Here is a 54,517-nt window from a genome sequence, read left to right as displayed (position 1 = left end):
GCACCGAGCCGGCGGGCGGGGGCTCGGGGAAGACGTCGCGGTAGGTCGGCCCATGCTCGGCCCAGAACACGCTCACCTGTCCGTCGAAGCGGAAGATCGAGCCCCAGACATAGGGCTTGCCGAGGATCGCGGCGGCGTCGTTCACGAGGTAGCGCGTCGCGAAGTTGTCGGTGCCGTCGAGGATGAGGTCGTAGTCGGCGAAGACCTCGAGGGCGTTCGAGGAGTCGAGGTGGACCTCGTGGAGGCGCACGTCCACGTGGGGGTTGAGCTCGAGGATGGCGTCCCGCGCCGATTCGGCCTTGGGGCGGCCCACCCCGGAGACGCCGTGGATGACCTGGCGCTGCAGGTTGGACAGCTCGACGGTGTCGTCGTCGACGATCCCGAGGGTCCCCACACCGGCGGCGGCGAGGTAGAGCAACGCGGGCGAGCCCAGCCCCCCGGCCCCCATCACGAGGACCCTGGCGTTCTTGAGGCGCCGCTGCCCGATCTCGCCGATCTCCGGGATGATCACGTGGCGCGAGTAGCGCTGCACTTCCTCGGGGGTGAGCTCCGCGGCCGGCTCGACGAGCGGTGGAAGGATCGGTGACTGCGAGGTGGCCATGGCTCCAATCTAGGCCCGATCCCGGGTGCGCACCCAGCCACGCCCGAGCGGTGGAACGGTCACGGATTCGGCGCTGGGTGATGACCGCCGGGTAGAGTGGGACTACCGTTTGGGCCACGCTCCACAGGCCCGAGCCCCCGGAAAGGCGTCTGAAGTGAGTACCGAACCGCGAGCCACGACCCCGCGCTCGCCCCGAATGCCACGCGACGAGCGGCGTGCCCAGCTCCTGTCAGCCGCCCTCGAGGTCTTCGCGGCCAACGGCTACCACGGAGCCGCCATGGACGAGATCGCCGAGACCGCCCAGGTCAGCAAGCCCGTCCTGTACCAGCATTTCCCGTCGAAGCGGGACCTGTACATCGCCCTGCTGGACAGCCATCTGGGCACGCTCACCGAGCTCATGCGGGCCGCGCTGGATTCCACCACTGACAACCGCGAACGCGTCAACGCGGTGATCCGCGCCTACTTCGACTTCATCGCCGCCGACGACCAGGCCCACCGCCTCGTCTTCCAGTCGGACCTCGTCAACGACCCGGACGTGGCCTCGCGCCTCGAGACGTTCAACCGGGGATTCTCGGAGGCCATCGCCGAGGTCATCGCCTCGGACACCAAGCTCCCGCTGCTCGAGGCCCAGCTCCTCGGCCGCGGCCTCGCGGGGCTGGCCCAGGTGAGCGCGAGGTACTGGCTCGAGAAGTCGTCCTCCCTCGACATCGACGTGGCGGCCGACCTCGTGTCGCGGCTCGTGTGGAAGGGGATCTCGCGCTTCCCCAAAGAGGCCTAAGGTACTCATAGGGAACCGTCGCCCGGCCGGTGTGCCGGTCCGGTTCCGTTTCAGCCTTCACCGACACAAGGAGTCACGTGGAAATCAAGATCGGCATCCAGAACATCGGCCGCGAGATCGTCCTCGAGTCGACCAAGGACGCGGACGAGGTCGCAAAGCTCGTCGCCGAGGCCCTGGCTGACGGCAAGCAGCTGCGGCTCGAAGACGAGAAGGGCCGACAGGTGATCGTGCCGTCCGGCGTCATCGGCTACGTGGAGCTCGGCGCGCAGGAGCCGCGCCGCGTGGGCTTCGGCGCCCTCTGATCCTGTGGAGACGGTCTGGTCGCTCGTCATCGTGATCCTCGTGGTGGCTGCCGCGGGCTTCATCGCCTGGGCCGTCGACCGCCACCACGAGGCCTACGGGATCATGCTCCCGGTCGGCGCTGCTGTTGCCGCTGCCTGCCTGGTGTGGATCATCCTCATCCTCGCGGGCACAGGCTACATCGCGGGCCTGACGTGGATGCCGTGGGTGCTTCCCATGGCGGTCGGGATCGCCGCGGCGGTCTGCGTGCCGCTGATCCTGGGCCGCCGCCGCACGGGGCGCGACGTCATGACCCTCACGGAGATCCTCCGGCGGGGCTGAACCGGCTCCGCGAAGGCGCGGACGACGGCGGGTGGTCACCACCCGCCGTCGTCCGCGCCTTCTCTCTGCCCCGGGGCCAGCCGATGCTGGGTCCGGGCCATGATGGAGGAATGCGCATCCGTCCGGTCCGTGGCGACGACCTGCAGGCCCTCCAGGACATCGAGGGGGCGGCCGGCGAGGCCTTCCGGGGCCTCGGCATGGCCGAGATCGCCGACGACCACCCGCCCTCGCTCGACGCGCTCCGCCGGTTCCAGCGCGAGGGGCTGGCATGGGTCGCGGTCGAGGATCGGAACGCTCCCGTGGCATACCTCCTTGCGCGGCTCGTCGACGGCTGCCTGCACATCGAGCAGGTGTCGGTGCACCCGGGGCACTCACGCCGGGGCGTGGGCCGGGCGCTGCTGGACCACGCTTCTCGGTGGGCGGAGGGCCATGGCGTCCCGGCCCTGACGCTCTCGACGTTCGCCTCAGTGCCCTGGAACGCGCCGTACTACCGGCGCCTCGGCTTCCGCGCGATCCACGCCCCGGCCTTGGGCCCGGGACTCGTGCGGATCCGCGCCGAGGAAGAATCGCTCGGGCTGACCCGCTGGCCGCGCCTCTTCATGCGGCGCGGCGTGGGCCCTCCGGACTAGCCGAACCGGGCCTGCACCACGTGGCATTGCCCCCCGACCATGGACGTGCATCCCTCGAGACGATAGAATTAGAACATATCTTCGAATGAAGGTGGTCGGCCGAACGGGCGGTGGGGGGTGGCGCGGTGGGTGCGGTCGAGGAGTTGTCTTTCGCGTCGCGTTTCCCCGATGTCTTGGCCGGCGGCCTGGAACTGGCCGCCGAGGCCCTAGCCGGCCCAGGAGGGACTGCGCGGGCGCTGCAGGCCCTGGCCGACTTCGACGCCTACAGCGCTGCCCTCCGCGCGGTGCTGGTCGACCGGCTCGCCGCAGAGATCGCCGAGGAGCCCTTGGAAGGCCGCCACGGCCAGCCCACGCGCCTCGGCGGGAACATCGCGCACGCCGTCGCAGTCTCCGAGCTCGCGGCCCTGCAGGGCACGTCCGAGCACGCCGCCGCCCGCGCCCTGAGCTTCTCCACCGCCCTGGTCAACGCCCACCCGGCCGTGCACGAGGCCCTCGCCTCCGGGGACATCACCGAGGCCCATGCCCGCGCGCTCATTGACCAGGCCGCCACTCTCCCCGAGCGGGCGGCCGAGCCCTTCGCCCTCGAGGCCCTCTCCCGCGTCCGCACCCGCAAGGGCCGCCTGCGCACCCCCGGGGAGTTCCGCACCCTCGCCCGCGAGCTGCGCGAGCGCCTCCACCCTGACTCCATCGCCCACCGCCGCACCGGGGCGCGCGAGGACCGCCGCGTGTGGCTCCAGCCCGAAGACGACGGCCTGTGCACTCTGTCCGCGCTCCTCCCCGCCGAGACCGCCGCCGGGATGTACGGGCGCCTCGACGCCCTCGCCCGCACCACTCGGGCCCGCGCCGGTGACCACCGCGACCGCCAGGACGGGCGGACCCTCGCCCAGCTCCGCGCGGACGCCTTGGCCCACCTCGTGCTCATGGACAGCGTCAGTACCGATCGGCAGGGGCCGGCCGCGGAGTCGCCGGCCACAGTGCCGTTCCCGGAGGAGCTGCTCGCCGGGGTCAAGGCTGAGATCGTCGTCCACATCCCGGCCGCGGTCGCCCTCGGCGCCTCGGACGCCCCCGCGCTCCTGGACGGCCAGGGGCCGATCGACCCGGCCACCGCCCGTGCCCTCGCCGCCGCCGCACCCACCTGGCAGCGGCTCTTCACCGATGCCGACGGCACGCCCCTGGCCCTCGGCCGCACCGCCTACCGGCCTCCGGCAGGGCTGCGGCGCTTCCTCGAATACCGCGACGGCGGCTGCCGCGTCCCCGGCTGCACCCGCCCCGCGCGCACCGCCGAGGCCGACCACACGACGGAGTGGCAGGACGGGGGCACGACCGACGCGGCCAACCTCGCACGCCGTAAAGCCGTCCTCATTCCTCTGCAGACGCCACGCTTGGGGGGCGAGCCGTGCTCGCAGTGATGACCGGCCTGGAGAAGGTAAAGTGCCCATGTGTCGTATCCGTATGAAGACCTCGACGACAGCCAATTTGAGCGTCTAGTGGTGCAGTGTTCACGCAAGCTGTTTGGACGGGGTGTCCAGTCCTTTGCTGCGGGACCGGATGGCGGCCGCGATGCGCGGTTCGAGGGAACAGCGGAACAATTTCCGAGTACCCGTGAGCCTTGGACAGGCGTAACAGTCTTCCAAGCCAAGCATACAAATGCAGTGAACGCTCACTACAGCGATGCGGACTTCAACGGCAACTCCGAAACCGCCGTTCTGAGTAAGGAAATACCGCGCATAAAGAGCCTGGTCGATCAAGGCGAGCTAGATAACTATGTACTCTTCAGCAACAGACGCCTCGGAGGGGTGGTTGCCCCGCGAATAATGGACAAGATTGCGGAGGGTTCCGGAATGGACCGCAACCGAATCTTTCTTGCAGGCGTAGAATACCTCGACGAACTCCTACGCGAGTTTCCTGACCTTCCATCGTTGGCGCGGATTGATCCGTTAGACGGCCCATTGCTGGTGAACAGCTTTGATTTGGCGGAAATCATCCTCGCAATAGCCGAAGAACTCAGTGCTCCCTTGCCCCCACTTGACGCCTCCATCGTAGATCGAATCTCCTACCGTCAGAAAAATACGGTCAACAACATGTCCGAGACGTTCGCTCGGACGCTCGCAGACCGGTACTTGGTATACACACCCGAGATAGAGAGATTTCTTGCAAGCCCCGCCAACACCACGAGCTTGCGCTACTACGAAGCTGCCGTCGAGGAATTCCAGCTCAAGATCGTCGCGAAGCGTAGTGACTTTCAGACTTTCGACAGCCTCTTCAACTACCTCGTCGACATATTGGTAAGGCGTGACAGCGTCCTTGCCCGCAACCGAAGGCTGCTAAGAGCGATGCTATTCTACATGTACTGGCATTGCGACATCGGCGAGACTGCAGATGCTGACGCCTAACAAACATTCGCACCCGGATGAGACAGTGGTCGCCGCGGCGACCGATCTTCTTGGGGCGCTAATACAGGAACGGCTACTTTCATATGATGAACTGAGAGCGCGCCTCAGGGAACGCCTGCGAGATGCCGACTTCTTGTTCACTCCGGCGCTAGACTTCTTGTACATCCTCGGCGTTGTCGAATACCGGCCGACCATCGACTCGTTCGAATACGTGGGGCGTGATGAAACTCTCTAAGCTGTACTCCAATAGGCCAGAGTTCGAGCCAATCGCGTTCCGTGAAGGACTTTCGGTCGTCTACGCAGAAATTCGAGTTCCCGCCAATCGAGAACTTGACACTCACAATCTCGGAAAAACCACTGTCGGTACTCTGATCGATTTTTGTCTCTTGAAGGGCAAGTCGCCGAGCCTCTTTCTCTACCGACATGAGACTCGATTTGCTGACTTCACCTTCTACCTCGAGCTCCAGCTTGACGATGGCACATTCTTGACCATCGCTCGTCCTGTGAACCCGGGGTCAAAAATTGACTTCCTGCGGACACCAGAATCAATTGAGCGCAAAAATCTCCCGGAGGCAGCCTCCTGGGACCATGTGGCAGTGGCGTTTGACCGCGCCAAGAAAATATTGGACGGTATCCTCGGCTTCCGCGTTCTACAACCGTGGGGCTTTCGGATGCTGGCGGGATACCTGATCCGTTCTCAGGCCGACTACCAGGACGTGTTCCAGCTACGCAAGTTTTCGGGAAAGCACAGGGACTGGAAACCCTTCGTGGCCCACCTGCTCGGCTTGGAGGCAGAACCGGTCATAGACCTTTACGGAAAGCGCGATGACCTGGCAAGCATCACGAACCGTCTACAGACCCTCACCGACGAGTGGGGCGGCAATGAAGCTGATCCTTCGGTGCTCGATGGTCTAATTTCTGTGAAGAGGCGGGATGTGGAGTCGCTTGCCGCCACGCTGGACTCATTTAATTTTGAGGAGGAGGACCGGCGGGTTACCACTGAAATTGTCGAGGACGTCGAGCTTTCTATAAAGCGACTCAATGAGGAAAAATATCAGCTTACCCAGCTTGTTCAACGCCTCACCGAGTCACTTCATGAAGACCAGATCATATTTCGGCCTGATGAAGCGGCGGATTTATTTCGCCAAGCAGGCGTTCTGTTCAGTGATCAATTAAAGAAGAGTTTTGAGCAGCTGATTGAGTTCAACAAGGCGATCACCCAAGAAAGACGCGCTGCCTTGGAGGAACAGGCTGTAAATACGCGCGCGCGTCTCGCGGCTATTGACCCGGAACTTCATGAGCAAAATTCGATACGAGCAAGGTCGCTCGAATTCCTTCGCGAGTCTGAGTCTCTGGCGAAATATAAGGATCTCGGGCGGGACCTTGCGCAGGTTCAAGCAGAGTTGAATGTGCTGGAGACGAGGAGGGATGCCGCCACCCGCTTGGCGGAGTTGCGTCGAGAGCAGCGCTCAGCGGCAGAGGCATACGGTCACCTGCAGAGCTCTGTTGAAGAGCAAATTGAGCAGATGAGCCGCGATGAAACCACGCGATTCGGTAAGCTTCGACAGTATTTCAGTGAGATCATTCACGATGTGCTTGGACACCACGCCATCATCGCTATCAAGATGAACAGCCAAGGCGGCCTGGACTTTGTGGCCGAGTTCGTCGGCAGTTCGGGTGCTGCCACGAGCGAAGATCGCGGCACGTCATATAAGAAGCTGATGTGCATTGCTTTCGATCTCGCTATGCTACGTGCTTACACCGATGTCCCCTTCGCAAGATTTGTTTATCATGACGGAGCATTGGAACAGCTTGAACCGCGGAAGAGGCGAAATCTCATTGGGGTGTTTCGCCAGTATGCCGCATTCGGCATCCAGCCGATCATCTCGGCCCTGAATAGTGATCTGCCAGATACCCTGGACTCGTCGGACTCAGCCCTGCGGCGCACCGAAGTGGTATTGACTTTGCACGACGAGGGTGAAGAGGGTCGACTGTTCAAGATGCCGCCCTGGTGATCCTTCCTCGGAGGATGCCGTGGCGGGCGCGGCGAAGCCGCGCTCTTCACTTGAAGTAGCAACATAACTCGGGGACTCATCCGGTGACCTTCAGACGGTAGACGCGAGCGCGAGGGACACCCTTCCCGGACTGCGCCCGCCCCGTTTTGAGGCGGCTTGCCGCCGGTCGCAGCCAGAGCAGGAACGTGACGGCATCCGCGAACGTTCGCCGCACCGCTCTCCGTCGTCCAAAGCTCTCGTGGCGACCACGACGGATGGGGCCCTGAACAAGGGGTAATGACACTGCTGTAGTTCGTGTGCCATGATGAGCGCACGCCCTGCGGGGCGTTGGGGCTGAACCCGCCCAGGGCCCCATGACTTGGTAATTTGGTGGCTTCCTGGGAGCCGAGCAGCGTGGCAGGCCCGCGTCCAGAGAATCGCTCAGGGTGACGAGATGTGGGCCCGTCCGGAGCGAGACCGGATGCTTAGGCCACGTATTCCCAGATTGTCGTCCTTCGGATGAATCCGCGGCCTAGGCGATTCCATGCCGAGTCGTCTCCCCGAGGTTCTCCGATGCCTTCCGCTCCCCTATCGCCGTCCCTATCCGCCCTCGCCCGCCCGGACGCAGGCTGGTCGTTCGTCCTCTACCCCGAAGCCGCCGAAGGTGGCGGGTGCTTCCGCTCCTCAGATCGGCCCGACCGTGTCCCGGTCCCAAAGGGCTCCGGTGCCGACCCAACCCGTGCCGCAGAAGAGGCTGGCCGCCGTGCGCGTCGCAGGCTCCGCCGCTACTGCGCCGCGAACCGGCTCAACCGTCTGGGCACCCTCACCTACGCCGGGGGCGGGTGCCACGACCCCAAAGCCCTGCGAGCTCACCTGGGCGAGTTCTTCCGGACCCTCAGAGGCCATCTGGGCGGGGAGGCCTTCCCCTACGCCTGGGTTCCGGAGTGGCACAAGACCGGGCATGGGCTGCACGCGCACTTCGCCGTCGGCCGGTACGTGAATCGCTCAGTCATCGAGAAGTCTTGGGGGCGGGGCTTCGTGCACATCAAGCTCCTCGGTGACCTGCCGGTCGGCTCGGGAAAGCTTTCGGAGGCGCGGCGGGCGGCCGGCTACCTGTCCAAGTACGTCGTCAAGACCTTCACAGACCCCCAGTCCCGAGACCTCGGGCGGCACCGCTATGACGTCGCCCAAGGCTTCCAGCCCGCCTCCCTGCATCTGAGCGGAACCTCGGCTGTGGATGTCCTGGGGCAGGCCTCCGAGTTCTTGGGCTCCCTCCCCGAGAGGCGCTGGTCCTCGAACGATATGCAGGAGTGGGCCGGGGTTCCTGCGATCTGGGCTCAGTGGGGCTTGTGATGGTCGATCCAGAAGCACTCGCAGCGTGGGTCGCTCAGTCCTGCCATGCTCAGGGGGTTCCTGAGCGGGTAACCGATCCCGGGGTCCTTGGCCGCGTCGGTGTCCTGTTGGGCGCGGTCCCGGAGCGGACGGACGCGGCAGCGGCCGGAGCACCGCGCCGCGCTCACAGCCGCCACACGGGCACGAGCCGGGCCGGATCCAGCGCCCTCGCCCCCGGCGTCCCCGGCCGTACGGTCGCGTAGTCCAGGACGGCTTTCACGATCGCTGCCTGCCGTTCGAGGTTCAGCCCTCCCCACCTCTCGCGCAGCTGCTGCCCAGCGCCGACGAGGCCGTCGAGCTGGCTCGTCCCGGTCAGGCGCCCAAGGTTCTGCTCGGCCCGTCGGATACGGGCCTCGATCGGCTCGCGGGCCGCCTTCCACTCGTCCATTCGCAGCTCCCGGGAACCAAACATGCGCGCCAGCTCGGCCAGCTGGTCCCTGTCTGCTTCCAGCTCGGCCAGAATCGTTGCCTGCCTCTCGTCCGCGGCCCGGCGTCCGGCCAGGGCGTCGGCGAGCTCGGGGGTGTCGAGGCGATGCAGCACAGCGGCGCTGATCCACTCCTCAACGGGGGCTGCGACCACCGTGAGTCGTCCGCAGCCGCCGTGGTCGGGGCCGGATTGGCACACGTAACGACGAGTCTCCGCACGCCGCGAGGAATACAGCTTGTTCCCGCACTTGCCACAGCGCAGCAGCCCCGAGAGCAAGTAGCTACGCAGAGCGCGGGTGCCCGAAACCCGTTTGGCCTCCATCCGGTTCAGCACCTGCTGGCGCTGTTCCGGCGTGATGATCGCCGCCCATACCGCTGGGGCTGAAACCTGCCCCTTGTGCTCCCGCAGGCCAGCGATCCGCGCAGAACGCAGCACCTGCCTCATGGTGGTGGTCTGCCACGGCCCACCCGCGACCGTAGTGACGCCTTCTTCGTTCAGCCACATACATAGAGACCGCACCGACTCCCCGGCCAAGAACCGAGCCACGAGCGCCTTGATAACCGCTGCCTCTTCCGCCCGCACCGTCACTTTGTCTTCCTCGAAACCGAACGGACGCAGCGGGCCGCCATGCGGCATTCCCTGCTCCGCCAGTTGAAGCGCCTTACGCCGGACGCGCGCGGATTTCCGGGCCGACTCCTTCGCGGCGAACGCGGCGAAGATACGGGCCACGAACAGCCCGTCATCGCTGCCCATGTCGATATCCGCCGTCACGGTCGCCAGCTGTGAGACCCCCACCTGTTCACACAGCTGGGCGAACTGCTCGAGCTCAATCGGCTGCCGGGTGAGCCTGTCCAGGTTGTAGGTCACCACACCGTCGCGCATACCCGAGGCGAGATCGTCCAGCATGCGCTTGTACTCCGGCCGGACCTTGCCCTTGAAGGCGCTGATGTCGTTGTCCACGTACTCCTCGCCCACGACCCAGCCGCGCTCGGCTGCAAGTTTGCGGCAGTCCTCAAGCTGCCGCTGAACCCCGAGACCCTCACCGGTCTGATCGGAGGAGATGCGGGCATAGATCGCGGCGGAACGCGGCGGCGGTGTCATGGGGTCATATTAACGACGTGCGGCCAACCTCGCCCTCCTGTGTCCGCGACACCACGCCCTCAAATCCCTCGCCCTCCACCGCCTCGTCCGCGAGCGGACCACCGAGGACGCCGATGGCGCAGAAGGCACAGGCACGCCCGCGCCCCCACTGATCTGGACCACGTTCCTCGGCCGGGCACTCCCGGCCGAACCCCTCGAACGCGACCACGTCCTCGCCCCCAGAACCACCGACCGACCACCCCCGGCGCCTCCGCCGGGGTCAGGGGTGCCAGAGTCAGGGGCGCCAGAGTCCAGGGCGCCAGAGCAGTCGCCGCCGTTCTGAGCGCGGGGCACGCGCGCCTACGCGGCGCCCGGGCCGTGCGGGAGCCGTTCGGGTTGGGCGACGGCGTCGAGCGCCGCCGCGCGGAGCGTGCACCGGTGCGCAGCCTCAACGTCGCGCGCAGTGACCACCGAGCCGGCGTCGTGACTGCTGAAGCGCAGGATGACGCGGTTGTAGCGCCAGTCCAAGTCCGGGTGGTGGTTGAGTTCCTCGGCGACCTCACCGACCGCGGCGATGAGCGCGAGCGCCTCCGCGGAGCTGGGCAGCCTGTACACGGTGGCCAGAGCACCGTTTACATGGCACCAGTCAGTGAGGCGTCCCAGCTCGTCCCGGATCTGTTCCTCGGTCAACGGCTCGCGTGCCATGGAAGTCAGGGTAGGCCCGGCAGCCGTCCGGCGGAACTGCTCAGAGGAACTGCGCGCGCCCCTCCATCGGGCTCGAGGCCAGGGCGTGCTCGCGCCTGGGGATGCGGCCGGCCTTCGAGGCAAGCCGCCCGGCCGCGACCGCGTGGCGGAAGGCCATGGCCATGCGGACGGGGTCCTGCGCCCGGGTCACCGCGGTGGCCAGGAGCACGGCGTCGCACCCGAGTTCCATGGCGAGCGCGGCGTCGGAGGCGGTCCCGATGCCCGCATCGAGGACCACCGGGACGCCGGCACGGGCCACGATGAGCTCGATGTTGTGGGGGTTGAGGATGCCCAGGCCGGTCCCGATCGGAGCCCCGAGGGGCATCACGGCCACCGCACCCAGCTGCTCGAGCCGTCGTGCGAGCACGGGATCGTCGTTGGTGTACGCGAACACCTTGAAGCCGCGGCCCACGAGCTGCTCGGTCGCATCGGCGAGCTCGATCGGATCGGGAAGCAGCGTGGTCTCGTCCGCGATGACCTCGAGCTTGACCCAGTCGGTCTCGAGCGCCTCGCGGGCCAGTTCGGCCGTGAGCACGGCGTCGCGCGCCGTGAAGCACCCGGCGGTGTTCGGCAGGACGCGGATCCCCCGCTCCACGAGCAGCTGGAAGAGGGAACCCTGCTCGGCGGGCGAGTAGCGGCGCATCGCCACGGTGGTCAGCTGGGTGCCGGACGCCTCCAGCGCCTCCCCCAGCCCGTCGAGGCTGGGCGCCCCGCCGGTGCCCATGATGAGCCGCGAGCCCAGGGGCACCCCGTCCACCACGAACGGGTCGTCGGTGAGCGCCGTGCTCCCGTGCTCGATGTGTGCCTGCGTCATCTCAGCCTCCCTGCATCGCTGTGACGAGCTCGACGGCGTCGCCCGCCGCGAGCGCGGTGGTCGCCCAGCTTCCGCGGGGCACCACCTCGGAATTGAGGGCGACGGCGACGCCGAGGCGGCCGCCGTCGGCCGGCCTGCCGTTGTCCCCCAGGGCCCGGCCCGTCGTGGCGGACACGAGGGCCAGCACGGTGGAGGGCTGCGGGAGCTCCCGCGGTTCGCCGTTGACGGTGATGCGGTCTGTCGCCTGCATCAGCTGCCTCCTCTCTCTGCCGCCGAGGCGGCCGGGATCCTCGCGGGCTGCGAGGCGAATCTGTCGGGCCGGAACGCATCCCAGCGGGGGTCGGCGCGCCCCTCGAGGAGCGCGCGGCACACCTCGGCCGCGGCGGGCGTGAGGAGCACGCCGTGGCGGAAGAACCCGGTGGCCACAATGAGTCCGGGCACGTCTCCGACCCGCCCGAGCAGGGGCGCATTGTCCGGGGTGCCGGGGCGTGCGCGGGCGGTGATCTCGGTCAGCTCCAGCTCGGCGACGGCCGGCACGAGGGCCTGGGCGTCGCGCAACAGCTCGTAGACCCCGCCGGCGGAGACGGCATCGGAGCCGTCCTCGCGCTGGGTCGCGCCGATCACCACGGTCCCGTCCTCGCGCGGGACCAGGTACACGGGGCGCCCCCGCACGAGCCCGCGGACGGTCGCCGTGACGAGCGGGCGGAGGGCCTCGGGCACCCGCAGACGCAGGATGTCCCCGTAGACGGGCCGCAGCGGGAGGGCCACCGGGAGGCCGCCGAGGTCGCGTGCGCCCAGCCCGTTGGCCACGATCGTCTCGGCGGCGCGCAGCTCGCGGCCGTCCTCGAGCACCACGCCAGCCACCCGCCCGGCGTCCCACGCGAGCGAGGCCGCGCGGGCCGGCACGAGGGCGTCCTCGCCGAGGCGGCGGAGCAGGGCCGCGACGAGCCGCCGGGGATCGACCTGGTGGTCGGCCTCGATCGTGAAGGCTCCGGCCACGCCCGGCGCCAGCAGCGGCTCGGCCTTCCGCGCCTCACGGACGGTGAGGGCCTGGACGGCGAGGCCGTGCGCCTCCTGGGCGGCCCTGAGGTCGGCGAACGCCTGTCGGTCGGCGGCGTCGGCAGCGAGGCACAGCGTGGGGGTGGCCAGATAGCCGCAGTCGGGGCCGGCTGAGGCGGCGAACTGCGGCCACCGCTGGGCGGAGTCGAGCGTGAGGGCGAGGAGGTCCTCCTCCTGGTAGTGGTACTCGCTGACCGCGGCGAGCATGCCCGCGGCCGCGTAGCTCGCGCCGGTGCCGGGCGCGGGGTCCACGACCGTCACGCGGCGGCCTGCGCGCGCGGCCTCCCAGGCGATGCCCAGGCCGACCACCCCGGCCCCGATGACGATGACGTCGGCCACCGCGCCCTGGATGCGCACCGCCGCGGGCGCGTCCGTGCTCTCCATGGTTCCTTCCCTCCGCCGGCATGACCCGGATCAGGTGCAGCGGTCGGCTCTGGCCCTCTCAGCCCGGGCGCAGTTCACACTGGCGGGCTCCCGCAGTACTGGGCACTAGTCTAGTTCCATGCTCCTCGCCGACGCCCAGCTGTACGTGTGCACCGATGCCCGCAGGGACCGCGGCGACTTCGAGTCCTTCCTGGACGCCGCCTTCTCCGGCGGCGTGGACATCATCCAGCTGCGCGACAAGCAGATCGAGGCCGCCGAGGAGCTCGAGCACCTCGAGGTCCTGCGCGCCGTCGCCGAGCGGCACGGGAAGCTGTGGGCCGTGAACGACCGGGCGGACATCGCCCTGCTCTCCGGGGCGCCGGTGTTCCACGTCGGCCAGAAGGACCTCCCGCTCCCGGCGATCCGCCGCGTCGTGGACCCGTCCGTGCTCGTGGGCCTGTCCACCAACTCCCCCGAGCTCGTCGACGCCGCCCTCGCCCATGCGCAGAGCCCCGAAGCGTCCGCCGGGGCGCGCCTCGACTACTTCTGCACGGGCCCGCTGTGGGCCACTCCCACCAAGCCGGGCCGGGCCGCCGTCGGCCTCGGGATCGTCGAGCACGCGGCGCGCCGCACCCGCGAAGCGCTCGAGGCCGGCCGCACGGTGCTGCCGTGGTTCGCCATCGGCGGCATCGACCACCAGAACGTGGGGCAGGTCGTCGAGGCGGGCGCGAGCCGCGTCGTCGTCGTCCGCGCGATCACCGACGCCGACGACCCCGCCGACGCGGCAGCCCGCCTCCGCGCCGAACTCCCCAGCCTCGCCCCCGCCGCACCCCTCGCATGACGACGATCGCGTACCAGGGCGAGCCCGGTGCCAATTCCCACATGGCAGCCCTCGAGGCCTACCCGGACGCCGCCACCCTTGCGTGCGCGACGTTCGAGGACGCGTTCGCGGCTGTCACCGGCGGTGAGGCCGACCTCGCGATGATCCCGATCGACAACACCGTCGCCGGACGCGTCGCGGACATCCACCTGCTCCTGCCGGACACCCCCCTGCAGATCGTCGGCGAGCACTTCCTCCGCATCCGCTTCAGCCTCCTCGGCGTCCCCGGGGCGACGATCGAGGGCGCGCGGGAGGTGCACTCCCACGTGCACGCGCTCGCGCAGTGCCGCGGGTTCATCCGGGAGCACGGCCTCACCCCGGTGGTCGCGGGCGACACCGCCGGCTCCGCGCGCGAGGTCGCCGAATGGGCTGACCCGGCCAAGCTGTCCATCGCCCCGCCGCTCGCGGCCGAGCGGTACGGGCTCACCGTCCTCGCGAGCGACATCGAGGACCAGCAGCACAACACCACGCGCTTCGTGGTCCTCGCCCCGCCGCGCGACTACCCGCAGGCCGACGGCTCCCAGTACGTGACGAGCTTCGTGTTCCGGGTCCGCAACATCCCCGCAGCCCTCTACAAGGCGCTCGGCGGGTTCGCGACCAACGGGGTCAACATGACCCGGCTCGAGAGCTACATGGTCGAGGGCCGGTTCGCGGCGACCATGTTCATGGTGGACGTCGAGGGCCACCCCGACGAGCCGGCGCTCGCCCGGGCACTCGAGGAGCTCGAGTTCTTCTCGACGCAGCTGCGCATCCTGGGGGTCTTCCCCGCCCACCCGCGGCGCTTCGGGCTCCACGAGGGGTAGTCGGGACGAGGAAGGACAGTCGGGACTAGGCTGGCGGCCATGGCGCACCACCCGCTGACCCCGAAGCCGGCCGGCCCCTCGGCCTGGGAGAAGGCAGAGGCCAGCGGCACCGCGCTCGCAGCGGCGTTCGCCGCCCTGCGGGAGGAGTTCAAGCTCGCCGACGCCTATCCCGCCGAGGCGCTCGCCGACGCCGAGGCGGCCATCGCCGCCCTCACCCTGCCCGCGGAGGACGCGACCGGGATCGAGTTCGTCACGATCGATCCGCCCACGTCCACCGACCTGGACCAGGCCGTCCACATCGAGCGCGACGCCGCGGGGTACCGGGTCCGCTACGCGATCGCGGATGTCCCCGCATTCGTCCGGCCGGACGGTCCGCTCGACGCCGAGACGCGCCGCCGCGGCCAGACGATCTACGCCGCGGACGCCAAAGTGCCGCTGCATCCCCACGACATCTCGGACGACGCCGGCAGCCTCCTCGCGGACGAGGTCCGCGGCGCGTTCGTGTGGGACTTCAGCCTCGACGCGGACGGCGAGGTGGCCGGCGTCGGCCTCGCCCGTGCCACGGTGCGCAGCCGGGCGAAGCTGAACTACGCGGAGGTGCAGGAGCAGCTCGACGCCGGGACCGCCGCCGAGCCGCTCCTGCTGCTGCGCGAGGTGGGCCTGAAGCGGGTCGAGCTCGAGCGCCGCCGCGGGGGTGCGAGCCTGAACCTGCCGGAGCAGGAGATCGTCCCGGCAGAGGACGGCGGCTACCGGATCGACACGCGGGGGCCGCGGCCCGTCGAGGACTGGAACGCCCAGATCTCCCTCATGACCGGCATGGCCGCGGCGAGCCTGATGATCGAGGGCCGGATCGGGATCCTGCGCACCATGCCCGGGCCGGACGAGAAGTCGCTGCGGCACTTCCGCCGCCAGACCCAGGCGCTCGGCGCCCCCTGGGACGGCTCCGTCCCCTACGGCGAGTACCTGCGCACGCTCGACGCCGCCCAGCCCCGCCACCTCGCGATCCTGCACGCCGCGGCGGCCCTCTTCCGCGGCGCGGCCTACACACCGTTCGACGGCGACGTGCCCGCCGCGCACCCCCAGGCCGCCATTGCGGCGCCCTACACGCACACGACCGCGCCGCTGCGCAGGCTCGTGGACCGGTTCGTGCTCGTGCTCTGCGAAGCGCTCGCGAACGGGCGCGACGTGCCGGAGTGGGTGCGGGTGGCCCTCCCCCGGCTGCCTGCCCTCATGGCTGCCTCGGACCAGCTCGCGGCGCGGGTGGAGCGGGCTTCGCTCGACCTCGTCGAGGCGGCCCTGCTCGTCACTGCGGTGGGGCAGGAGTTCGACGCCGTCGTGGTCTCGGGCTCCAAGCCCGCCTCCGGGAGCCCGGCTGTGCCGCGCAACGGCCGGCCCGACCAGCCGCTCGACCGGATCGCGAGCTCCCAGAACGGGCAGGAGCCCGCCCACGCCCGGCCGTTCGGCACCGTCCAGCTCGCCGACCCGCCCGTGACGGCGCGGTGCGAGGGCGAGATGGAGTCGGGGACGACCGTGCGGGTACGGCTGGTCCTGGCCGACGTGAGAGCGCGGAAGGTGCTGTTCGAGCTGGCCTGAGCACAGGGTTTGCCCGTTTCTGGCGGCCGCTGCCCGGGCGTGTTGAGTCCCCGATTCCGCGGATCACGCGGCGGCGCGGTATCGTTGGAGAGTTATTGGATGCCCGATCGTCCTGATGCGATCCTCTTTTCACCCGCCGGCCGGTGCCGGCACCTTGATAGCCCGCGATCGGCTTCCGCTGGATGGCCGGCGCGCGCTCCTGCTCCAGATGCCCCACGCACTCATGGCTGTGGCGCTCTGTTGAGCGAGACCCGCTCGGGCCCCGATGGAGAGGGACCCCTTCCCTATGAACGAAGTCCACACGCATGAGCTCCTGACCGACGACTCGGGAACCGAGACGATCGAGACCGAGGAGACCATCACCAACGACGCCCCGGTCCGCCGGGAGAGCCAGATGACGTTCTCCGACTACGGAGTGGCCCCCGAGATCGCCCAGTCCCTCGCGGACGCGGGCATCCTGAATCCGTTCCCGATCCAGTCGATGACCCTCGGGGTTGCCCTCGCCGGCCACGACATCATCGGCCAGGCCAAGACCGGCACCGGCAAGACGCTCGGCTTCGGCATCCCCGCGCTCCAGCGCACGCTCCCGGTCGAGCACCCGGACTACGCCAAGCTCCCGGTTCCGGGCGCGCCCCAGGCCCTCGTGGTGGTCCCGACCCGCGAGCTCGCGGTCCAGGTGAGCAAGGACCTCCAGACGGCCAGCAAGCGCACCACGCTGCGCGTGGAGGTCATCTACGGCGGCCGCGCCTACGAGCCGCAGATCGAGGCCCTCCAGCGGGGCGTCGAGGTGGTGGTCGGCACCCCGGGCCGCCTCATCGACCTGCACCGCCAGCGCCACCTCAACCTCAAGAACGTCCGGATGATCGTCCTCGACGAGGCCGACGAGATGCTCGACCTCGGCTTCCTCCCGGACGTCGAGACGCTCATGGGCGCTGTCCCCGCGGTCCGCCAGACCCTCCTGTTCTCGGCCACGATGCCCGGCCCGGTCGTCGCGATGGCGCGCCGCTACATGACCCAGCCCACGCACATCCGTGCCTCGGACCCGAACGACGACTCGGTGACCAAGAAGGACATCCGCCAGGTCATCTACCGCGCGCACCAGCTGGACAAGGATGAGGTCGTGGCCCGGATCCTGCAGGCCCAGGGCCGCGGACGGACCATCATCTTCACCAAGACCAAGCGCACCGCCGCGAAGCTCTCCGAGGAGCTCATCGACCGCGGCTTTGCGGCCGCGGCAATCCACGGTGACCTCGGCCAGGGCGCCCGCGAGCAGGCCCTGCGGGCCTTCCGCCACGGCAAGGTGGACGTCCTCGTCGCCACCGACGTCGCCGCCCGCGGCATCGACGTCGAAGACGTCACGCACGTGATCAACTTCCAGTGCCCCGAAGACGAGAAGGCCTACCTCCACCGCGTGGGCCGCACCGGCCGCGCGGGCCACAAGGGCACCGCCGTCACGTTCGTCGACTGGGATGACGTCCCCCGCTGGACGCTCATCAACAAGGCGCTCGGCCTCGATGTGCCGGAGCCGGTGGAGACGTACTCGTCCTCGCCGCACCTCTACACGGACCTGGACATCCCCGCAGGGACCAAGGGCCGTCTCCCGCGCAACAAGCGCGTGCTCGAGGGCCTCGCGGCCGAGAAGCTCGAGGACCTGGGCGAGCCGGGAGGGAAGAAGCGCTCCCGCGGCGGCAAGGACAGGCACGAGGACGCCGAGGGCCGCGGCCGCCGCGGCGGCAGGGGCCACAGCGCAGAGAAGGCAGAGAAGGCCACCGAGGCCAGCAGCAACGGTGAGGCCGGAAGCGAGGGCGGCCGCCGCCGCCGTCGTCGCGGCGTGGCCGAGGGCGCGGCCGAGGCTGCCGGCGCCCAGACCACCGGTGCCCGCGCCGAAGGCCGCACGGAAGGCCGCAGCGAGGGCAGGAACGCCAAGTCTGCGGAGTCGGCGCGGCCCCGCCTCGAGTCGCCCGCCCTGGCGGTCCACCTCACGGACTCCGGCGACGGCGCTTCTGTGGACCGCGGCGTCGCGGCAGCGCGCCGCCGCCGCACGCGCCGCCGCAATGGCGAGGTGGTCGCCCGCACCGAGGCCGAGTAGGCCCCGTGGCGGCTGCCGCCCCCGCCGGGCCGTCCGGGGACCTGTGGTCCCCGGACGGCCCGGACCTCGTGGTCCACGGCGACAACGCCGCAGTGCTCCCGGGCCTGCCCGAGGGCTCCTTCACGATGGTCTACATCGACCCGCCGTTCAACACCGGCCGCCCGCAGAAGCGGCAGGAACTGAGCATGGTGCGCAGCGCGTCCGGGGACCGCATCGGGTTCTCCGGACAGCGCTACGAGACCATCAAGGGCGCGCTGCACCGCTACGACGACGCCTTCAGCGACTACTGGGCGTTCCTCGAGCCGCGACTCGTCGAGGCGTGGAGGCTGCTCGCGCCGGACGGCACACTGTACCTGCACCTCGACTACCGCGAGGCGCACTATGCCAAGGTCATGCTGGATGCGATCTTCGGCCGGGACTGCTTCCTCAACGAGATCATCTGGGCCTACGACTACGGCGCCCGGACCAAGCGCCGGTGGCCCACGAAGCACGACAACGTGCTCGTCTACGTCAAGGACCCGGCCCGATACCACTTCGACGCTGCCGAGGTGGACCGCGAGCCGTACATGGCTCCGGGCCTCGTCACGCCGGAGAAGCGCGAGCTCGGCAAGCTGCCCACCGACGTGTGGTGGCACACCATCGTCTCGCCCACCGGGAGGGAGAAGACGGGCTACCCGACGCAGAAGCCAGAGGGGCTCGTGCGGCGCATGGTGGCGGCGTCGAGCCGCCCGGGCGACTGGGTCCTCGACTTCTTCGCCGGCTCCGGCACCCTCGGTGCGGTGGCCCAGCGCCTCGGCCGCCGGTTCGTGTGCATCGATGCGAACCCGCAGGCCGTCGAGGTCATGGCGGGACGGCTCCCGTCCGCACGGGTCGTCGCGCTTCCCGAGGAGACAGTCCTTCCCGAGGGCACCGTCTAGCGCACGACGGCGGTGCCGCGCCCCTGGCGCTCGATCTCGCCGAGCGCCTCGGGCGTGGTCGTGAACTCGCCGAGCCGGTTGGGCTTGCCCGTGCCGTGGTAGTCGGACGAGCCCGTCACGAACAGGCCGTGCTCGGCCGCCAGCCCGAGCAGGAACGGGCGGCGGTCCTCCGGGTTGTCCCGGTGGTAGACCTCGAGCCCGGCCAGCCCGGCGTCGATCATGGCGCGGTAGACGGGCTCGCCGACCGTGCGTCCCCGCGCCGACGCGACCGGATGCGCGAACACCGGCACTCCCCCGGCGGCACGGATCAGGGAGACCGCCAGCGCGGGCTCGGGCGCGTAGTGCTGCACGAAGTACCGCGAGCGCGAGGAGAGGATCGTGGCGAACGCCTCGGTCCGGTCGCCAACCAGGCCCGCCGCGACCAGGGCATCGGCGATGTGCGGCCGGCCCACCGTTGCTCCCGGGGCCACGTGCCTGGTGACGTCGTCCCACGAGAGCGGGTAGTCCTCGGCCAGGAGCGAGACCATGTGCTCGGCGCGGGAGAGTCGCGCGTCCCGGGCCTTGGTGACCTCTTCGAGGAGGCCCGGGTCGGCGGGATCGTGCAGGTAGCTCAGGACGTGGACGCTGATGCCCTCGGGGGTGCGGCACGAGACCTCCATCCCCGGCACGAGGGCCACCCCGAGGCGCCGCGCCGCAGCGGCCGCCTCCTGCCAGCCCGAGGTCGAGTCGTGGTCCGTGATCGCGAGGACGTCGATGCCGGCCTCCACCGCCGCCGCCACGAGTTCCGCCGGGGCCTCCGTGCCGTCGGACACCGTCGAGTGGGCGTGCAGATCGATCCTCACGCCACCACGATAGCCCGCGGGCGGCCCTGCGGGCCTCTGGACAACGCGCACCCCAGTGGAAGAATGAAGAAGTGAATGTTTCAGATCCCGCAGTTCCAGATCCCACCGGCCAGCAGCAGGCGCAGCCGATCGACGACCGGGTGAACAACCGGTCCCAGCGGCCCACATCCGAGGCATTCAAGGCGTTCATGGCCTCCGGCTGGGCGCCGGCCGAGGGCTCCCTTCCCGGTCGGGACGCCGTCGCCGAGCACGCCGCCCTCCGCCGCCGCGCCATCTCCGACCGCTTCCCCGGCGAGCGACTGGTCATCCCTGCAGGCCCGCTGAAGGTCCGCTCGAATGACACCGACTACCGCTTCCGCCCCCACTCCGCCTTCGCGCACCTGACCGGTCTGGGCGTAGACCACGAGCCAGACGCCGTGCTCATCCTCGAACCGGTCGACGAGGGCACGGGTGACGACGGCGGCCACCACAGTGCCACCCTGTACTTCCGCCCGCTAGCGGGGCGGGACACCGAGCAGTTCTACGCCGACGCCCGGTCCGGCGAGTTCTGGATCGGGGCGCGCCCCACGCTCGCCGAGCTCGAGGCCCGCTTGGGCATCGCCACCGCGCACCTCGACGGCCTCGAGGCGGCGCTGACCAAGGGCGTGGGCGCCCCCGCGATCGGGGGCATCTCGGTGCGCCTGGTCCGCAAGGTGCACGAGGACCTCGACGCCCTCGTGGACACCGCACGCTACAACACCGCCCAGGACCCCGACTCTCTGGACCTGTCCGTGTTCGATGCCCTCGACGACCAGCTCGCCGAGGCCCTGTCCGAGCTCCGCCTGGCCAAGGACGAGTGGGAGGTCGCCCAGATGCGCGAGGCCGTCGCCGCGACGGCTGCCGGCTTCGAGGAGATCATCAGGGCCCTCCCCCGCGCCGTCGCCCACCGCCGGGGCGAGCGCGTGGTCGAGGGGGCATTCTTCGCCAGGGCGCGCGAGGAGGGCAACGACCTCGGCTACGAGACGATCGCCGCGTCGGGGAACAACGCCACGGTGCTGCACTGGATCCGCAACAACGGCCCGGTGCGCGAGGGCGAGCTGCTCCTGGTCGACGCCGGCGTCGAGGCCGAGTCGCTCTACACCGCGGACGTGACCCGTACCCTGCCGGTGAGCGGGACCTTCTCGGAGGTCCAGCGCCGCGTGTACCAGGCGGTCCTCGACGCCGCCGACGCCGCGTTCGCGGCCGCGCAGCCCGGGGTGAAGTTCCGACAGGTCCACGCCGCGGCGATGGAGGTCCTCGCGGCGCGCCTCGAGGAGTGGGGCATCCTCCCCGTCTCGGCCCAGGAGGCGCTCTCGGACGCGGGGCAGCAGCACCGCCGGTGGATGCCGCACGGGACGAGCCACCACCTCGGCCTCGACGTGCACGACTGCGCCCAGGCCCGCCGCGAGCTCTACCTCGACGGCGAGCTCGCCCCCGGCATGGTGTTCACGATCGAGCCCGGCCTCTACTTCAAGGCCGAGGACCTCGCCATCCCGGCCGAGTACCGCGGGATCGGCGTGCGCATCGAGGATGACGTCCTCATGACCGCCGACGGGCCAGTCAACCTCAGCGCGGCGCTGCCCCGCACGCCCGACGACGTCGAAGCCTGGATGGCGTCGCTGCGCTGACGTCGGTCGTCCCCCCTGCGGCAGGGGCGCCGTCCGGGTCGTGACCCGGACGGCGCCCCTGCCGTCGATGCGCGGTGTACTGCGGGAGCTACGCGCCCCGGTGGGGGTCGCCGTCGTGCCTCGGCTCCTCCTCGCCGCCGGCGGCCTCCCGCTCGCCCGCGGCCTCGTCGCCGTGGGCCTCATGCGCTCCGTGGGTCTCCTGCTCGCCGCCGCCGTGGGCGGCCGCCGTGCCCTGATGCTGCTGGGTGTGCTCGGGCTCGACGCGGATGCCGTACTGCGGCCGGCCGTCGGGCAGGTCGTGGATGCCCGGACGCGACTCGGGGGCGGGCGGGGAGGCCTGGTGCGCCCGGGGCTGGGTCTGCTGGCCGGCGGCCTGCCCGGCGTTCACCCCGTACGGGTCGGTCCAGCCGGTGGGGCGCTTCGGCTCCCCCTCCTGCGGGGGCTGCCACTGCTGGCCGTACCCCTGGTCGCCGTAGCCCTGCTGGCCGTGGCCGCCCTGGCCCCAGTCCTGGCCGGAGCCGCCGTGGCCGTAGCCCTGGTCGTAGCCGCCGCCCTGGTGGTAGCCGCCGCCCTGGTTGTACCCGCCGCCGTTGCCCCATCCGCCGTGGGCCATGCCCTGCCCCATGGGCAGCTGGGCGAGGAGGCGGCGCGCCTCATGGGCCACCTCGTGGCCCACCACCACGTCGTAGTTGCTCGCGACGACCTGGCTCGTGGACGTGAAGTCACGCTTGCCGCGCTGCATCGCGTAGGTCACGATCCCGAAGAGCATGAAGAAGGCGGCGCCCATGAGCACCGAGGTGATGATCGAGAAGTAGCTGCCGTTCGGGGTGAAGAAGGAGAGCAGCACGCCCACGAAGAGGCCGAACCACATGCCGCTGAGCGCGCCGTTGAGGGCGACCCGGGGGTAGCTCAACCGCCCCGTCACCCGCTCGACGAGCTTGAGGTCGTTGCCGACGATGGCCACCAGCTCGACGGGGAACTGCTGGTCGGCGAGGTAGTCCACCGCCTTCTGCGCATCCAGATAGGAGGTATAGGAACCGACGGTTTCGCCCTGCGGGAGCGTGCGGGCCTCGTCAGTGGGCTTGGCGGAACCGAACATGTTGGACATGTCCCTATTCTTACCCGTCTTCCTCGGCGGCGTGCCGCTTTCCGCTCAGAGTGAGCGGTGAGATTGCTCTGGAGTAGATTAGACAGGTGAGTTCGACCCCCACGCGTGTCTTCGTCGCCAGGCTGCTCGGCCTCGACGTCTTCGACCCTGCAGGTGACAGGGTCGGACGGCTGCGCGACGTCGTCGTGATCCCCCGCGGCGGGCGCCCCCCGCAGGCGGTGGGCATCGTCGTCGAGGTGCCGGGCAAGCGACGGGTGTTCGTCCCGATGACGCGGGTGACGAGCATGGACCAGTCCCAGATCATCACGACAGGCCTCATCAACCTCCGCCGGTTCGAGCAGCGCGGCGCCGAGCAGCTCGTGCTGGGCGACATGTTCGACCGGCACGTGGTCCTCGTCGAGGACGGCAGCCAGGCGGCCATCGAGGACCTCGCGATGGACCAGCAGCGCAACGGCGACTGGCTCGTGAGCAAGCTCTTCGTCCGCCGCCTCCTCTCCGGCCGCGGCCTGCGGAGCCTCCGGCGCGGTGAGACGGTCCTCGTCGACTGGGAGGACACGCGGCACGCAGCCGGGCAGGCCCGCGGCGCCACGCAGTTCCTGGCCACGCACGAGGACCTCAAGCCGGCGGACTTCGCGGACGCGATGCAGGAGATGAGCGACCAGCGCAGGTTCGAGGTCGTCTCCGAGCTCCAGGACGAGCGCCTCGCCGACGTGCTCCAGGAGCTCCCCGAGGACGACCAGGTGGAGATCCTCTCGGCCCTCGACGTCGAGCGCGCCGCCGACGTGCTCGAGGAGATGGACCCGGACGACGCCGCCGACCTCCTCGCCGACCTGCCCGCGGAGAAGGCCGAGGAGCTGCTCCAGCTCATGGAGCCCGAAGAGGCCGAGGACGTGCGCCGCCTGCTGCAGTACGACGAGGGCACCGCCGGGTCCGTCATGACGCCGGTGCCGGTGATCCTGCCTCCCGAGGCCACCGTGGCCGAGGCCCTGGCCCACGTGCGGCGCGAGGAGCTGAGCCCCGCCCTCGCCTCGGCCATCTTCATCTGCCGGCCCCCACTCGAGACGCCGACCGGCCGCTACCTCGGGACGGTCCACATCCAGCAGCTCCTGCGCAGCGCTCCGCCGGAGCAGCTCGGCTCCATCGTGGACAAGAACCTCGAGCCCATCCACGACCTCGCGTCCATCAGCGAGGTCGCGCACTCGATGGCCCAGTACAACCTCAATTCGATTGCCGTCGTCAACGAGGGCGGCCGTCTCGTGGGGGCGGTGACCGTCGATGACCTCCTCGATCACCTCCTGCCCGACGACTGGCGCGTGCACGAGGACGGCGAACCCGTGAAGAAGTACGGAGGACGCTTTGGCTGAGCCCCGCAAGCTGCCCGGTCTGGACACTCCCCTCGAGCAGCGAAGCAGGCTCTTCCCCCGCCTCAGCCCCGACCCGGACGCGTTCGGCCGGTTCGCGGAGAACTTCGCGCGGTACATGGGCACGCCGCGCTTCCTGCTCTACATGACGCTGTTCTGCGTCGTCTGGCTGGGCTGGAACACCTTCGGGCCCGAACAGTGGCAGTTCGACCCGAGGACCCTGAACTACACGCTCCTGACCCTGCTGCTCTCGCTGCAGGCCTCCTACGCAGCGCCGCTGATCCTCCTCGCCCAGAACCGGCAGGACGACCGCGACCGGGTCCAGATCGAGCAGGACCGCTCCCGCAACGAGCGCAGCCTCGCGGACACCGAGTACCTCACCCGTGAACTCGCCTCCCTCCGCCTCGCCCTGCGCGAGGTCGCGACCCGCGACTTCGTGCGCAGCGAGCTCCGGTCCCTCCTCGAGGACCTGTCCACGGAACAGGAGGACCCCGATCCGGAAGAACGGCCCGAGGCGTCCAAGCCGCGCAGGGACCGCCGCCAACGCGGCCTCCGCACCCAGCAGATCCCCCGCGTGCGCGAGAGCGGGGTCGCCGAGTGAGCGCCGTGTCCGAGGACGCCGTCCGCACAGCCCTGCACGGCGTCCTCGACCCGGAGCTGCGCCGCCCCATCGACGAGCTCGGCATGCTGCGCTCCGTGACGGTCGACGGCGGCAGGGTCACCGTGGGCGTGCTCCTCACCATCGCGGGCTGCCCGCTCCGGAGCACCATCGAGAAGGACGTGGCCGCCGCGCTCCGCACGGTTCCCGGGGTCGACGAGGCCGTGGTGGACCTCGACGTCATGACGCCCGAGCAGCGCAAGGAGCTCAAGGACCGGCTCCGCCCCGGCCGCGGCATCCCCTTCAGCCGGCCGGACTCGCTGACCAAGGTCTTCGCGGTCGCCAGCGGCAAGGGCGGCGTCGGCAAGTCCTCCGTCACCGTGAACCTCGCCTGCGAGCTGGCCGCCCGCGGACTGCGGGTCGGCATCGTGGACGCGGACGTGCACGGCTTCTCGGTGCCCGGCCTGCTGGGGGCCACTGGAACGCCGACCCAGGTGGACGACATGATCCTGCCGCCGATCGCGCACGGGGTGAAGGTCATCTCGATCGGCATGTTCGTCCAGGGCAACCAGCCCGTGGTGTGGCGCGGCCCCATGCTGCACCGGGCCCTCGAGCAGTTCCTCGGGGACGTCTACTTCGGGGACCTCGACGTCCTCTTCCTCGACCTTCCCCCGGGCACCGGGGACGTGGCCATCTCCGTGTCCCAGCTGCTGCCGAACGCCGAGCTGCTGGTCGTGACCACGCCGCAGGCCGCCGCGGCGGAGGTCGCGGAGCGGGCCGGGACGGTGTCTGCCCAGACGGCCCAGCGGGTCGCGGGCGTGATCGAGAACATGTCGGGCCTGACGCTCCCGGACGGCACGGTGATGGACCTGTTCGGCTCGGGCGGGGGCCGGCGCGTTGCCGAGCGGCTGACCGCTGCGCTCGGCACGCCGGTCGGCCTGCTGGGCCAGGTTCCCCTCGATGTGGCGCTTCGCGCGGGCGGGGATGCCGGGACCCCGATTGTGCTCAGTGACCCGGGTTCCCCGGCGGCGGTGGCCCTGCGCGCCATCGCGGACCGCCTGGCCGCCCAGCCCCGGAACCTGGCGGGGCGCCGTCTGGGCGTGACGCCGACCGCCTGAGCGCGTCGGCCTGATTGCGTCGGCCGGGCGGCTCCCGTCTGGGGGGTCCTGTCAGCGTCCCGTCAGGTGGCCTCGGAGTCGAAGGGAGCCTTCTCCCCCGCCTGGAGACGCTCGATCAGGGGTGCGGGGACGCTGGCCGCCGCGGCGGTGGCAGCCGCGGCCATGGCGGGCGCCGCCGCCGGCGGAGCGCTGGGCGCGTCGTCGTCCATGAGCGCGTCCCGGATGATCTTCCGGGGGTCGTACTGGCGGGGATCGTACTTGCGCCAGTCCACCTCGCTGAGGTCGACGCCGGTCTCCTCCTTGAGCTGCTCCTTCGCCCCTGCTGCCATGCGCCGCAGTTCCTTGACGATGTTCGCGAGCTTCTGGGTGTATTCGGGGAGCCGCTTGGGGCCGATCACGAGGACGCCGATGACCAGCAGGATGAGGAATTCCGGGCCGTTGATTCCGAACACGCGTGCAACACTACCTTCTGCCCGAGCGGGCCAGCGATTCCGACGGGGGCGCCCTGTCAGGGGCTCCCAGAGGCGCCGACGACCACCAGGAGTCCCCGCCCCAGGCGGTCGAGGGGGTCGTCCGCATGGGCCGCCGTCTGGGCCGCTGCCCCCGGTGCGGGGCGGACCGCAGGGCCTGCCCCCGGCGCTGTGCGGACGAACGTCGCGGCGCCGTTGCCGGCGGCTGCGCGGGGGCCTGGGTCTCCCGCGACGGCGTAGGCGGTCACTGCAAGCGCGGCGGCGCATGCGGCCGCGCCGGCCAGGGCCGTGAGGGCGAAGCGCGCCGCGCACCGGGTGCGGGAACGCGCAGCGCTCCTCTCCGCGAGCTCGGCCCGCGCAGCGAGGTAGCGCGTGCGCTCGAGGAGCCGTTCCTGGAGCGCCTCGCTCGCGCTCGGCACCTGCACCTCGCGCAGGGACGCCAGGTAGCGGCGCTCGGTCTCCAGGCGCCCCCGGCAGTCCGGGCAGCCGCGGACGTGGTCGCCGGAGGCGGGGTGGTGGTCATCGGGGAGCAGGCTGCTCCAGCGTGGCATGCCCATCCAGCCGCCTCAGCGCGTGCCGCGGGCCACGCGCGGGAGCGCGAGGCGCTTCTTCGCCGCTCCCCGGCGGGGGTCGCGGTGCGCCAGCTTCTCCCGCAGGAGCGTCCTGCCGCGGTGGATCCGGCTGCGGACGGTGCCGAGCTTCACGCCCAGGGCGTCCGCCACCTCGTCGTAGGAGAGGCCCTCGAGGTCGCAGAGCACCACGGCGGCGCGGAAGTCCGGTGGCAGCTCCTCGAGGGCGGCCTGGACGTCGAGGTCCAGGTTGTTCATCTCGTAGCTGCGCTCGGGGCCGGGCTCCCGTCCGGGCAGGCGCGACTCGGCGTCCTCGGCGAGGGCATCGAAGCGGATGCGGCCCTTGCGCCGGGCCTGGTCGAGGAAGAGGTTCGTGGTGATGCGGTGCAGCCAGCCGTCGAGCGTGCCGGGCTTGAAGTTCTCCAGAGACCGGAACACCCGCACGAAGACCTCCTGGGTGAGGTCCTCGGCGTCGTGCTGGTTGCCGGTGAGCCGGTAGGCGAGCCGGTACACCTTCGCGGAGTGCTGGGCGACCACCTCTTCCCACGTCGGGGGGACCCAGGGCTGGACGTCTGGGTTCTGGCCTTCGGGGGCCTGGCCTTCCGGGGGCTGGCCATCAGGCGCCTGGGGGGTCCGGGTGGCCGCAGCCGATCCAGCTGACACGTCCACACACCTGCCTTCGCTCCGTTGGTGGTCGGAAACCCCATTGTTCCAGTGCAGGCTGGGAGTTCGCTCGGGGTTCCGCCGCCAGCGTACAGGTCCCGGGGGCGATAGGCTTGACCAGCTCCCCCATCACCGCGGTATGCCGCGTGAAGCGAAACTGAGGCGAAAGCAGGCATGACCTCCGACAAGTCCACCAGCTGGTCCTACACCGAGGCGTTCGCGTCCGAGGACATCGTGATGGACCGGGCCCGGGAGCGCTCCTACGAACTGGGCGTGACGGCGGTGAGCGCCGGCGTCGGCGCGGTGCTGACGGTGCTCGCGGCGTCATCGAAGGCGCATGCGGCGGTCGAGGTCGGCTCGGGCGCCGGCGTCTCGGGACTCTGCATCCTCCGCGGCCTGGCGTCGCACGCGGTGTTCACGACGATCGACAGGGACGTGGAGCACCTGAAGGCCGCCCGGGAGGCCTTCGCGGAGGCGGGCCTGCTCACGAGCCGGGTGCGCACCATTCCGGGCCGCGCCTCCGCGGTCCTCCCCCGCCTCACCGACGGGGCCTACGACCTCGTCTTCATCGACGCCGACAAGCCCAACGCGCTCCTCTATGCAGAGCAGGGCATCCGGCTCCTGCGGCCCGGCGGGCTGCTGATCGTCAACGACGCCCTCGACCGCGACCGCGTCTCCAATCCCGCCCACCGCGAGCCCACCACGGTGCGCCTGCGCGAGCTGCACCGCGCCCTCCGCTCGGACGATCGGCTCACGGCGGCGATCCTGCCCACCGGCGACGGGCTCATCGTCGCCGCGCGCCGGACATGACAAAGGGCCGGCCCCTTGGGACCGGCCCTCGAACGCTCCTCGGCAGTGCGCCGACGCTACTGGGTGACGCCGACGAGGCACTCCCGCAGCTCAGCCGCCTCGTCGGCGTTGAGCTCGACGACCAGCCGACCGCCGCCCTCGAGGGGCACCCGCATGATCAGGCTCCGGCCCTCCTTGGTGACCTCCATCGGCCCGTCCCCGGTACGCGGTTTCATGGCTGCCATGTGCTCTTCCCCTCCAGTCGGTCATCCGCACGATGTGCTGCTGACAACATTACCAGCCAGCATGCCTCCCGCCCCGGAGCGACCGGAACGGGCGTGCCGATCGCGTGGCGCCCTACGGAGCCCAGTCACCGCCGCTCGGGAGCGGGAACCACACCCACAGCCACACCACCCAGACGATCTGCAGCAGCACGAACATCACGAGGGCGGTCCAGCGGTAGGCACGGGACCGGGAGAGCCCCGCTGCCGCCAGCGCCAGCGGCACGAGCGGCAGCATCATCCGGAACGTGCTCGTCTGGGGATAGAGGAACGCCAGCAGGTAGGCGATGTACGCGCCGCACCACAGCTGCATCTCGAGGCCGACCCGGCGCACGTGGGCGCTCGTGAGGTAGAGGGCCATCACCGCCACGAGCACGAACGGGGCGATGGGGCCCAGCACCGGCCCGAACAGGTACTGGCCCGTGCCGAACCACGGCAGGAACGGCACGAGGTCCTGGCCCCGCCAGACCGCTTCCGTGGTCGTGTACGCATCGGGCACCCCGGTCACGGCCCACGCGATCGCCGGCCACGCCGCGGCCGCAGCAGCTCCGACCACCGTGAGGGCCGCCAGCCGTGCCAGCTCGCCCGGCGTCGTCCGCTCCGCCCGGCGGCGCGCGAGACGGACCACGAAGACGCCGGCGAGCATGAGCGCGAACGGCACGCCCACCGGTCGGGTGAGCGCCATGACCGCGACGACGGGCATGGCGGCCAGGTAGCGGCGCTCGACGACCCAGAGCAGCGCCCAGGCGAGGAACAGCAGCCCGAGCGACTCGGCATACGGGATCTGCAGGATGGCCGACACCGGGAAGAACGCCACGAAGGCCACGCCCCACAGCGCAGTGTCGTGGCCGGCGCGGAGCCGGAACAGCCGGTAGAGGATCAGGGCGGCGGCGAACCCGGCGACGAGGGCGACGATCTGCGCCCAGGCCTGCCACGGCATCCCCGAGACGGCGCTGAGCGCGCGGACGACCAGGGGGTACACCGGGTAGAACGCCCAGGCGTTCTCCTTCACGGCGCCGGTGGGCGTGTGCGGGAGCGTGGACGGATAGCCGTTCTTGACGATCCGGCCGTACCACTCCGAGTCCCAGATCTGCACGAAGTGCCAGTAGTCGGGCTGCGCCGGGAACCAGGGGTTGTGGCCCTGCTGGAGCGCGGCGGCCGAGATGATGCAGAAGCTGACCACGCGGCTGACCGCGTAGACCGACACGACCTGGACCCACCACGGCAGCGCCAGGAAGCGGGCGGCGCCGGCCCGGGCGAACGCGGCCAGGGCCCGGTGCACGGTGCTCGTCCGGCCCGTGTCCCGGCTCTCCTCGACGCCAGCCACCGCGTCAGTCATCACCGCGGGACTCCTTCGCGGACTTGAGCTGCTCGCTGAGCGCGTGGATGAGCGCGGCCTGCACCCCGATGCGGTCACGCAGCCGGGCGAGCACCTCGTCGACCTGGTCCATGCGGTACCCGCGGAAGGCGAGCGCAAAGCGGACGGCGTCCACATCCTCGGGGTTGGGGTGCTCGGGCAGGTAGACCGGCGCCAGCCCGGTGGGGGGCTCCTCGAGGCCGCGGGGGGCCGGCGCCGCGGTGCCGCCGCGCCGCCCCGAGGCGGCGCGGCCGACGTCGACCGCGAACCACGCGAGGCCCCCGGCCAGGGCGATCGCGACGAAGACGAGGAAGAAGCTCACGCGCCCTCCGCTGTGCCCTCGATGTCCGGATCCTCGTCGAGGTCGGGATCTGCATTGCCGAACATGCCGCCGCGCCGCTCGACCGCGCCGAGGCCCCGGAGGACGTGGTCCACCGCGGTCTCCGGGTCGTCCACGACCGCGATGAGGTCCAGATCGGACTCGGAGATCATGCCCTCACCCACGAGGGTGGCGCGGATCCAGTCCACGAGCGGGTTCCAGAAGTCGGAGCCCACCAGGACGATCGGGAACTGCGTGACCTTGCCCGTCTGGACGAGCACCATGGCCTCGAAGAGCTCGTCGAGGGTGCCGAGGCCGCCGGGGAGGACGATGAACCCGTGGGCGTACTTGACGAACATCGTCTTGCGGGCGAAGAAGTAGCGGAAGTTGACCCCGAGGTCGACCCACGAGTTGAGCCCGGTCTCGAAGGGCAGCTCGATGCCGAGTCCCACGGACGTGCCCGAGCCCTCCACCGCCCCGCGGTTGGCGGCCTCCATCGACCCCGGGCCGCCGCCCGTGATGACGGCGACGCCCGACTCGGCGAGCAGGCGGCCGATCGCCACGCCGGTCTCGTAGTAGGCCGTGCCGGGCTTGGTCCGGGCGGAGCCGAATACGCTCACCGCGGGCCCGAGCTCCGCGAGGGCGCCGAATCCCTCCACGAACTCGCTCTGGATCCTCATGACGCGCCACGGGTCGGTGTGGACGAACCGTCCCGCCCCCTTCGTGTCGAGGAGGTGCTGGTCCGCGGTGCCCTGCTGCGTCTGGCGCCTGCGCAGCTCGATCGGGCCCTTCCGCCGCCACGGGACGTGGGCTCCGTTGCGTGCCGGGGTCTGCGGGGCGTCCGGCTCGCCGCCCGGCTGGGATTCGGTGCTCATGCACCCAAGGCTAGTCTCGCTTCAATCACGATTCAGGCATGCCCCCACGGGCCGTCGCGCCGCACCCGGCAAACTCCGCTAGATTTTCCCTATGACTACCGACACATCGGCGACCCCGCTCGTCTCTGTCAAGGGCGTGAACAAGCATTACGGCCAGCTCCATGTGCTCCAGGACATCAACCTGGACGTCAGCAAGGGCGAGGTCGTCGTGGTGATCGGCCCCTCCGGCTCGGGCAAGTCGACGCTGTGCCGGGCGATCAACCGTCTCGAGACGATCGAGGCCGGCGAGATCTCCATCGACGGCAAGAAGCTCCCCGAAGAGGGGAAGGAGCTCGCGCGGCTGCGGGCCGACGTCGGCATGGTGTTCCAGTCCTTCAACCTCTTCGCCCACAAGACGATCCTCGAGAACGTCACCCTCGGCCCGATGAAGGTCAAGGGCGTGGACAAGGCGACCGCCGAGCGGGAGGCCATGGCCCTCCTCGAGCGGGTCGGCGTGGGGCACCAGGCCCCGAAGCTGCCGGCCCAGCTCTCCGGCGGCCAGCAGCAGCGCGTGGCGATCGCGCGGGCCCTGGCGATGAAGCCCAAGGTCATGCTGTTCGACGAGCCCACCTCGGCGCTGGACCCGGAGATGATCAACGAGGTCCTCGACGTCATGGTGCAGCTCGCCAAGGAGGGCATGACCATGATCGTCGTGACCCACGAGATGGGGTTCGCGCGCAAGGCCGCGGACCGCGTCGTCTTCATGGCGGACGGCCAGATCGTCGAGCAGGCCAAGCCCGAGGAGTTCTTCACGAACCCGCAGAGCAGCCGCGCGAAGGACTTCCTCTCCAAGCTGCTCACCCACTGACCTTCCATCACCTTCCGCTTTGCACCCGGGCCAGGACGGCCCGTGAAGAAAGGAACGCCCTACCATGGCACTCTTCCGCACCAAGAAGGCCGTGCTGACCGCCGCAACGGCGGCCCTCGCACTCTCCCTGTCCGCCTGTGGCGGATCCGGTGGATCCGGCGGATCCGGCGGGGGCTCCTCCGAGTCGGCCGCCCCGTACACCGTCGCCTCGAACGTCTCCCTCACCGGCAGCCCGACGTTCGACAAGATCAAGTCGGCCGGCAAGGTGACGATCGGCGTCAAGCAGGACCAGCCCGGGCTCGGGTTCAAGGACGCGGCCACCGGCGAGTACAGCGGCTTCGACATCGAGATCGCCAAGTGGATGGCCGCCTCGCTCGGCTACGGCACCGACAAGATCGAGTTCAAGCCGATCCCGTCCGCCAACCGCGAGTCCGCCATCCAGAACGGCGACATCAACTTCTACGTCGGCACGTACTCCATCACGGACAAGCGCAAGCAGCTGGTCGACTTCGCCGGGCCGTACTTCATCACCGGCCAGGGCCTGCTCGTGAAGAAGGACAACACGACGATCAACAGCGAGAAGGACCTCGCCGGCAAGAACGTCTGCTCCGCGACCGGCTCGACGCCGATCCAGAACATCAAGGCGAACTTCCCCCAGACCAAGACCACCGAGTTCGACACGTACTCGCAGTGCGTCGAGGCCCTCAAGAACGGCCAGACGGACGCCGTCACGACCGACCAGGCCATCCTCCTCGGCTACGCCGCCCAGGAGCCGGACACCCTCAAGGTGGTCGGCCAGCCGTTCACGACCGAGAAGTACGGCATCGGCCTGCCGAAGGGTGACACCGCCCTGCGGAAGTTCTTCAACAACACGCTGACCAACGGCAAGGACACGTGGCAGAAGATCTACGACTCGACGCTCGGCAAGTCGGGCACGAAGGTCGAGCAGCCCGCCGTCGACAACTACTGACAGGCACGGTGGGCGGGGCGTTTCAACGCCCCGCCCACCGCCGTTTCGGCTAGAAAGCGAAGGCTGCCGTGAGCACCCTCCTCGACAATCTCGACCTCTTCACCACCGGGTTCAAGAACACGATCATCCTGTTCCTGGTCTCCGGCCTGTTCGCCCTGATCCTGGGGACGATCGTGGGCGCCATGCGCGTCTCCCCCGTGCCGGCCCTGCGGGCCTTCGGGACCCTCTACGTCAACGTGGTCCGCAATACGCCGCTGACCCTCGTGCTGTTCTTCTTCGCGCTCGGGTACCCGAAGCTCGGCCTCCCCGAGATCGACTTCATGACCGCCGCGACGATCGGCCTGAGCCTCTACACCGCGACCTACGTGGCCGAGGTGCTCCGCTCGGGCATCAACACCGTCCCCGTGGGTCAGGCCGAGGCCGCGCGCGCCATCGGCCTGCCGTTCACGCAGACCCTCACGCTCGTGATCCTGCCCCAGGCGTTCCGCTCGGTGCTGCCGCCGCTCTTCAGCGTGCTCATCGCGCTCCTGAAGAACACGACCGTGGCTGCCGGCTTCTCGGTCGCCGAGGCCGGCGCTATCCGCGCGAACCTCTCCGAGCGCGGGTACCCCGCCATGGAGGGCCTCCTCTGGGTCGCCCTGTTCTTCGTGATCCTCGTCCTGATCCTCGCCCAGCTCCAGCGCTACTTCGAGAAGAAGTGGAAGGTGGCCCGATGAGCTCCGTCCTCTACGACGCCCCCGGCCGCAAGGCCCGCACCCGCCACCGCGTGCTCGGGGTCGTGGGCACACTCGTGATCCTCGCGATCCTCGGCTTCATCGTGCTGCGGTTCTCGGAGACCGGCCAGTTCAGTGCGGCGAAGTGGAAGATCTTCACCTTCCCGCTCGTCCAGCAGACCCTCCTCAACGCCGTCGGCGCGACCCTTTCCGCGTTCGCGGTGGCCGCGGTGGGGAGCCTCGTGCTCGGCATGGTCCTGGCGATCGGCCGGCTCTCGGACCGTCCGTGGGTGTCCCGCCCGTTCCACTGGTTCACCGAGCTGTTCCGTGCCGTCCCCGTGCTGATCCTCATGATGATGATCTACTACGGGCTCCCGCCGCTCTTCGGCGTGAACTGGCCGCCGTTCGTGGCCGTGGTCGTAGCCCTGATCCTCTACAACGGCTCGGTCCTCGCGGAGGTGTTCCGCGCCGGGATCGAGGCCCTCCCCAAGGGCCAGCGCGAGGCCGGCTTCGCGATCGGCATGCGCAAGTCCCAGGTGATGCAGTCGATCCTGCTGCCGCAGGCCGTGCGCTCGATGCTGCCGGTGATCATCTCGCAGCTCGTCGTGACGCTGAAGGACACCGCCCTGGGCTTCATCGTCACCTACAACGAGATCCTGTTCCAGGCCAAGTACTTCGGTTCGCAGGCACAGTACGGCTCGCCGATCGTCCCCGCGGCGATCGTGGCAGGCGTGCTGTACGTGGGAATGTGCCTGATCCTCTCCGGCCTCGCGAAGCTGGCGGAGAGCCGCCTGCGGAGGAGCCCGCGCGTGTCCGGCGGCCGCAGGGGCGCCGCGATGGCCGCGGCCCAGGACGCCGCGGCCATCTGACCAGCTTCTCCCCTTCTGGGAGTCACCTCCTGGGAGTCACATCCTGCGGGCCACCCGCGGGAGGTGACTCCCAGGACGTGGCTCCCAGACGGCGTTAAGCGCGGAGCCAGGCCTCGAGCGACGCGAGGCACTCCCGGACGGCCGCCGCCTCGACCCGTTCGTCGTCCTTGTGGGCCAGGAGCGCGTCACCGGGGCCGAAGTTGACCGCCGGCACGCCCAGCTCGGAGAACCTCGCCACGTCCGTCCACCCGTACTTGGGCAGCGGGTCCCGGCCCACGACGGCGACGAACGCCGCGGCGGCGGGGTGGTTCAGGCCCGGCCTGGCACCGGGGGCACCGTCCGTGCGGACCACCTCGAAGCCCTCCAGGAGACGGCGCACCACAGCCTCCGCCTCCTCGAGCCCCTTGTCCGGCGCGAAGCGGTAGTTGATGGTGACGGTGCACCGGTCAGGGATGACGTTCCCGGCCGTCCCCCCGGAGATGCCCACCGCGTTGAGGCCCTCCCGGTAGTCGAGGCCGTCCACCGTCACGGTCTCCGGGGAGTAGCCGGCCAGGCGCGCCAGGATGGGCGCCGCGGCGTGGATGGCGTTGTGGCCCATCCAGGCCCTCGCCGAGTGGGCGGCCTCCCCGACGGTGGTCGCCTCGACCCGCAGCGTGCCGTTGCAGCCGCCCTCCACCGTCCCGTTGGTGGGCTCGAGCAGGATCGCGAAGTCGCCGGCCAGCAGGTCCGGGTGGTGGGCCGCGAGCCGTCCCAGGCCGCTCTTGGCCGCCTCGACCTCCTCGTGGTCGTAGAACACGAAGGTGACGTCCCGGGCCGGCGACGTCGCGGCGGCAGGCGAGGTGCCGGCGTCGTGCGCGCGGGCGGCGGGGAACAGGCGGGCGGCGAGGGCGAGCTGGACGGCGACACCGCCCTTCATGTCCGTCGCGCCGCGGCCCCACAGCGTCCCCTCCCCCGGCGCGCCGTCCCACGACGACGGAACAGTTCCCCGCGCGCCGTCCACGCTGGGGAGCGGGACGGTGTCGATGTGGCCGGCGAGGATGACACGCTCGGTCCGACCGAGCGCCGAACGGGCGACGATGGCATCACCGTCGCGCGTGACGGACAGCGACGTCTGCGCGCGCAGGGCACGCTCGATCGCGTCCGCGAGGGCCGTCTCCTCGCCGGAGACGCTCCTGACATCGAGGAGCGCGGCAGTGATGAGGGCGACGTCCTGCGTCAGGTCAAGGTCCGCGGGGGCTGGTGAAGTCACCCGCCCAGCATAGTTCTGGCGGCCTGCGCTGGTGCGGAGCGGCGGCGCGCCCGCCGATAGACTGGGAACCATGACTGAGACCCCTGCCGCCCCCCGCGCCGCCCACGGCTTCGGCCTCGCCACCATCCATGTGGCACCCTCTGCGACCGGAGCCGACGAGGCCACCGTGCTCGACGTGTGGTTCCCTGCCCCCGCCCTCGGCGAGGCCGCCGAGCACCTCGCGGACGACGCCGTGGTCGACTCCGCGCCGGCCGAGCTCGTGGCCGCTGCGGAGAACGGGTCCGACGCCGATCGGGGCACGCAGACCAAGGTGGTCTTCGTCCAGATCGACCTCGACCGGGCCCCGGCCGACACCGCGGACGCCTACCTCCGCCTGCACCTCCTCTCCCACCGGCTCGTGCGCCCGAACACCGTCAACCTCGACGGCCTGTTCGGCAAGCTGCCCAACGTCGTGTGGACCAACTTCGGCCCCTGCCACCCGACTGGCTTCGAGGCCACCCGCGCGCGGCTGCGGCGCCGGGGCGCGGTCACCGTCTTCGGCGTGGACAAGTTCCCGCGCATGGTCGACTACGTCGTGCCTTCCGGGGTGCGGATCGCCGACGCCGACCGCGTGCGCCTCGGCGCGCACCTCGCCGAGGGGACCACGGTCATGCACGAGGGCTTCGTCAACTTCAACGCCGGCACCCTCGGCACCTCCATGGTCGAGGGCCGCATCTCCGCCGGCGTCGTGGTGGGCGACGGCACGGACGTGGGCGGCGGCGCCTCCATCATGGGCACGCTCTCTGGCGGTGGCCGGGAGCGGATTGCGCTCGGCGAGCGGGTGCTCCTCGGCGCGAACTCGGGCGTGGGCATCTCGATCGGCGACGACTCCGTGGTCGAGGCCGGCCTCTACGTCACCGCCGGCACGCGCGTGCGCATCGGCGGGTTCAAGGACGCCTTCGGCGAGAACGCGGAGAAGGTCGTGAAGGCCGTCGAGCTCTCGGGCCAGTCGAACCTCCTGTTCCGCCGCAACTCGACGACCGGCCAGGTCGAGGCGCTCCCCCGCAACGGCCAGACGGTCGAGCTCAACGAGGCCCTGCACGCCAACTGACGCTCCCCGCGTCCCCGGGCGGCCCGCGCCTGTCGCCGGGCCGCCCTCTGCCCCCTCGCCCGAAGCAAGGAGTCCCAGGATGGCCAACGCCCGCAGAGTGCGGCGTGCTCTCACCGTCCTCGTGGCCCTCGCCCTGGCGGGCGTGGGAATCTACATCACCTCGCTCGTGCTGAACCGGAATGACAAGCCCATCGTCGAGGGCTGCACGGCGCCGCTCGGCGACGCCCAGCAGCAGCTGGCCACCGACCAGACGGCGAACGCGTCGCTCATCGCGGCGATCTCGATCCGGCGCGGCCTGCCGCCGCGGGCGGCCACGATCGCGATCGCGACGGCGCTGCAGGAGTCCAAGCTGCGCAACCTCAGCTACGGCGACAGCGCCGGCCCCGACTCCCGCGGGCTCTTCCAGCAGCGCCCCTCGCAGGGCTGGGGAACCGAGGCGCAGATCATGGACCCCGAGTACGCCACGAACGCGTTCTACGACGGGCTGGTCAAGATCAGCGGCTACCAGGACCTGTCCATCACGGAGGCCGCGCAGAAGGTGCAGCGTTCCGGCTTCCCCGAGGCCTACGCCCAGCACGAGGACACGGGCCGGGCCTTCGCCTCGGCCCTGACGGGCCAGTCGCAGGCCGCGCTGACCTGCACCCTGCGGAAGCCCGACGCCGCGGGCGACCCCTCCGCCGTCAAGTCGCAGCTCTCCCGGGCCTTCGGCGCCCTGCCCGCCACGGCCGGCGGCCGGGCCGTCACGGTGCGCGCCCAGGGCACCCAGGGCTGGGCCGTGGCCCAGTGGGCAGTCGCCAACGCCAAGCAGCTGGCGATCACCCAGGTCGACTACTCAGGACACAGCTGGATCCGCGACGGGAACAAGGGGTGGACCGACTCCGCCGCGCCCGACGGCACCGTGACCGTGACGGTCGCCGCCGCACCCTGACCGGCTCAGACGAGGATCTCGACGACGGGCGTGAGGTAGCTCCGGAACGCCTCGCGGTCTGCGAGGAGGCTCTGGCTCATGATGACCTTGTCCGCGTTGACCAGCCAGGCCCGGTCCTCGGAGAGCGGAAGCTCGATGATGGTGAGGGTGAAGTCCCTGGCCGACGGGCCGACCTCGAGCTGGCGCTCCTCGACGATCTCGCGCAGCACCGAGGTCGCATCGCTCGCCTCGCGCTCCTTCTCGAGCCGCTCGTACTCGGCCCTCCGCTCGCGCGCCCAAGTGAGCGCCGCGCCGAAGTGGGCCTGGAGGGAGCGCTGCAGGGCCGGGGCAGCACCGAAGGCGGGGAATCCGGGGGGCTCCACCGCCGGGCTCATCTCGGGGTGGTTCTCGATGAGGTGCTGCCACCAGGCCTCCCACTCACGCCGCAGGGCCGGGACGCCGCCCACGTGCTGCATGAGCTGATGGTGGTCCGCCTCGCGGACCCGGGGCTCCGCCGGGGCGACGGGAGGCATCCCGGCACCGGTGAGCCCTGCATGGTCCTTGAGGTAGAGCGCGAGGAGCATAGGGCCGGACGTGTCCATCGTGATCCGCCAGCCGGGTCCTCCGGAGTGGTGCATGGGTTATTCGCTTCCTTGCCGGTCTTCTCTCAGTGTATTCCCGCAGCGGCACCCGCGGCCCCTGCGCTGGCGAGTCCAATGCTGGCGACCTGCGCCCGGAGGACGTCCGTGCACAGGTCTGCGTCGAGCCACCTGCCGTGCAGCATCGCGTGCAGGCCGAGGCCCTCCACCGTGGCCAGGAGCCGCTCGGCCTCCCGCACGAGCTCGTCCCGGGACAGCCCGGGACGCAGGCCCACGAGGGCGCGGCCGAGCGCCGCCGCGAGGGCACGGTGACTCTGTTCCGCCGCCGCCTCCAGCTCGGGCCGCGTGCGGGCCGCGAGCTTGAACTCCGTCCACACGCACAGGTCGACGGCCCGCGCCTCATCGAGCGGGAGGAGCTGGCACAGCTGTGCCACGAGTCCCTCCGCACCCGGGATGCCCGGGTTGGCGCCGGCTGGCTCGAACCGCGAGAGCACGGCGCCGCTGACCGCCTCGAAGGCGTGGGCCGCGAGCTCCGCCGAAGAGCCGAAGTAGTGCCGCACGGAGCCCACGACAAGGCTTGCCTCGGTCGCGACCTCCCGCAGCGACACGCGCCCGAGGCCGTCGGCGACGACGATCCTCTTGACCGCCTCCACGATCTCCTGGCGGCGCAGGCCGGCATCCACGTTTCTGGGCACCCACTGTTCCTAGCACACTTGTGCCCCTGAGGCGGCAGGGCGCGGCGGCCATGGGCGCCGGGCGCCGCGGCCCGGCGACCGGGCCCGCGATCTCGATAGGATGGAGGCCATGCGCATCCTCGTCACCGGCGGCACCGGCTACATCGGCTCCCACACGGTCCTGACCCTCCTCGAGGCCGGTCACGATGTGGTGGCGGTCGACAACCTGTCCAACTCGAGCCCGGAGGCCCTCCGGCGCGTCGCGGAGCTGGCCGGCCGCGAGGCTGCGTTCGTCCAGGCGGACATCACCGACGAGGCCGCCCTCGACGCTGTCTTCGCCGAGCACGCCCCCGAGGCGGTGATCCACTTCGCGGGCCTCAAGGCCGTGGGCGAGTCGGCCCAGATCCCCCTCGAGTACTACTTCAACAACGTCGCCGGCACCATCGCGCTCCTGCGGGCCATGGAGCGCAGCGGCGTGCGCACCATCGTCTTCTCCTCCTCCGCCACGGTCTACGGCGACCGCAACCCCATCCCGTACGTGGAGTCGATGGAGATCGGCGCCATGAACCCGTACGGACGCACCAAGGAGCAGATCGAGGACATCCTCAGCGACCTCGGCGCCTCCGACCCGTCGTGGCGCATAGCACTGCTGCGCTACTTCAACCCGGTGGGGGCGCACTCCTCCGGCCGCATCGGCGAGGACCCGCAGGGCATCCCGAACAACCTGGTCCCGTTCATCGCGCAGGTCGCGGTGGGGCGGCGGGAGAAGCTCATGGTCTTCGGCGGCGACTACGACACCCCGGACGGGACGTGCCAGCGCGACTTCATCCACGTCGTCGACCTCGCCGAGGGCCATGCCGCCGCCCTGGACTACCTGGGCGACCACGACGGCGTGCACCGCTGGAACCTCGGCTCCGGCACAGGCACGAGCGTCCTCGAGATGCACCACGCCTTCGAGAAGGCAGTCGGCGAGCCCATCCCGTACGAGATCGCGCCCCGCCGCGCTGGCGACCTCCCAGCCTTCTGGGCCGATGCCTCCGCCGCCCACCGGGACCTCGGCTGGGCCACCACCCGCACCATCGAGCAGATGTGCGAGGACCACTGGCGCTGGCAGAAGAACAACCCGATGGGCTACCAGGCCCCCTGACCCGGCACCCAGCTGACCCGGCACCCAGGCGCGCTCCCCCACACCCGTTCCGGGGACGACGACGGCCGGTGCCTTCCGCGCGGAAGGCACCGGCCGTCGTCGTACCCGAAAGTCCTGAACCCCGGTCAGCGGGCGGGGTAGTCCCGCTGCGCCTCGCCCACGTAGAGCTGGCGCGGGCGCCCGATCTTGGTCTGCGGGTCCTTGATCATCTCGCGCCACTGGGCGATCCAGCCGGGCAGGCGGCCGATCGCGAAGAGCACCGTGAACATCTTCTCCGGGAAGCCCATCGCCTTGTAGATCAGACCCGTGTAGAAGTCCACGTTCGGGTAGAGCTTGCGCTGGATGAAGTAGTCGTCCGCGAGTGCCTTCTCCTCGAGCCGCATGGCGATGTCCAGGAGCTGGTCGTTCCCGCCGAGCTTGCCGAGGATCTCGTGTGCCGTGGCCTTGATGATCTTGGCGCGCGGGTCGTAGTTCTTGTAGACGCGGTGCCCGAAGCCCATGAGCCGGACGCCGTCCTCCTTGTTCTTGACCTTCTCCATGAAGTCCTCGGGCTTGATGCCGTCGGCCTGGATGCGGCGCAGCATGTTCAGCACGGCCTCGTTGGCGCCGCCGTGGAGCGGGCCGAAGAGCGCGTTGATGCCGGCCGAGACGGACGCGAACATGTTCGCGTTCGCCGAGCCGACGAGGCGCACGGTCGAGGTCGAGCAGTTCTGCTCGTGGTCCGCGTGCAGCACGAGCAGGAGGTCGAGGGCCTTGACCACGAGCGGGTCGAGCTCGTACGGCTCGGCGGGCAGCCCGAAGGAGAGGCGCAGGAAGTTCTCCACGAGGTTCATGGAGTTGTCCGGGTACAGCAGCGGCTGCCCGACGGACTTCTTGTGCGCGTAGGCCGCGATGACCGGCAGCTTCGCCATGAGGCGGATGGTGGAGAGCTCCACCTGCTCCTCGTTGAACGGGTCCAGCGAGTCCTGGTAGAACGTGGACAGCGCCGACACGGCGGAGGAGAGCACGGGCATCGGGTGCGCGTCCCGCGGGAACCCGGCGAAGAAGCTCTTGAGCTCCTCGTGCAGCAGGGTATGCCGGCGGATGCGCTGGTCGAACGCGTCGAGCTCGGTCGGGGTCGGGAGGTTCCCGTAGATGAGGAGGTAGGAGACCTCCAGGAAGCTCGAGTGCTGAGCCAGCTGCTCGATCGGGTAGCCACGGTAGCGGAGGATGCCCTCATCGCCGTCGATGAACGTGATCGCGGAAGTCGTGGCTGCGGTGTTCATGAAGCCCGGGTCGAAGGTGACGGCGCCCGTCTCCTTCAGCAGCTTCGAGACGTCATAGCCGTCATTTCCCTCGACGGCGGCGATGCGGGGAAGCGGTAGCTCTCCCCCTTCGTGGCGCAGGACAGCGCCATTCATCTCAGTCATGGTTCCCCTTCATGGGTAGCTCGCAACCCTCTAAAGCTACTCCCAGATTGTTCTCGGGACTAATTGATACCGGCGGTCCTGCGGTGCCCGGCCGGCACCGGGGACCGCGCCGCGCCGGGCGCCGCTAGCGTTCGGTGAGCCTCTCCACGGCGGCGTCGATGCGCTCGTCGCTGCCCGTGAGCGCCACCCTGACGAACCCCTGGCCGGCCTCGCCGTAGAACACCCCGGGGCCGACGACGATGCCGAGCCCCGCGAGCCGGCCCACGGTCGCCCACGTGTCCTCGCCCGCGGTGCACCACAGGTAGAGGCCCGCCTCCGAGTGCGAGAGCGCGAGGCCGAACGCCTCGAGGGCGGGCAGGAGCCGCTCGCGCCGGGACCGGTAGAGGTCCTTCTGGGCGAGGACGTGCGCCTCGTCGCCGAGGGCCACGCGCATGGCCTCCTGCACGGGGTACGGCATGATCATGCCGGCGTGCTTGCGGCTGTTGACGAGGTTGGGCATGAGCTCCGGGGCGCCGGCGACGAACGCGGCGCGGTATCCCGCGAGATTGGACTGCTTGCTCAGCGAGTACACGCTGAGGAGGCCGGTCAGGTCCCCGCCGCTCACCCGGGGGTCCAGCACGGACGGGACCGGTTCGCCGCCGCGCTGGGCGTCCCACGCGCCCCACCCGAGCTCGGCGTAGCACTCGTCCGAGGCCACCACGGCACCGAGCTCGCGCGCACCGTCGACGACGTCGCGCAGCTGGGCGGCATCGCGCACCGCGCCGGTGGGGTTGCCGGGCGAGTTGACCCAGACGAGGCGGACCCTGGCCCGCGTGGCGTCGTCGAGCTCCTCGAGGCTGTCCGCGGCAACCGCCGTCGCCCCGGCGAGGCGCGCCCCGATGTCGTAGGTCGGGTAGGCCACGGTGGGCCTGACGACGACGTCGCCCTGGCCGAGCCCCAGCAGGAACGGCAGCCAGGCGACGAGCTCCTTCGAGCCGACGGTGGGCATGACGGCCTGCTCGTCCAGCCCGGTCACGCCGCGGCGGCGGCCGAACCACTCCACGACGGCCTCGCGCAGCGCGGTAGTGCCGTGCACGGTCGGGTAGCCGGGGGCGTCGGCGGCCGCGCGGAGCGCCTCCTGGACCACGTCCGGGGTGGGATCGACCGGCGTGCCGATCGAGAGGTTGACCACGCCGCCAGGGTGCTCGGCCGCCGTGGCCCGGTAGGGCGCCATGGCCTCCCACGGGTAGTCGGGCAGGTCGAGCCCGAACCGCCGCGTGGGGCTGGGTCCGTTCCGCACGCTCAGCTGTCGGCGCTCTGCGGCGGGAGCGCCGCCACAAGGGGATGGTCCTTGTGGGTGTTGCCGAGCTTGGCGGCGCCGCCGGGCGAGCCGAGGTCGTCGAAGAACTCGACGTTGGCCTTGTAGTAGTCGCTCCACTCGTCCGGGACGTCGTCCTCGTAGTAGATGGCCTCAACGGGGCAGACCGGCTCGCACGCGCCGCAGTCGACGCACTCGTCCGGGTGGATGTACAGGGACCGCTCGCCCTCGTAGATGCAGTCGACGGGACACTCCTCGACGCAGGCCTTGTCCTTCACATCCACGCACGGCTGTGCGATCACGTATGTCACGGTGCCACCCTCTCTTCCACCACTACTACCGGGCCGATCGAGCCTATTATCTAACGCCCGGCCCCCGCCACTCCAACGTCACACGGGGCCGCCGCCACGCGCCTACGATGGAGCATGCCCTCCACCCCGGCGGACCTGCTCCGCTCCCTCCCGCTCGGCACGCGCGTGGTGGTGCGGGCGAGGGTGCCGGGAGGGTTCACCGACGCGCTCGGGGACCTGGTGGCGTGCGACGGCGAGACGGTCACCGTCCGCACGAGGCGGGGCACCGCCGTCGTGCGCCTCGGGGACGTGGCCGCGGCGAAGCCGGTGCCTCCCCCGCCGGAACGCCGCGGCCGGCGACGGCAGGAAGGCTAGGGCTGCACCATCCGCTGGTCGGTGTTCGTGTAGCTGATCGAATCCGCCGTGGCGCCGACCAGGCCCATGGTGACCCTGAGGAGGCCGGGCGCCACGTCGTCGAGCGGCGGAGGGGTGTCGGTGCCGAGGGCCAGGCTGCGCCCGTTGGAGGTGGTGCCGGTGACCGATCCCAGGTAGACGGTGACGTGCCCGCTGAGCACCATCTTGTCCGCGGACGTGACGAGGCCCGGGCCGTGGGGCTGCCGCACGGTGAGCGTGAACCCGGTGATGGTGATCGAGTCGGCGGTGATCTTCAGGGCGCGCTGGCCGCTGCCGTCGGCGGTCGGCACCGTCACGATGCTGACCGAGCTGAGGCCCGTGAAGGACAGGCTCTTGGAGCCCATCGAGGCCGGGGTCTTGGTGAAGACCGTGGTCCCGCTGTCGCGGGAGGCCGGCACGGGGGCGCTGGACGTGGGATCCGGACTCGCGGTGGGGGCCGGGCTCGCCGTCGATCCCGCGCCCGGGACCGCCGGGACGCTGGGGCCGGACCCGACGCCCGGCAGCAGGGTGCCGGGGACGCTGGGGAGCGGCCCGGGGGCGGCCGGATCCTGCGTGGGGGTGCCCGCCCCGGGCGCCGAGGGGGTCGGCGTCGGGCTGGGGCAGGCGACCAGCAGCGGCACGCACAGCGCCGTGGGGACGCTGTCGGGGGCCCGTGCGGCTCCGAGGGTGAAGGGCAGCGCGAGGACCGAGCCCGTCAGGACGGCGGCGACCGCGCGGGTGCGGCGTGCGTTCACTCCGTCCTCGTTCCCCGCGTGGCTCCTGGCGGGCCCATCCACGCGACGACCAGGACTCCGCCGGCTCCGGAGAGGAGCATGCCGATGATGAAGCCGCCCATGTTCACGCCGACGAGGGAGTAGATCGCGACCACGAGCGTGAGGATCCCGTAGAACACGTGGTGCGCCGGCATGGTGACGGACAGGACTCCCAGCAGCACGAGAGCGATCGGGATGACGGTGGCCTGGAGGCCTTCGATCCCGAGCTGGATGTGCAGGTGGCCGAGGTCGAGCTGCCCGGAGAAGAACATCTCCACCCCGCCGAGCGCGGCCAGCAGGCCGCCGACGAGCGGCCGCCCGCGGCGCCAGTCGCGGAACCCGGCCGCGCGGCCGGGCGCCGTGGCGCTCCGGGACTGCACGGGCATGCCGTCCTCAGTGGTCGTCGATGCGCGGCTCCTCAGAAGCATCCCTTGGACCCATCAGTCAGCTGCATGCTCATCCCGGTCAGGGTGAAGACCGAGGCCTGCGTGCTCCAGGCGGTCTGCTGCAGGTTCGTGATCGAGATGCTGCCGGAGTCCTGCGCGAAGTCGCCGGCCGAGCCCTTCGCGGCGGTGTTGACCGTCGAGGCGTCCACGCCGATCCGGATGTTGCCGAAGGCCGCATCGCCCTTCAGCCCCGTCATACCGATCTGGAGGTCGGAGGCCGAGGCGGGGTTGCCGCCGCCGCCGGCCTTGATGAGCACGCCCACCTTGCCCAGCGGGGTCTCCGTGACCACGGCCTGGCACAGGTCGGAGAGGGTGGCGCTCTTGATGTTGGCGATCGCGACGGGGTGCTCCTTGCCTTCGGTGTCCTTGGCGACGCCGGCGTACTGGGAGAACCCGGTCCCGCTGAGCTTGGAGGCGCCGATCTGGAACTGGCTGCCGGAGACGGCGAAGGAGACCGGGACGGCACCCTCGGCGACGCCGCCCATCAGGACTGAGGCGGCGAGGGCCGCGGGCACGGCGACGAGCATGATGCGGCCTGCGTGGGACGCGCGCATCCGGCGGACGCGCTGCGAGACGGGGAACTTCATTGATCCTCCTGGAACAGGGCCCGCCCCGAGCGGCGGGAACTCGGTCGAAGATACCGAGCCTGTTGACCGCTAGTCAATAGTGGTCCGGTGTGGCGGTCCGCCGATCAGTAGACTTTCTGCTGTGTCCGAACCGCAGCGCGCCCGCCTCAGCCCCCAGGACCGCCGGGCACAGCTCATTGCGGTCGGCGTGAACTTCCTGACCGACCACACGCTGGACGAGCTGACCATGGACGAGCTCGCCCGCCGGGCCGGCGTCTCGCGTCCGCTGGTGTTCCACTACTTCGAGACCCGGCAGGGCATGCACCTCGCCGTGATCACCACAGCGCGGGACAGCCTGCTCGTCGCCAGCGTTCCCCGTCAGGACCTCGCACCGCGCGAACGGATCCGGGACACGCTGCTGAGGATCACCGTGTTCGTGCAGGAGCACCGCGGTACCTTCTACTCGTTGGTCAGGGGCACTGCCAGCGGCGACCCCGCGGTGCGCAGGATCGTGGACGAGTCGCGGGAGCTCAATGCCGAGCGCCTGTCCGATTCGTTCATCGAGCTGGGCCTGGCGGACACCGCGCTGCTGCGCATTGCCCTGCGGTCCTGGGTCGCGTTCGCCGAGGAGACCCTGATCAGCCTGGCGATCGAGCGGGAGACGGGCGCCGACGACGTGGTGCGGTTCCTGGAGGCGTCCCTGCACGGCATGGTCAACGCCATCCGCGACCAGAGGCTCTGAGGGCGGGGACGCGCGCGGCTGCTTACCCCTCGACGGCGTCCGGCAGCGTCCGGAGCCGGAAGAAGGGGCCGACCGCGACGGGAAGCACCGCCAGGAGCTGGCCCACAATCCCGATCCACAGCGTCGGGACGAGCCCCCACCGCTCCCCGAGCCAGCCGCCGAGCAGCGAGCCGATCGGCATGACCCCCCAGACCACGCAGCGGATCGAGGCGTTCATGCGCCCGAGGAGCCGCGGCGGGCACACGCGCTGGCGCATGCTCACCTGCATGACGTTGTAGACGATCACGCCGAAGCTCATCCCGAACTCCCCCGCGCTGAGGAGGACCAGCGCGAGGGGCCCGGGACCGGCAGCCAGGGCGAGCGGGAACAGGACCACCGCGGCGCCGCCCACCATGAGCCCGAGCGGCAGGAGCGGCCCCTCGCCGGTGCGGGCGGCGAGCCGCGGTGTCGCGAGGGCGCCGAGCAGGCCGCCCACGGACCCGATCGAGAGCATGACCCCGAGCCCCGCCGGGCCGAGGCCGAGTTCCCGGAGGATCACGAGCGGCATCAGCACGTAGGCGATCGAGGAGAAGAGGTTGCTGGTCGCCGTGCTGGCGACGATGCGCCGGATCAGGCGGTGGCCGGCCACGAACGCGGCGCCTTCGCGGATCTCGGCGCCCAGGCTGCTGCCCTCGCGGGCGGCGGGGGCCTCCTCGGCGTCGCGGACCCTCGTCAGGCACAGTGCCGAGGCGAGGTAGCCGCCTGCCTCCGCGGCGAACAGGACGGGCGCGCTCACGAGGGTCAGGAGGAATCCGCCGAGCGCGGGACCGCCCATGCGCGCGACCTGCGCCGTGGCCTCGAGCTTGCCGTTGGCCTCGGCGACCTGCGCCCGGTGCACGAGGAGGGGGATGTAGCTCTGGTAGGCCACGTCGAAGAACACGGTGGCCACCCCCACGACGGCCGCGACGACGTAGAGGTGCCACATCTGCAGCGCGCCCGCCCACCACAGGACGGGGACGGCCGCCATCGCGGCCAAGCGGACGAGATCGGCCCGGATCATGGTGCGCCGCTTGAGCCAGCGGTCCACCCAGGCGCCGGCGGGAAGCCCCACCACGAGGAAGGCGGCCATCGCGGCGGCGTTGAGCACGCCGAGGTCCATCTCGCCGGCCCCGAGCAGGCTCACCGCGAGCACCGGGAGCGCGAGCTGGCCCAGCTGGACGCCGAGCTGGCTGATGCCCTGCCCCGTCCAGAAGGCAAGGAACGAGCGGCTGCGAATGAGGGCGGCGGGAGCCACGTCGCCGGGGGTGCGGGGGGCCATGGCGCCAGTGTGGGCCCAGTGATTGGGAACTGTCAATCACTCGCGGCTACAGTGGTCCCATGACCCCGTCGGATGAGGCGGCCAAGGGCCGCGCGCTCAGCTCCCCGCTGCGGCTGCGCATCCTGCGCATGTGCCTCCACCATCCGCGCACCAACAAGGAGATCGCCGATCTCCTCGGCATCAATCCCGCCTCCTGCCTCCACCACGTGCGCACCCTCGTGGCCACCGGGTTCCTCGAGGCGCTCCCGGAGCGGCGCGGCAACCGGGGGGCCAAGGAGGTCCCGTACCTCGCGACGCGGGCCTCCTGGAGCCAGAAGGTGGACGACGTCTCGCCCGTGCTCATCGAGACGTTCGTGCAGGAGACGGCGGCCCTCTCCCCCGAGGACATCGAGGTGTGGCGGCTCGGGCTCAGGCTCAACGAGCAGCACCGGTCCGAGCTCATGGCCAGGCTGCGGGAGATCGTCGACGAGTACGTGGCCATGCCGAGCGACCCGGACGGCGAGGCCACGTCCCTCATGATCGCCCACCATCGGGACCCCACGGCGGACTGACCCCCGCCAGCCCCCCGCCCACCCCACCCTGTGCGTTTCGGGTACGCATCTCGTCGCCTTTCCCACATTCCGGGTACGCGAACGACGCCGGCCGGCACCTTCCGCGGGGAAGGCACCGGCCGGCGTCGTACCCGAGACGCCGAAAGGGCGACGGGATGCGTACCCGAAACGGGTGGTGGGGTCAGGCGCGGGCGCGGCTGCGCGCGGCCTTGAGGCGCTCGTTCGCGTCGAGGATGACCTTGCGGATCCGGATCGCCTCCGGCGTGATCTCCACGCACTCGTCCTCGCGGGCGAACTCGAGGGACTCCTCGAGCGTGAGGGTCCTCGGCGGGGTCAGGCCCTCGAAGTTGTCCGCGGTGGAGGAGCGCATGTTGGTGAGCTTCTTCTCCTTGGTGATGTTCACGTCCATGTCGTCGGCGCGGGAGTTCTCGCCGACGATCATGCCCTCGTACACCTCGGCCGTGGGCTGGATGAAGAACGTGCCGCGCTCCTGGAGGTTGATCATGGCGAACGGGGTCGCCACGCCGGCGCGGTCCGCGATGAGCGAGCCGTTGGTGCGGTACTCGATCTCGCCCTGCCACGGCTCGTAGCCCTCCGAGATGGAGGAGGCGATGCCGGCGCCGCGGGTGTCCGTGAGGAACTTGGTGCGGAAGCCGATCAGGCCGCGGGAGGGGACCATGAACTCCATGCGGACCCAGCCGGTGCCGTGGTTGGCCATGTTGGTCATGCGGCCCTTGCGCGCGGCGAGCAGCTGCGTGACGGCGCCGAGGTACTCCTCGGGCACGTCGATCGTCATGTGCTCCATCGGCTCGAGCACCTGGCCGTCGACCTTCTTCGTCACGACCTGCGGCTTGCCGACCGTGAGCTCGAAGCCCTCGCGGCGCATCTGCTCGACCAGGATGGCCAGGGCAAGCTCACCGCGGCCCTGGACCTCCCAGGCGTCCGGGCGCTGCGTCGGCAGGACGCGGATCGAGACGTTGCCGATCAGCTCCTTGTCGAGGCGGTCCTTGACCTGGCGCGCGGTGACCTTGGCGCCCTTGACGCGGCCGGCCAGCGGGGAGGTGTTGATGCCGACCGTCATCGAGATCGCGGGGTCGTCGACGGTGATGAGCGGCAGCGGCCGCGGGTCGTCGACGTCGGTGAGCGTCTCGCCGATCGTGATGTCCTCGATGCCCGCGACCGCGACGATGTCGCCGGGGCCGGCGGACTCGGCCGGGACGCGCTCGAGCGCCTTCGTGGCGAGCAGCTCGGTGACCTTGACGGTCTTGAGCGTGCCGTCGTGGCGGGCCCACGCGACCTGCTGGCCCTTGCGGAGCGTGCCGTTGTAGATGCGCAGGAGGGCGAGGCGGCCGAGGAACGGGGACGCGTCGAGGTTGGTCACGTGGGCCTGGAGCACGCCCTCGGGATCGTACGTCGGGGCCGGGATGTGCTCAAGGATCGTGGCGAAGAGCGGCTCGAGGTCGGTGTTGCCGGGAGCCTGCCCGTTGGCGGGCTGCTCGAGGGAGGCGGCGCCGACCTTGGCGGCGGCGTACACGACCGGCACGTCGAGCACCTTGTCCAGGTCGAGGTCGGGGACCTCGTCCGCGAGGTCGGAGGCGAGGCCGAGCAGGAGGTCCATGCTCTCGTGGACGACCTCGTCGATGCGCGCATCCGGGCGGTCGGTCTTGTTGACCACGAGGATCACGGGCTTGTGGGCCGCGAGGGCCTTGCGGAGCACGAAGCGGGTCTGCGGGAGAGGGCCCTCGGAGGCGTCGACGAGGAGCACCACGCCGTCCACCATGGACAGGCCGCGCTCGACCTCGCCGCCGAAGTCGGCGTGGCCCGGGGTGTCGATGACGTTGATGGTGATGCCCTCGGGCTCCCCGGCCTTGGCCGCGGACGGGCCGGCGTAGCGCACGGCCGTGTTCTTCGCGAGGATGGTGATGCCCTTCTCGCGCTCGAGGTCGCCGGAGTCCATCACGCGCTCTTCGACCTCGCCGTGGGAGGCGAAGGAGTTCGTCTGTCGCAGCATGGCGTCGACCAGGGTGGTCTTGCCGTGGTCGACGTGCGCGACGATGGCAACGTTGCGGAGGTCGGTGCGGGAAGCGGTGGACACAGTTTCAGTCATACGCGTGAGGCTCGATTCGGGTGGTTCGCGACTTTGTCCGGCGCCCGACGCGGGACCCGTCAGGTCGGGCCGGAGGCACAGCGGAACAGACCCCGTAGAGGGCCAGCACTGACAATTTTACTCTCTCCTCGGCTCCTGCCCGTTCGCCGGGTCCTTGGGCATTGGCGCGACGGGCCCTGAGCGCCCCATGATAGTGACGATCGACTCTCACAAAGGACAGGCATGGACCGAGCCCCACGTCGCGCGAGCCGCTCGGCCACGGCCCTGCTGGTGGCGCTGGCCGTGCTCCTCACCGGCTGCGAGGCCTCGCAGGTCCTCCCGGCGCCGTCTGCCGCCCCGCAGCTCCCCGCCGCCGCCCCGCAGCCCCCGGCTCCGGCGCGGTACGTGGGGAATCCGGGACCGGTCCTCTTCGGCACGGCGCCGCTCGTCCTCTACCCGCGCACGACGACGCCGCGGCGGCTCACGCCCGCACGGTACCTCCCGCTCGGCTCGCTCTGGGTGGACCCGCTCACCCAGCGCGTCGAGCCGGTCCTCGGGGACCTCTCCCGCACGGCCGTGCTCATCGGTGACTCGCAGTCCGCCCCCCAGGACAGCTGGGTGCGCGGCGGCCTCCGGGGCGCCGGATACTCGGTGTACTTCGCGGGCGCCGGCGGCACGGGCTACTCGGTGGGCAACCGGCGGGCGCATGCCTACGTGGAGGCGCTGCGGCGCGGGGACTGGCGGCTGCCGGCGGGGAGCCCCCGCCTCGTGGTCGTCGAGGGCGGCGGGAACGACGCCTCCCGCGGGTCGGGCAACGCGGCCATCGCCGCCGGCGCCAAGAGCCTCGTCGCCGAGCTGCGCCGCACCTACCCCGGGTCGCGGATCGTCATGGTGGGCACGCTCGCGAAGGCGGCCGCCGACGGCGGCGGGCGCCGCACCCGCGTCGACACCCTGCTGCGGCGCACGGCCGACGGGCTCGGCGTCCCGTTCATCAGCTGCGGCGACTGGATCTCCCGCTACCACCTCAAGAGCCAGCTCGCGGACGGCGTCCACCTCAAGCCGGCCGGCCGCGCCCGGCTCGCCCCGGTGCTCACGGCGGCGCTGCGGAAGCTGGGCATGGCCATCACGTAGCGGGCCGGCTGCGGACGCCCTCCCCTCGGGGGAGCGGTGGCGGCGGCGGACGACGACGGAGGGGAGCCTGCCAGCGGTCGGCTCCCCTCCGTCGTCGTGGGCGTCCCGGGCGGGACGGCCGCGTCAGTCGATGCCGCTCGTGGCGAGCAGCTCGCGCAGTTCGCGCCGCTCGCGCTGCTTCTCCGGGTCTGGCAGCGGGACCGCGGCGAGCAGGCGCTGCGTGTACGCCTCCTGCGGGTTGCGCAGGATCGCATCGCGCAGGCCCTGCTCGACGATCCGGCCGCGCTGCATGACGCAGATGTAGTCGGCGAGCACATCGATCACGGCGAGGTCATGGGTGACGAAGAGGCACGCGAACCCGAGCTCCTTCTGAAGCCCCTGGAACAGCTCCAGCACCTTCGCCTGGACCGACACGTCGAGGGCCGAGGTGGGCTCGTCGGCCACCATGAGCTTGGGCTTGAGGGAGAGCGCACGGGCGATGCCCACACGCTGCTTCTGACCGCCCGAGAGCTCGTGCGGGTACCGGTTGCGGTACCCCCGCGGGAGCTCGACCTGGTCGAGGAGCACCTCGACCCTCTTCTGGAGCTCGGCACCCTTCGCCACGCCGGCAAGGAACATCGGCTCACCGATGGACTCGCCGATCGGCAGGCGGGGGTTGAGCGAGGACGACGGGTCCTGGAACACCATGCCCACCGAGCGCCGGATCTCGTGGAGCTCCTTCGAGTTCTTCTTCAGGTTCGAGATCTCGCGCCCCGTGACCTTGAGCGAGCCCTCCGCGACCGGGAGCAGCCCGACGGCGGCCCGGCCGATCGTCGTCTTGCCCGAGCCCGACTCCCCCACGAGTCCCACGACCTGGCCGGGATAGACGGTCAGGTTCGCGCCCTCGACGGCGCGGAAGGCCGCGACCCGACCCTGCTTGGGGTACTCGATTGCGACGTTCTCGAGGAACAGGACCGGTTCCCCGCGCTCCGCTGCGGCGGCGGCGTGGGCCGCCAGCGCGCGCTCGTTCTCCCGTTCGCGGGCGGCGAGCTCGGCCGCGTCGACCGCCTCGAGCTCGGCGCCGGTGGCCGCGGCGAGCGCCGCCGTGATGTCGACGTCGTCCGCGGTGCCCTCCCCGCCTTGCCCGAGGTGCGGGACCGCGGCGAGCAGCGCCTGGGTGTAGGGGTGCTGCGGGCGGTGGAAGATCTCCTCGGCCGAGCCCGTCTCGACAATCAGGCCGCGCCGCATCACAGCGATCCGGTCGGCGAGGTCGGCGACCACGCCCATGTCGTGCGTGATCAGGATCACGGCACTGTTGAGCTTGTCCTTGAGGTGGCGCATGAGGTCGAGGATCTCGGCCTGCACCGTCACATCGAGGGCCGTGGTCGGCTCGTCGGCGATGAGCAGCTTCGGGTCGCAGGAGAGCGACTGGGCGATCATGGCGCGCTGGCGCTGTCCGCCGGAAAGCTGGTGCGGGTAGGACTTGAAGGCCTTCACCGGATCGGGCAGCTCGACGAGCTCGAGCATCTTGATCGCCTTGGCCTTGGCCTCGTCCGGGGACACCGCGCTGTGGAGCCGGATGGTCTCCACGATCTGGTTGCCGATCGTGTACACGGGGTTGAGCGCGGTCATCGGCTCCTGGAAGATCACCGCGACGTCGTTGCCGCGCACGCTGCGCGTCGCCGACACGCGGTCCTTGCCCATGAGCTCCTTGCCCATGAGCTTGACGCTGCCCGAGACCCTGCTGTTGGAGGGCAGCAGGCCGAGGAGCGCCATCGAGCTGGCCGACTTGCCCGAGCCCGATTCGCCGACGATGGCGAGGACCTCGCCGGCCTTGACCTCGTAGTTGAGGCCGATCGCGGCGGGGACCCACTCCTTCTCGACCCCGAAGTCGACGCTCAGGTCGCTGACCTCGAGGACCTTCTGGCCCTTCACGAGGTCTGCAGCGACCTTCTCTCCCCTGGTCCTGGACCTGCGGGGCGCGCCCGCGGTGCCGAGGTTCTCAGCCATGGTTGTGGTTCCTTCCGTCCGCCGCCCCGCCCGAGCGCCTCGGCTCGGGGAGCGGAATCCTGCATTCGATCCGACGTCCTGCATCATGGGGGGCATGAGCACGATGCACCATGCCGGCCAGACCGACGTCTACCGGGCCCGCAGCAACAGGCTGCTGGCCCTCCTGCTGTGGGCGCTCGCCGCGCTGGGGCTCGTGGTCACGCTCGCCCAGGCTGGATGGCCCGGCCTGCGCTTCGTGGCCCCGCTCGCCCTCATGGCGTACGCGGGCTGGGCGCTGTTCTGGCGCCCCGCCGTCGTGGTGAGCGACGCCGGCGTCGAGCTCGTCAACCCGGCCCGGCGCATCGGGGTGCCATGGGAGGCGCTGGCCTACGTCGACACGAAGTACGCCCTCACGCTCGGCACGGCCCGGGGCCGCTTCGCCGCGTGGGCCGCACCGGCGCCCGGAGCGCTCGGCGCCCGCCGGGCCCAGCCGGAGCACCTGACCGGACTGCCCGAGAGCAGCTACGGCCCTGAGCACACGGTCCGTCCCGGCGACCTGGGCAACACGGTCTCCGGCCAGGCGGCCATCCTCGTCCGCCGCCGCTGGGCCGAGCTCATGGAGCGCGGGGCGGTGGCCGCCGGCCGCGCGGACGAGACCCCGGTGTCCCACCGGGTGGAGTGGGCGATCCTGGCGCTGGGCATGGTCCTCGCGGCAGCCGCTGCGGTGACGCTCCTGGCCTGAGCCCGGGGGCGGGCTCAGGGCCGTCAGGGCGCGCACGTCAGCCGTTCCTGCCGCTCGGGTCCTCGGTCCGCCGCTCGGGGGCGCCGCCGAAGGCCTCGCTGTCGGGGACGTAGCCGGAGACGGAGCTCACGCCCTCCCCGACGTCCAGGCCCGCGGCCGGGGCGACCTCGGTGCCCGCGCTGGCGTGGGTGCTGCGCGCCTTGGCCTTCTTGGCGTTGAACTTCTTCTGGCGCGGGTCGAACGCGTCGCGCAGGCCGTCGCCGATGAAGTTGATGCACAGGCAGATGAGCACGATGAACAGGCCCGGCCACCAGAACAGCCACGGCCTCGTCGAGAACGCCTCCTGGTTCTGGGAGATGAGCAGGCCGAGCGAGGTGTCCGGCGCCTTGACGCCGACGCCCAGGTAGGACAGCGCGGTCTCGAGGAGGATCGCGGAGGACATGATGAGCGTGCCGTTGACGATCACGACGCCCACCGCGTTGGGCAGGATGTGCTTGAAGATGATCCGCGCGTTCGAGGCACCCGAGATCCGCGCCGCGTCGACGAACTCGCGCTCGCGCAGCGACAGGAACTCACCGCGCACGAGGC

At 70.6% G+C, this 54,517-nt stretch carries 59 protein-coding genes and 1 riboswitch (2 of these 60 cut by a window edge); of the genes, 31 read left to right on the top strand and 28 right to left on the bottom strand.

Translation table 11 applies throughout. The annotated features are described in order from the left end of the window. A protein-coding gene (gene moeB, locus ACYVKZ_RS04455) for a molybdopterin-synthase adenylyltransferase MoeB (RefSeq protein ID WP_460990828.1) crosses the window boundary here: on the bottom strand, positions 1-601 show its 5' portion. The gene continues 584 nt to the left of window position 1, outside the view; the window shows 601 of its 1,185 coding nt (coding positions 1-601); its start codon is at positions 599-601; the stop codon falls past the left edge of the window. A 196-nt stretch (positions 602-797) separates the two neighbouring features. On the opposite strand from moeB, the gene ACYVKZ_RS04450 reads away from it, so the two are divergent. The 9 genes from ACYVKZ_RS04450 to ACYVKZ_RS04410 all read left to right on the top strand — a co-directional run bounded on the left by ACYVKZ_RS04450 (position 798) and on the right by ACYVKZ_RS04410 (position 8,369). Next, complete coding sequence (locus ACYVKZ_RS04450) at positions 798-1,379, top strand: TetR/AcrR family transcriptional regulator (RefSeq protein ID WP_307004703.1); 582 nt, start codon at positions 798-800, stop codon at positions 1,377-1,379. A 77-nt stretch (positions 1,380-1,456) separates the two neighbouring features. Continuing rightward, entirely contained in the window at positions 1,457-1,681 is a 225-nt protein-coding gene (locus ACYVKZ_RS04445; protein ID WP_460990826.1) for a DUF3107 domain-containing protein, read from the top strand. Between the two features lie 4 nt (positions 1,682-1,685). Then, positions 1,686-2,000 carry a hypothetical protein gene (locus tag ACYVKZ_RS04440; protein ID WP_460990825.1) on the top strand — a complete coding sequence of 105 codons (315 nt, stop codon included), beginning with the start codon at positions 1,686-1,688 and terminating at the stop codon, positions 1,998-2,000. Positions 2,001-2,110: 110 nt separating this feature from the next. Further along, positions 2,111-2,629 (top strand): GNAT family N-acetyltransferase, encoded by a 519-nt coding sequence (locus ACYVKZ_RS04435; protein WP_460990824.1) that lies wholly within the window; start codon positions 2,111-2,113, stop codon positions 2,627-2,629. Between the two features lie 173 nt (positions 2,630-2,802). After that, positions 2,803-4,038 carry an HNH endonuclease signature motif containing protein gene (locus tag ACYVKZ_RS04430; protein WP_460990823.1) on the top strand — a complete coding sequence of 412 codons (1,236 nt, stop codon included), beginning with the start codon at positions 2,803-2,805 and terminating at the stop codon, positions 4,036-4,038. Positions 4,039-4,281: 243 nt separating this feature from the next. Further along, on the top strand, positions 4,282-5,022 hold the full coding sequence (locus ACYVKZ_RS04425; RefSeq protein WP_460990822.1) for an ABC-three component system protein: 741 nt from the start codon (positions 4,282-4,284) through the stop codon (positions 5,020-5,022). Next, entirely contained in the window at positions 5,009-5,257 is a 249-nt protein-coding gene (locus ACYVKZ_RS04420) for an ABC-three component system middle component 8 (RefSeq protein ID WP_460990820.1), read from the top strand. The genes ACYVKZ_RS04425 and ACYVKZ_RS04420 overlap by 14 nt, the downstream gene beginning before the upstream one ends. Beyond that, positions 5,244-7,037 carry a DUF2326 domain-containing protein gene (locus ACYVKZ_RS04415; protein WP_460990966.1) on the top strand — a complete coding sequence of 598 codons (1,794 nt, stop codon included), beginning with the start codon at positions 5,244-5,246 and terminating at the stop codon, positions 7,035-7,037. The genes ACYVKZ_RS04420 and ACYVKZ_RS04415 overlap by 14 nt, the downstream gene beginning before the upstream one ends. A gap of 498 nt (positions 7,038-7,535) precedes the next feature. Continuing rightward, on the top strand, positions 7,536-8,369 hold the full coding sequence (locus ACYVKZ_RS04410; RefSeq protein WP_460990819.1) for a rolling circle replication-associated protein: 834 nt from the start codon (positions 7,536-7,538) through the stop codon (positions 8,367-8,369). A 163-nt stretch (positions 8,370-8,532) separates the two neighbouring features. Here the strand turns inward: ACYVKZ_RS04410 and ACYVKZ_RS04405 are convergent, their stop codons facing one another. From ACYVKZ_RS04405 to thiO, 5 genes are all read right to left on the bottom strand, one after another. After that, a complete protein-coding gene (locus ACYVKZ_RS04405) occupies positions 8,533-9,936 on the bottom strand; it encodes a recombinase family protein (protein ID WP_460990817.1) in 1,404 nt (467 codons plus the stop codon). Positions 9,937-10,275: 339 nt separating this feature from the next. After that, the gene (locus tag ACYVKZ_RS04400; RefSeq protein WP_460990816.1) at positions 10,276-10,620 is read right to left on the bottom strand and encodes a 4a-hydroxytetrahydrobiopterin dehydratase; all 345 of its coding nucleotides are present in this window, start codon (positions 10,618-10,620) and stop codon (positions 10,276-10,278) included. Between the two features lie 40 nt (positions 10,621-10,660). Beyond that, complete coding sequence (locus ACYVKZ_RS04395; protein ID WP_460990815.1) at positions 10,661-11,473, bottom strand: thiazole synthase; 813 nt, start codon at positions 11,471-11,473, stop codon at positions 10,661-10,663. Position 11,474: 1 nt separating this feature from the next. Continuing rightward, the gene (gene thiS / locus ACYVKZ_RS04390) at positions 11,475-11,723 is read right to left on the bottom strand and encodes a sulfur carrier protein ThiS (RefSeq protein ID WP_460990813.1); all 249 of its coding nucleotides are present in this window, start codon (positions 11,721-11,723) and stop codon (positions 11,475-11,477) included. Beyond that, positions 11,723-12,916 (bottom strand): glycine oxidase ThiO, encoded by a 1,194-nt coding sequence (gene thiO / locus ACYVKZ_RS04385; RefSeq protein WP_460990811.1) that lies wholly within the window; start codon positions 12,914-12,916, stop codon positions 11,723-11,725. The genes thiS and thiO overlap by 1 nt, the downstream gene beginning before the upstream one ends. Next, a riboswitch (TPP riboswitch) is annotated at positions 12,907-13,020 on the bottom strand. It overlaps the preceding gene by 10 nt. Before the next feature lie 14 nt (positions 13,021-13,034). Between thiO and thiE the strand changes: the two genes are divergently transcribed. From thiE to ACYVKZ_RS04360, 5 genes are all read left to right on the top strand, one after another. Further along, complete coding sequence (gene thiE / locus ACYVKZ_RS04380; protein ID WP_460990810.1) at positions 13,035-13,736, top strand: thiamine phosphate synthase; 702 nt, start codon at positions 13,035-13,037, stop codon at positions 13,734-13,736. Next, positions 13,733-14,578: a prephenate dehydratase gene (locus ACYVKZ_RS04375; protein WP_460990809.1), complete on the top strand. Its 846-nt coding sequence runs from the start codon at positions 13,733-13,735 to the stop codon at positions 14,576-14,578. Before thiE ends, ACYVKZ_RS04375 begins: the two co-directional genes overlap by 4 nt. 39 nt (positions 14,579-14,617) lie before the next feature. Further along, on the top strand, positions 14,618-16,171 hold the full coding sequence (locus tag ACYVKZ_RS04370) for an RNB domain-containing ribonuclease (RefSeq protein ID WP_460990808.1): 1,554 nt from the start codon (positions 14,618-14,620) through the stop codon (positions 16,169-16,171). Positions 16,172-16,457: 286 nt separating this feature from the next. Beyond that, on the top strand, positions 16,458-18,260 hold the full coding sequence (locus ACYVKZ_RS04365) for a DEAD/DEAH box helicase (RefSeq protein WP_460990807.1): 1,803 nt from the start codon (positions 16,458-16,460) through the stop codon (positions 18,258-18,260). A 5-nt stretch (positions 18,261-18,265) separates the two neighbouring features. Beyond that, complete coding sequence (locus ACYVKZ_RS04360; protein WP_460990806.1) at positions 18,266-19,177, top strand: DNA-methyltransferase; 912 nt, start codon at positions 18,266-18,268, stop codon at positions 19,175-19,177. Here the strand turns inward: ACYVKZ_RS04360 and ACYVKZ_RS04355 are convergent. After that, entirely contained in the window at positions 19,174-20,019 is an 846-nt protein-coding gene (locus tag ACYVKZ_RS04355) for a PHP domain-containing protein (RefSeq protein WP_460990805.1), read from the bottom strand. The two genes, ACYVKZ_RS04360 and ACYVKZ_RS04355, sit on opposite strands and share 4 nt — an antisense overlap. 71 nt (positions 20,020-20,090) lie before the next feature. Here ACYVKZ_RS04355 and ACYVKZ_RS04350 point away from each other — a divergent pair, with 71 nt between their 5' ends. After that, on the top strand, positions 20,091-21,665 hold the full coding sequence (locus tag ACYVKZ_RS04350) for an aminopeptidase P family protein (RefSeq protein ID WP_460990803.1): 1,575 nt from the start codon (positions 20,091-20,093) through the stop codon (positions 21,663-21,665). An 88-nt stretch (positions 21,666-21,753) separates the two neighbouring features. On the opposite strand, the gene ACYVKZ_RS04345 is transcribed toward ACYVKZ_RS04350, so the two are convergent. Continuing rightward, the gene (locus tag ACYVKZ_RS04345; RefSeq protein ID WP_460990802.1) at positions 21,754-22,773 is read right to left on the bottom strand and encodes a YflT domain-containing protein; all 1,020 of its coding nucleotides are present in this window, start codon (positions 22,771-22,773) and stop codon (positions 21,754-21,756) included. Between the two features lie 86 nt (positions 22,774-22,859). Between ACYVKZ_RS04345 and ACYVKZ_RS04340 the strand changes: the two genes are divergently transcribed. Genes ACYVKZ_RS04340 through ACYVKZ_RS04330 form a run of 3 tightly spaced genes read left to right on the top strand, consistent with a single transcriptional unit; the run spans position 22,860 to position 25,850 of the window. Continuing rightward, positions 22,860-24,137: a magnesium transporter MgtE N-terminal domain-containing protein gene (locus ACYVKZ_RS04340; protein ID WP_460990801.1), complete on the top strand. Its 1,278-nt coding sequence runs from the start codon at positions 22,860-22,862 to the stop codon at positions 24,135-24,137. Further along, a complete protein-coding gene (locus ACYVKZ_RS04335) occupies positions 24,130-24,735 on the top strand; it encodes a DUF1003 domain-containing protein (protein ID WP_460990800.1) in 606 nt (201 codons plus the stop codon). The genes ACYVKZ_RS04340 and ACYVKZ_RS04335 overlap by 8 nt, the downstream gene beginning before the upstream one ends. Then, positions 24,732-25,850, top strand: a complete 1,119-nt coding sequence (locus tag ACYVKZ_RS04330) for an Mrp/NBP35 family ATP-binding protein (RefSeq protein ID WP_460990799.1) — start codon at positions 24,732-24,734, stop codon at positions 25,848-25,850. Before ACYVKZ_RS04335 ends, ACYVKZ_RS04330 begins: the two co-directional genes overlap by 4 nt. A 62-nt stretch (positions 25,851-25,912) precedes the next feature. On the opposite strand, the gene ACYVKZ_RS04325 is transcribed toward ACYVKZ_RS04330, so the two are convergent. Genes ACYVKZ_RS04325 through sigE form a run of 3 tightly spaced genes read right to left on the bottom strand, consistent with a single transcriptional unit; the run spans position 25,913 to position 27,552 of the window. Next, positions 25,913-26,302, bottom strand: a complete 390-nt coding sequence (locus ACYVKZ_RS04325) for a twin-arginine translocase TatA/TatE family subunit (RefSeq protein ID WP_460990798.1) — start codon at positions 26,300-26,302, stop codon at positions 25,913-25,915. Positions 26,303-26,358: 56 nt separating this feature from the next. After that, positions 26,359-26,871, bottom strand: a complete 513-nt coding sequence (locus ACYVKZ_RS04320) for a hypothetical protein (RefSeq protein ID WP_460990797.1) — start codon at positions 26,869-26,871, stop codon at positions 26,359-26,361. Between the two features lie 15 nt (positions 26,872-26,886). After that, a complete protein-coding gene (gene sigE / locus ACYVKZ_RS04315) occupies positions 26,887-27,552 on the bottom strand; it encodes an RNA polymerase sigma factor SigE (RefSeq protein ID WP_373457945.1) in 666 nt (221 codons plus the stop codon). 174 nt (positions 27,553-27,726) lie between these two features. Here sigE and ACYVKZ_RS04310 point away from each other — a divergent pair, with 174 nt between their 5' ends. Continuing rightward, on the top strand, positions 27,727-28,362 hold the full coding sequence (locus ACYVKZ_RS04310; protein WP_460990796.1) for an O-methyltransferase: 636 nt from the start codon (positions 27,727-27,729) through the stop codon (positions 28,360-28,362). Positions 28,363-28,418: 56 nt separating this feature from the next. Here ACYVKZ_RS04310 and ACYVKZ_RS04305 read toward each other — a convergent pair whose 3' ends face one another. From ACYVKZ_RS04305 to ACYVKZ_RS04290, 4 genes are all read right to left on the bottom strand, one after another. Continuing rightward, positions 28,419-28,586 carry a DUF3117 domain-containing protein gene (locus tag ACYVKZ_RS04305; protein ID WP_084249520.1) on the bottom strand — a complete coding sequence of 56 codons (168 nt, stop codon included), beginning with the start codon at positions 28,584-28,586 and terminating at the stop codon, positions 28,419-28,421. Positions 28,587-28,698: 112 nt separating this feature from the next. Beyond that, on the bottom strand, positions 28,699-29,961 hold the full coding sequence (locus ACYVKZ_RS04300) for a hypothetical protein (protein WP_460990795.1): 1,263 nt from the start codon (positions 29,959-29,961) through the stop codon (positions 28,699-28,701). Beyond that, positions 29,954-30,301 carry a DivIVA domain-containing protein gene (locus ACYVKZ_RS04295; RefSeq protein ID WP_460990794.1) on the bottom strand — a complete coding sequence of 116 codons (348 nt, stop codon included), beginning with the start codon at positions 30,299-30,301 and terminating at the stop codon, positions 29,954-29,956. The genes ACYVKZ_RS04300 and ACYVKZ_RS04295 overlap by 8 nt, the downstream gene beginning before the upstream one ends. Then, entirely contained in the window at positions 30,298-31,173 is an 876-nt protein-coding gene (locus tag ACYVKZ_RS04290) for an LOG family protein (protein WP_460990793.1), read from the bottom strand. Before ACYVKZ_RS04290 ends, ACYVKZ_RS04295 begins: the two co-directional genes overlap by 4 nt. Positions 31,174-31,264: 91 nt before the next feature. Between ACYVKZ_RS04290 and ACYVKZ_RS04285 the strand changes: the two genes are divergently transcribed. The 4 genes from ACYVKZ_RS04285 to ACYVKZ_RS04270 all read left to right on the top strand — a co-directional run bounded on the left by ACYVKZ_RS04285 (position 31,265) and on the right by ACYVKZ_RS04270 (position 34,572). Next, the gene (locus ACYVKZ_RS04285; protein ID WP_460990792.1) at positions 31,265-32,020 is read left to right on the top strand and encodes an amino acid ABC transporter ATP-binding protein; all 756 of its coding nucleotides are present in this window, start codon (positions 31,265-31,267) and stop codon (positions 32,018-32,020) included. A 64-nt stretch (positions 32,021-32,084) separates the two neighbouring features. Continuing rightward, positions 32,085-32,990, top strand: a complete 906-nt coding sequence (locus tag ACYVKZ_RS04280) for a glutamate ABC transporter substrate-binding protein (RefSeq protein WP_460990791.1) — start codon at positions 32,085-32,087, stop codon at positions 32,988-32,990. A 68-nt stretch (positions 32,991-33,058) separates the two neighbouring features. Then, positions 33,059-33,706 (top strand): amino acid ABC transporter permease, encoded by a 648-nt coding sequence (locus ACYVKZ_RS04275; RefSeq protein ID WP_460990790.1) that lies wholly within the window; start codon positions 33,059-33,061, stop codon positions 33,704-33,706. Continuing rightward, entirely contained in the window at positions 33,703-34,572 is an 870-nt protein-coding gene (locus ACYVKZ_RS04270; protein ID WP_460990789.1) for an amino acid ABC transporter permease, read from the top strand. Before ACYVKZ_RS04275 ends, ACYVKZ_RS04270 begins: the two co-directional genes overlap by 4 nt. Positions 34,573-34,666: 94 nt before the next feature. Here the strand turns inward: ACYVKZ_RS04270 and dapE are convergent, their stop codons facing one another. Then, the gene (gene dapE, locus ACYVKZ_RS04265; RefSeq protein WP_460990788.1) at positions 34,667-35,821 is read right to left on the bottom strand and encodes a succinyl-diaminopimelate desuccinylase; all 1,155 of its coding nucleotides are present in this window, start codon (positions 35,819-35,821) and stop codon (positions 34,667-34,669) included. Between the two features lie 70 nt (positions 35,822-35,891). On the opposite strand from dapE, the gene dapD reads away from it, so the two are divergent. After that, on the top strand, positions 35,892-36,911 hold the full coding sequence (gene dapD, locus ACYVKZ_RS04260) for a 2,3,4,5-tetrahydropyridine-2,6-dicarboxylate N-succinyltransferase (RefSeq protein ID WP_460990787.1): 1,020 nt from the start codon (positions 35,892-35,894) through the stop codon (positions 36,909-36,911). Between the two features lie 79 nt (positions 36,912-36,990). Further along, positions 36,991-37,839: a hypothetical protein gene (locus ACYVKZ_RS04255; RefSeq protein ID WP_460990786.1), complete on the top strand. Its 849-nt coding sequence runs from the start codon at positions 36,991-36,993 to the stop codon at positions 37,837-37,839. A gap of 5 nt (positions 37,840-37,844) precedes the next feature. Here the strand turns inward: ACYVKZ_RS04255 and ACYVKZ_RS04250 are convergent, their stop codons facing one another. Beyond that, the gene (locus ACYVKZ_RS04250; RefSeq protein ID WP_460990785.1) at positions 37,845-38,456 is read right to left on the bottom strand and encodes a hypothetical protein; all 612 of its coding nucleotides are present in this window, start codon (positions 38,454-38,456) and stop codon (positions 37,845-37,847) included. Between the two features lie 29 nt (positions 38,457-38,485). Then, positions 38,486-39,112 (bottom strand): TetR/AcrR family transcriptional regulator, encoded by a 627-nt coding sequence (locus tag ACYVKZ_RS04245; protein ID WP_460990784.1) that lies wholly within the window; start codon positions 39,110-39,112, stop codon positions 38,486-38,488. Between the two features lie 109 nt (positions 39,113-39,221). Between ACYVKZ_RS04245 and galE the strand changes: the two genes are divergently transcribed. After that, positions 39,222-40,238 carry a UDP-glucose 4-epimerase GalE gene (gene galE, locus ACYVKZ_RS04240; protein ID WP_310076986.1) on the top strand — a complete coding sequence of 339 codons (1,017 nt, stop codon included), beginning with the start codon at positions 39,222-39,224 and terminating at the stop codon, positions 40,236-40,238. Positions 40,239-40,363: 125 nt separating this feature from the next. Here the strand turns inward: galE and ACYVKZ_RS04235 are convergent, their stop codons facing one another. The 3 genes from ACYVKZ_RS04235 to fdxA form a co-directional block, all read right to left on the bottom strand. Then, positions 40,364-41,647, bottom strand: a complete 1,284-nt coding sequence (locus tag ACYVKZ_RS04235; protein WP_460990783.1) for a citrate synthase — start codon at positions 41,645-41,647, stop codon at positions 40,364-40,366. Between the two features lie 124 nt (positions 41,648-41,771). Further along, positions 41,772-42,926 carry a succinyldiaminopimelate transaminase gene (dapC, locus tag ACYVKZ_RS04230; protein WP_460990782.1) on the bottom strand — a complete coding sequence of 385 codons (1,155 nt, stop codon included), beginning with the start codon at positions 42,924-42,926 and terminating at the stop codon, positions 41,772-41,774. A gap of 2 nt (positions 42,927-42,928) precedes the next feature. Then, the gene (gene fdxA, locus ACYVKZ_RS04225) at positions 42,929-43,255 is read right to left on the bottom strand and encodes a ferredoxin (protein WP_066499004.1); all 327 of its coding nucleotides are present in this window, start codon (positions 43,253-43,255) and stop codon (positions 42,929-42,931) included. A gap of 114 nt (positions 43,256-43,369) precedes the next feature. Between fdxA and ACYVKZ_RS04220 the strand changes: the two genes are divergently transcribed. After that, positions 43,370-43,609, top strand: a complete 240-nt coding sequence (locus ACYVKZ_RS04220; protein WP_460990781.1) for a putative acetyltransferase — start codon at positions 43,370-43,372, stop codon at positions 43,607-43,609. Here ACYVKZ_RS04220 and ACYVKZ_RS04215 read toward each other — a convergent pair. Genes ACYVKZ_RS04215 through ACYVKZ_RS04205 form a run of 3 tightly spaced genes read right to left on the bottom strand, consistent with a single transcriptional unit; the run spans position 43,606 to position 45,433 of the window. Beyond that, positions 43,606-44,382: a hypothetical protein gene (locus ACYVKZ_RS04215; RefSeq protein ID WP_460990780.1), complete on the bottom strand. Its 777-nt coding sequence runs from the start codon at positions 44,380-44,382 to the stop codon at positions 43,606-43,608. The two genes, ACYVKZ_RS04220 and ACYVKZ_RS04215, sit on opposite strands and share 4 nt — an antisense overlap. After that, entirely contained in the window at positions 44,379-44,786 is a 408-nt protein-coding gene (locus tag ACYVKZ_RS04210; RefSeq protein ID WP_460990779.1) for a DUF6114 domain-containing protein, read from the bottom strand. Before ACYVKZ_RS04210 ends, ACYVKZ_RS04215 begins: the two co-directional genes overlap by 4 nt. A gap of 32 nt (positions 44,787-44,818) precedes the next feature. Further along, positions 44,819-45,433, bottom strand: a complete 615-nt coding sequence (locus ACYVKZ_RS04205; protein WP_460990778.1) for a DUF6230 family protein — start codon at positions 45,431-45,433, stop codon at positions 44,819-44,821. 121 nt (positions 45,434-45,554) lie between these two features. Between ACYVKZ_RS04205 and ACYVKZ_RS04200 the strand changes: the two genes are divergently transcribed. Then, positions 45,555-46,154: a TetR/AcrR family transcriptional regulator gene (locus ACYVKZ_RS04200; protein ID WP_460990776.1), complete on the top strand. Its 600-nt coding sequence runs from the start codon at positions 45,555-45,557 to the stop codon at positions 46,152-46,154. Between the two features lie 22 nt (positions 46,155-46,176). On the opposite strand, the gene ACYVKZ_RS04195 is transcribed toward ACYVKZ_RS04200, so the two are convergent. Further along, positions 46,177-47,451, bottom strand: a complete 1,275-nt coding sequence (locus ACYVKZ_RS04195) for an MFS transporter (RefSeq protein WP_460990775.1) — start codon at positions 47,449-47,451, stop codon at positions 46,177-46,179. Between the two features lie 59 nt (positions 47,452-47,510). Between ACYVKZ_RS04195 and ACYVKZ_RS04190 the strand changes: the two genes are divergently transcribed. Continuing rightward, positions 47,511-48,002 carry an ArsR/SmtB family transcription factor gene (locus tag ACYVKZ_RS04190; RefSeq protein ID WP_460990773.1) on the top strand — a complete coding sequence of 164 codons (492 nt, stop codon included), beginning with the start codon at positions 47,511-47,513 and terminating at the stop codon, positions 48,000-48,002. Between the two features lie 181 nt (positions 48,003-48,183). Here ACYVKZ_RS04190 and typA read toward each other — a convergent pair whose 3' ends face one another. Then, positions 48,184-50,109, bottom strand: a complete 1,926-nt coding sequence (typA, locus tag ACYVKZ_RS04185) for a translational GTPase TypA (RefSeq protein WP_307004094.1) — start codon at positions 50,107-50,109, stop codon at positions 48,184-48,186. A gap of 222 nt (positions 50,110-50,331) precedes the next feature. Here typA and ACYVKZ_RS04180 point away from each other — a divergent pair, with 222 nt between their 5' ends. After that, entirely contained in the window at positions 50,332-51,219 is an 888-nt protein-coding gene (locus ACYVKZ_RS04180) for an SGNH/GDSL hydrolase family protein (RefSeq protein WP_460990771.1), read from the top strand. 123 nt (positions 51,220-51,342) lie between these two features. Here ACYVKZ_RS04180 and ACYVKZ_RS04175 read toward each other — a convergent pair whose 3' ends face one another. Next, complete coding sequence (locus ACYVKZ_RS04175; protein WP_460990770.1) at positions 51,343-53,208, bottom strand: dipeptide ABC transporter ATP-binding protein; 1,866 nt, start codon at positions 53,206-53,208, stop codon at positions 51,343-51,345. Between the two features lie 94 nt (positions 53,209-53,302). On the opposite strand from ACYVKZ_RS04175, the gene ACYVKZ_RS04170 reads away from it, so the two are divergent. Next, positions 53,303-53,929 (top strand): PH domain-containing protein, encoded by a 627-nt coding sequence (locus ACYVKZ_RS04170; protein WP_460990769.1) that lies wholly within the window; start codon positions 53,303-53,305, stop codon positions 53,927-53,929. A gap of 37 nt (positions 53,930-53,966) precedes the next feature. Here the strand turns inward: ACYVKZ_RS04170 and ACYVKZ_RS04165 are convergent, their stop codons facing one another. Next, positions 53,967-54,517, bottom strand: partial view of an ABC transporter permease gene (locus ACYVKZ_RS04165; protein ID WP_460990768.1) — the final stretch only. 658 nt of this gene lie beyond the right edge of the window; only the last 551 of its 1,209 coding nucleotides appear in the window; the start codon falls outside the window, past its right edge; its stop codon occupies positions 53,967-53,969.

This window comes from Sinomonas soli, from assembly GCF_054782415.1.
This window is presented reverse-complemented; position numbering and strand designations above follow the sequence as displayed.

Coding starts and splice junctions, on each gene's coding strand:
- ACYVKZ_RS04410 (WP_460990819.1), top strand. CDS start 7,536: ATGAATCCGCGGCCTAGGCGATTCCATGCCGAGTCGTCTCCCCGAGGT.
- ACYVKZ_RS04310 (WP_460990796.1), top strand. CDS start 27,727: ATGACCTCCGACAAGTCCACCAGCTGGTCCTACACCGAGGCGTTCGCG.
- ACYVKZ_RS04400 (WP_460990816.1), bottom strand. CDS start 10,620: ATGGCACGCGAGCCGTTGACCGAGGAACAGATCCGGGACGAGCTGGGA.
- ACYVKZ_RS04415 (WP_460990966.1), top strand. CDS start 5,244: ATGAAACTCTCTAAGCTGTACTCCAATAGGCCAGAGTTCGAGCCAATC.
- ACYVKZ_RS04395 (WP_460990815.1), bottom strand. CDS start 11,473: ATGACGCAGGCACACATCGAGCACGGGAGCACGGCGCTCACCGACGAC.
- ACYVKZ_RS04170 (WP_460990769.1), top strand. CDS start 53,303: ATGAGCACGATGCACCATGCCGGCCAGACCGACGTCTACCGGGCCCGC.
- ACYVKZ_RS04345 (WP_460990802.1), bottom strand. CDS start 22,773: ATGTCCAACATGTTCGGTTCCGCCAAGCCCACTGACGAGGCCCGCACG.
- ACYVKZ_RS04365 (WP_460990807.1), top strand. CDS start 16,458: ATGAACGAAGTCCACACGCATGAGCTCCTGACCGACGACTCGGGAACC.
- ACYVKZ_RS04270 (WP_460990789.1), top strand. CDS start 33,703: ATGAGCTCCGTCCTCTACGACGCCCCCGGCCGCAAGGCCCGCACCCGC.
- ACYVKZ_RS04175 (WP_460990770.1), bottom strand. CDS start 53,208: ATGGCTGAGAACCTCGGCACCGCGGGCGCGCCCCGCAGGTCCAGGACC.
- ACYVKZ_RS04450 (WP_307004703.1), top strand. CDS start 798: ATGCCACGCGACGAGCGGCGTGCCCAGCTCCTGTCAGCCGCCCTCGAG.
- ACYVKZ_RS04195 (WP_460990775.1), bottom strand. CDS start 47,451: ATGGCCCCCCGCACCCCCGGCGACGTGGCTCCCGCCGCCCTCATTCGC.
- ACYVKZ_RS04220 (WP_460990781.1), top strand. CDS start 43,370: ATGCCCTCCACCCCGGCGGACCTGCTCCGCTCCCTCCCGCTCGGCACG.
- ACYVKZ_RS04405 (WP_460990817.1), bottom strand. CDS start 9,936: ATGACACCGCCGCCGCGTTCCGCCGCGATCTATGCCCGCATCTCCTCC.
- ACYVKZ_RS04250 (WP_460990785.1), bottom strand. CDS start 38,456: ATGCACCACTCCGGAGGACCCGGCTGGCGGATCACGATGGACACGTCC.
- ACYVKZ_RS04420 (WP_460990820.1), top strand. CDS start 5,009: ATGCTGACGCCTAACAAACATTCGCACCCGGATGAGACAGTGGTCGCC.
- ACYVKZ_RS04210 (WP_460990779.1), bottom strand. CDS start 44,786: ATGCCCGTGCAGTCCCGGAGCGCCACGGCGCCCGGCCGCGCGGCCGGG.
- typA (WP_307004094.1), bottom strand. CDS start 50,109: ATGACTGAAACTGTGTCCACCGCTTCCCGCACCGACCTCCGCAACGTT.
- ACYVKZ_RS04300 (WP_460990795.1), bottom strand. CDS start 29,961: ATGACTGACGCGGTGGCTGGCGTCGAGGAGAGCCGGGACACGGGCCGG.
- dapD (WP_460990787.1), top strand. CDS start 35,892: ATGACTGAGACCCCTGCCGCCCCCCGCGCCGCCCACGGCTTCGGCCTC.
- ACYVKZ_RS04435 (WP_460990824.1), top strand. CDS start 2,111: ATGCGCATCCGTCCGGTCCGTGGCGACGACCTGCAGGCCCTCCAGGAC.
- ACYVKZ_RS04205 (WP_460990778.1), bottom strand. CDS start 45,433: ATGAAGTTCCCCGTCTCGCAGCGCGTCCGCCGGATGCGCGCGTCCCAC.
- ACYVKZ_RS04180 (WP_460990771.1), top strand. CDS start 50,332: ATGGACCGAGCCCCACGTCGCGCGAGCCGCTCGGCCACGGCCCTGCTG.
- thiO (WP_460990811.1), bottom strand. CDS start 12,916: ATGGAGAGCACGGACGCGCCCGCGGCGGTGCGCATCCAGGGCGCGGTG.
- ACYVKZ_RS04255 (WP_460990786.1), top strand. CDS start 36,991: ATGGCCAACGCCCGCAGAGTGCGGCGTGCTCTCACCGTCCTCGTGGCC.
- ACYVKZ_RS04290 (WP_460990793.1), bottom strand. CDS start 31,173: ATGAGCACCGAATCCCAGCCGGGCGGCGAGCCGGACGCCCCGCAGACC.
- ACYVKZ_RS04190 (WP_460990773.1), top strand. CDS start 47,511: ATGACCCCGTCGGATGAGGCGGCCAAGGGCCGCGCGCTCAGCTCCCCG.
- ACYVKZ_RS04375 (WP_460990809.1), top strand. CDS start 13,733: ATGACGACGATCGCGTACCAGGGCGAGCCCGGTGCCAATTCCCACATG.
- ACYVKZ_RS04305 (WP_084249520.1), bottom strand. CDS start 28,586: ATGGCAGCCATGAAACCGCGTACCGGGGACGGGCCGATGGAGGTCACC.
- thiE (WP_460990810.1), top strand. CDS start 13,035: ATGCTCCTCGCCGACGCCCAGCTGTACGTGTGCACCGATGCCCGCAGG.
- thiS (WP_460990813.1), bottom strand. CDS start 11,723: ATGCAGGCGACAGACCGCATCACCGTCAACGGCGAACCGCGGGAGCTC.
- ACYVKZ_RS04285 (WP_460990792.1), top strand. CDS start 31,265: ATGACTACCGACACATCGGCGACCCCGCTCGTCTCTGTCAAGGGCGTG.
- ACYVKZ_RS04235 (WP_460990783.1), bottom strand. CDS start 41,647: ATGACTGAGATGAATGGCGCTGTCCTGCGCCACGAAGGGGGAGAGCTA.
- ACYVKZ_RS04320 (WP_460990797.1), bottom strand. CDS start 26,871: ATGCCACGCTGGAGCAGCCTGCTCCCCGATGACCACCACCCCGCCTCC.
- ACYVKZ_RS04370 (WP_460990808.1), top strand. CDS start 14,618: ATGGCGCACCACCCGCTGACCCCGAAGCCGGCCGGCCCCTCGGCCTGG.
- galE (WP_310076986.1), top strand. CDS start 39,222: ATGCGCATCCTCGTCACCGGCGGCACCGGCTACATCGGCTCCCACACG.
- ACYVKZ_RS04280 (WP_460990791.1), top strand. CDS start 32,085: ATGGCACTCTTCCGCACCAAGAAGGCCGTGCTGACCGCCGCAACGGCG.